Here is a 57,671-nt window from a genome sequence, read left to right as displayed (position 1 = left end):
CCCTGCGGTTCGGTGACCGGTCCCTGACGTACCGGGAGCTCGCGGCGGCGGCCGCGGCCGTCGGCGAGCGGATCCGCGCGGCGGGCCGGGTGGCCGTGTGGGCGACCCCCTCGCTGGAGACGGCCGTCGGGGTCGTGGGCGTGCTGCTCGCCGGTGCGGCCGCCGTGCCGCTGAACCCCAAGTCGGGCGAGAAGGAGCTCGGGCACATCCTGTCCGACAGCGCGCCGTCCCTGGTACTGGCCGCCCCCGCCGACGAACTGCCTCTTGCCGTACGGGACTTGGAGCGCGTCGACGTCGACGTGCGCGGGACCGGTGTGCCCGTCGCCGACGAGGTGGACGCCTCCGCCCCCGCCCTGGTCGTCTACACCTCCGGCACCACCGGCCCGCCCAAGGGTGCCGTCATCCCGCGCCGCGCGATCGCCGCGACCCTGGACGCGCTCGCCGACGCCTGGCAGTGGACCGGCGACGACGTACTGGTGCACGGGCTGCCCCTGTTCCATGTGCACGGGCTGGTGCTGGGCGTCCTGGGCCCGCTGCGGCGGGGCGGGTCGATCCGGCACGTCGGGCGGTTCAGCACGGCGGCGGTCGCCCGCGAGCTGAACGACGGCGCGACCATGCTGTTCGGGGTGCCGACCATGTACCACCGGATCGCCGAGACGCTGCCCGGCGAACCCGAGCTGGTCAAGGCGCTCGCGGGGGCCCGGCTGCTCGTCTCCGGTTCCGCCGCGCTGCCCGTGCACGACCATGAGCGGATCACGGTGGCGACCGGACGGCGGGTGATCGAGCGGTACGGCATGACGGAGACGCTCATGAACACCAGCGTCCGGGCGGACGGGGAGGCGCGGGCCGGGACGGTCGGCGTGCCGCTGCCCGGTGTCGAGCTGCGGCTCGTCGAGGACGACGGGACGCCGATCACGGCGTACGACGGCGAGAACGTCGGCGAGATCCAGGTGCGCGGCCCGAACCTGTTCACCGAGTACCTCAACCGGCCCGACGCCACGGCCGCCGCCTTCACCGCCGACGGCTGGTTCCGCACCGGCGACATGGCGGTGCGCGACCCCGACGGCTATGTCCGGATCGTCGGCCGCAAGGCCACCGACCTGATCAAGAGCGGGGGTTACAAGATCGGGGCGGGTGAGATCGAGAACGCGCTCCTCGAACACCCGGCGGTACGTGAGGCCGCCGTCACCGGGGAGCCGGACGCGGATCTGGGCGAGCGGATCGTGGCCTGGATCGTGCCGGAGGACGCCGAATCCCCACCCGCCGCCGATGAGTTGGCCGACCATGTGGCGGCCCGGCTCGCCCCGCACAAGCGACCGCGTGTGGTCCGCTACCTCGACGTCCTGCCCCGCAACGACATGGGGAAGATCATGAAGCGGGCACTGCCGTCATGACCGACGTGGTCAGAGGTATCGCGGCCCGGGAATAGAGGGCCCTGAGCATACGACGGCGCCGCCTCCCCCTATCCGGGAGGCGGCGCCGCCTGCTCTGCCGCGGGGGCGGGGCTACTTCACCCCCACCGCCCGGGTGATCTCCTGCTGCACGGAGCCGCCCTGGTCGTCGGTCGCGGACGCCCGCAGGGAGACGTACGCGGCGTCACGCGGCACGGTCAGCGTCCCGTGCCAGGCGGCGTTTCCGGCACCGGTGAGCTTCACCGGCTGCCAGGTCGTCCCGTCGTCGTACGAGACTTCGAGCGTCCCGCCGCCGAGGGTCCCGGTGTCCTGTGCACCCACCACGTACTCGGCCCCGATCCCGATCGGCACCCGCGTGCCGCCCCGGATGTCGCCCGCGAGGTCGGTGTCGACGTCGAAGGAGAGGTTGATCAGGGGCAGGAAGGTGAACCGGTCGTTGGGGGTGGCCGCCGAGCGGAAGGTCCACTCGGCGTGGCCCTTCGTGGCGAGCTTCCAGCGGTCGGCGTCGAGCGTGGTGTCGGTGACGACCTTGTAGGTGTGCTCGTCGGCGGGCGCGGACCAGACATAGGCGCCGGAGCTCTTGCGCCGGTCGACGCGCGTCCCGTCGAGGTAGACCTCGGTGTACTGGGTCATCCCGGTGTCGCTGCTCCACACGTCGCCGAAGCCGGTGTGGTCGGGCCCGGAGTCGCCCCAGCCGGGGGTGTTGAACTGCATCTGGTTCCCGGCGCGCTGCTGGCCCCAGCCGAGGCCGGTGCCCAGCCACGGATGCCAGACCGGCTTGAACCAGTCGAGGTCCGGGTGGGAGCCGCCCTTGTAGGTGACGAGCCCGCCGCGCTCCTCCAGCGCGCCGTCAGCGGTCTGCACGGACTCGTGCCATTTCTGGCCGGGGCCGGTGGAGACGTAGTCCGTGCGCTCGGCCGGGTAGTCGATGCGCTGCAGGAAACCGATGCCGATGGGGAAGGTGTCGGTGATGGAGTAACGGAACTCCCCGCCGCTGACGGGCTGTGTGGCGTGGAACTTCGCGTCCACGGTGGCGAGTTCACGGCCGCTCGGCTTGTAGGTCAGGTCCGCGTCCGGGATCGCGCCCGGGTGGCCCTCCGAGAGGTCGTACACGTAGGGCGTGTTGCGGGTGCCGGTCATGTCGACCTTGCCCGCGGCACGCAGTCGGGCCGCGTCGGCCGCGTTGACGGTGGCGATCAGGATCGGACGGTCGCTGCCGTCGTCCGCTCCCCACCAGGCGTTGAGGCGTCCGGCCACGTCGTCGGTGACGAACAGCGCCTTGGCGCCGGCATCCTGGGCGGCCTGGGCGAGCGTGCCCGGGTCGGCGTCGGCGGCGAGGCTGGCGAGGACCGCCTTGCCCTCGACGCCGGTGAAGGGTCCGTCTCCGACGTCGACCAGGGGGAGCTCGGTCCGGCCCTCGATGAGGGTGGCACCCGGCTGGAAGACCGCCTCACTGACGCCCTTGACGTCCAGCGTCGGCTTGCCGAGCCGCCACACGGTCCGGTACTCGAAGTCGCCCTGCGTGACCTTGTCGGTGGGCGTGGCGAAGATGCTGTCGTACTTCACGGGCACCTGGGCCGCGCCGAACAGGTCGGAGCCGTTGCCGCTGCGGTCGTACTCCATGAGCAGGTGCCGGGTCTCGGTCCGCCGGCCGACGTCGGCCTTGATCTCCCGCAACTTCCGGCCGTCGAGGGTGACTTCGCGGTCCTGGTCGAGGATGATCTCGGGTGCCGCGAGGAAGCCGAGGCCGAGGGAGTCGGCGCCGTGGCTGCCGCGCACGTCGAGGAAGGAGTTCAGGCTGTACGTCCCCGGCGTCAGGCGCAGCTTCAGGGTGCCGGAGTCGCCGACGTAGGCCGAGGTGGCGTCGACGCCCGCGGCGAGCTGCTGGACGTCGAGGTAGGCGGCGGTGGCGGCCCCGTCACGGTCCTTGACGTGGACGGTGAGCGTGTACCGCTCCTCCTCCTTGACCAGCCCGAACGCGGTGTGCGCGACGGGCGTGCCGTCGGCGTCGGAGGCCACGATCTGCCCGCTGGTGTTCCCCACCGCCGCCTTGGCGCCGTCGCCGGTCACGGTGGTGGACGCGGTGCCGTGCGCGGGCACGGTGAGGGTGGTGTCGGCGAGGGTGGCGACCCCGTCGGGGGCGCCCTGCACCGACAGGTTCACCTGCACGTCGGTGGCGGACGAGTTGGTGTAGGTGACGGTCCTCGTCACCGGCTTGTTGGCCTCGTACGGCCAGCTGTAGAAGCCGAGGTCGGCGCTGCCGGTGGCGGTGACGTCGGCGGCGATGGCGTCGGGCACGCTCACCCGGCCCGTGCCCAGCTCGTAGACGGAGGCGTCGAGCTGCTTCGACGAGGACATCAGCGCGTCCTTGAGCTGGGCGCCGGTCCAGTCGGGGTGCTCCTCGGCGAGCAGGGCGGCCACTCCGGCGACGTGGGGCGTCGCCATGGACGTACCGCTCATGGAGGTGTAGTAGCCGCTGCCGCTGACCAGTTGGGAGCGGGCGGCGAGGATGCTGACGCCGGGCGCCGAGATGTCGGGCTTGAGGGCGTTGTCACCGTAGCGGGGGCCGGCGCTGGTGAAGTAGGCGGCCTCGTCGGCGGAGTCGACCGCGCCGACGGTCAGGGCCGCGTCGGCGGCACCGGGCGAGCCGATGGAGGAGGGGGTGCCGGTGTTGCCGGCGGCGATGACGAAGAGGGCGCCGGTCTCCTGGGAGAGGGTGTTGACGGCCTGCGCCATGGGGTCGGTGCCGTCACTCGCCTCATCGGAGCCGAGGCTCATCGAGACGACCTTGGCGTGCTCGTCCCGCGCGGCCCACTCCATGCCGGCGATGATCTGCGACTCGCTGCCCGTGCCCGCGTCGCTGAGCACCTTGCCGACGACGAGGTTCGCGCCCGGGGCGACGCCCTTCTCCTTGCCGTCGGAAGCGGACCCGCTGCCGCCGACGGTCGAGGTGACGTGGGTGCCGTGACCGTGGCGGTCGGCGACCTCCTGCCCCTCGATGAAGCTCTTGGTGGCGGTGACCCGGTCCGCGAGGTCGGGATGGCTCAGGTCGACACCGGTGTCCAGGACGGCGACGGTGACGCCCTTGCCGGTGAGCCCGGCCGCCCAGGCCTGCTCCGTGCCGATCTGCGCGTTGCTCGCGGCCATGTCGGCGGTGACGCGCCCGTCGAGCCAGAGGCCCTGCACGCCGTCCTGCGCGGTGAACGCCTGCCAGAAACTCCGGCCCTTGTCCGCCTCGACGGCCGCCCCACGCACACTGGGCAGCGACCGCGTCCGCTCGGCGCTCCGCGGGGTCACGGTTCGCGCGCCCTTGTCGTACGTCACGATCAGCGGCAGCTCGTCGGTCTTGTTGTCGGCGAGCCCCTGCTGTATCAGCTCGCTGACATCGAACAACCGCTTGTCGAGGGTGCCCGCCCGCAGATACGGCAGCGCCTCGTCCGGTATGACGCTGATCTTTCCGTTGTCCGTCTGGGTCCGGACGGTTCCGGTGGCCCCCCGGGGCCGCTCGACCGTGACCGCCTTCTTTCCGCTGCCCAGGTCGGTCACGGTCACCTTGTCACCGGTGACTAGGGTGACAGTACGGGCGGTGGCCGCGGTGCTCGCTGTGCTCGCGGCGGCCGGGGCGGTGCTTGTCGCCCCCGCGTCCACCGTGGGCAGCAGAGCGATCACGAGCCCGGCCGACAGGAGGGTCGCCCCACGTCTGACTGGTCCTCTGGTCATCCACGCCTCTCTTCGTCGTGTGCTGCGAAGAGTCTCAGGGGGCTTGTGTTGCAGTGGAGTTGACTGGCACGGGCGGGAACGCGCCCTGGCATGTTCCCGCCAGAGGGCCGCCAGAGGGATGCGACCGGCGCGGTGCGGTCCGCTCTCGCCGATGACGTATCCGGGACAGTCACTTCTCTACGCGGCCCGCTCCCACCGCCCCCGAACCCCCCGTTCGGCGGCGCCCCGCCCGGCCCCCTCCGGAAGGCGCCCGCCGTCCCGCCCCCGCACGATGCGAAGGAGGCCCGCCACCCGGCGGCCCCCACGGTCCTGCGCTCTCGGGAGGTCCTGCCATGACCGCCAGTCTGGAGCAGCTGCGCCGCTGCCACTTCGCCGTCGACCTCGGCGCGGCGAGGACGCGGGTGTACGTGAAGGGGGCGGGGCTCGTCGTCGACCAGCCGTCCGTCGCCGCCGTGAACACCCGTACCGGCGCGCTGATCGCGGTCGGCGAGTTCGCCGAGAAGATGACGGGCCGCACCCCGCACTACATCCGCGTCGTGCGCCCGGTCTCCGGCGGGACGGTCGTCGACATCGAGATGGCGCAGCGCATGCTGCGGCACCTGCTCGGCGACAAGATCCGCCGCGCGCTGCGCCGCAAACCCCGACTGCGCGCCGCCGCCTGCACCCCGCACGACGCCGGCCCGCTGGCCCGGCGCGCGACGATCGAGACGCTCGTCGGCCTCGGCGCGCGCCGCGTCGAGCTCGTCGACACGCTCATCGCCGCCGCCGTCGGCTGCGGACTGCCCGTCGCCCGGCCGGAAGCCACCATGGTCATGGTGTGCGGCGCCGCCGCCACCCAGGTCGCCGTCCTCTCCCTCGGCTCGATCGTCACCGCCGAGCGGATCCCCGTCGGCGGCGAGGCCGTCGACCACGCGATCGTCCAGCACCTGCGCCACGAGCACGAGCTGATGCTGCCCAGCCAGTCCGTACGACCCCTCCAGCTCGCCCTGTCCGGCAACGGCCTCACCCCGCAGGGACCGGCGTCCACGGAGATCCACGGCCGGGACGTGGCCACGGGCCTCGCCCGTTCCGTGCGGGTCGACACCGCCGCCGTCCGCGGCGCGATCCAGACCCCGCTGACCGCCGTGCTCGACGGTATCGGCAGGGTGCTGCGGGACTGCCCGCCCGACCTGGTGGCCGACCTCGTCGACCGCGGGATCATGATGGTCGGCGGCTCCGCCCTGCTCCCCGGGCTCGACCAGATGCTGCGGCACGCCACAGGCATGCCGGTGAACATCGCCGAACGGCCCGACGTGTGCGCCGTGCAGGGCCTGGGCGAGATGCTGGAGGGCAGGATCGAGCCGCTGACCCTGGACCCGCTGGCCGCCTGACCGAGGGTGCGGCAGCGGCATGACCGACGCCCCGGTACCGGGACTCCCGCCCCTCCTGGACGCCGTCCTCAGCGTCGGCACCGACCTCGAACTGCCCACCACCCTCCAGCACATCGTGGACGCCGCCGCCGAGCTGACCGGCGCCCGCTGCGCGGCCGTCAGTACGACCGACCCGGGTCTGGACGGGGTCGCGGAGATCCGTACCGCGGGACTGCCCGGGCGGCCGGGCGCGGCCGGCACCCTCGAAGTGCCCATCCAGGTCGGCGACGAGGTGTTCGGGCGGTTGTACCTCGCCGAGAAGCGCGGCGGTGGCCCGTTCACCGCCGAGGACGAGCAGTTGCTGCACGCCCTCGCCGCCCAGGCCGGCATCGCGATCGGCAACGCCCGCCTGTACGAGACGGCCCGCCTGCGCGAGCGCTGGATCGAGGGCGCGGCGGCCGTGACGACCGCCCTGCTCACCGGCGAGGCGGCCGCCGACGCGCTGATGACGGTCGCCGCCCGGGCCCGCGTCCTCGCCGACGCCGCCGCCGGCGTCATCCTCCAGCCCACCGCGGGGGGCGGAATGAAGATCGTGACCGCCTCGACGCTCGACGACCCGGGCGACATGGTCGGCACCACGATCGAGGCGGGCAGCCCGATCCTCGTGCAACTCCTCGGCGGAGAGCCGGTGTTCATCGACGACTCGGCGACCGACCCGCGGATGACGACCCATGTCAGACACCGCTTCGGCCCCAGCATGATGCTGCCGCTCCAGGCCGGTGGGCGGCTCATCGGCACCCTCGCCCTTCCCCGCCGGCGCGGCGACCGCCCGTACACCCCCGAGGAACGGCTCCTGGCCACCCAGTTCGCCTCCCAGGCCGCCCTCGCTCTGGTCCTCGCCGACGCCCGGCACGGCCGGGAGCGCCTCGCGGTCTACGAGGACCGCGACCGTATCGCCCGCGACCTGCACGACCTCGTCGTCCAACGGCTGTTCGCCACCGGCATGATGCTCCAGGCCGCCCGGCGCAGGAGCGACCTCACGGACGTCGACGAGACCCTGGGCCGGGCCGTGGACGAACTCGAGTCGACGATCCAGGAGGTCCGTACGGCGATCTTCGCCCTGCAACAGCCGCCTGCCGACGCCCCGACCACGTTCCGCGGCAGGGTGCTGCGCGAGACAGCGGGCATGGCCGCCGTGCTCGGCTTCCGGCCGTCCGCCCGCTTCACGGGCGCCGTCGAAAGCCGCATCCCGGACCAGGTCGCTCGCCACCTGCTGACCGCCCTGCGCCGCGCCCTGGCCGCCGCCTCTCGACGGCCGGCCGTCTCCCGCATCGAGGTCACCGTCGACGCCACGGCGACCCTCCCCGACGGCCGCGACGGCGTACGCCTGACGGTCCACGACGACGGCACGACAGAGGACGGCGGCAGCGGTACGAGCGGTACGACGATGACCTGGCAGTCGCCGCTGTGAACCCCGTTCGCCAGCCGCCCTCGACCGGTGATCAGTAGGGCAGGAGCCGCCCCGAGGGCGTCCTGCGGTCGATCTGTTCGTCGCGCGGGGCGGCAGGCCGACGGCTGACACGGACACGAACCCGGGCCTGACGATTCATGACGCCTCCTCGTGTTGCGCATCCGGTACGGAACCCGCGCCCCGCACCCGGTTCCTCCACCCTCGCCGCCGCGACGATCAACCACATCGTGCCCACGGAGACACCTCCCATGCGCCCGGAGCAGGATTCCGAAGGACAAGCTCTGGGTGCGAACGGCCCAACTGCTCCGCGGCACAAGACGGAACGTCAGCAACTGGACCCACAAATTTAACGACGCGCCCCTTGTTGCGTCCGTTTCTACGCGCGTAACCTCAGCCGATCGCATGGACCCAGCCAGTCGTACCGCACCTCATGCGCCGTTCGTCCGGCGGACGTTGAAGGAGTCACCCTCGTGCCGATTCACAGACCCAGCGCAACGCGCGTAGCCGGCGCCGCGTTCGTAGCCGCGACCGCCACGGCGGCCGTCATCGTGGCGCCCCTGCCCGCCGCCTTCGCCACGCCGTCGACGACTGTGGTGATATCGGAGGCGTACGGCGGCGGCGGCAACTCCGGGGCCACGCTCACGAACGACTTCGTGGAGCTGGCCAACCGCTCGACGGCCGCGTACCCGCTCGACGGGTACAGCATCCAGTACCTTCCTGCCTCCGCCTCGGCCGGCTCACTGTGGCAGGTCACCACGCTCACCGGCTCGCTCGCCCCCGGCGGCAGCTATCTGGTCTCCGAGGGCGCGGGCGCCGGCGGCACCACCGCGCTGCCGACCGCCGACGCGACCGGCAGCATCGCCATGGCCGCCGCCAGCGGCACCGTGGCCCTGGTCAAGGGCACCACGGCCCTCACCTGCAAGACGGTCGCCGACTGCACCGGTGACGCCAATGTCGTGGACCTCCTCGGCTACGGCACCGCGGTCGTCCGCGAGGGCACCGCCGCGCCGACGGCGAGCAACACCACCTCCGTGTCCCGGGCCGCCTCGCTCGCCGACACCGACGACAACTCGGCCGACTTCACCGCCGGTACGCCCGCCGCCACCAACAGCGCGGGCGAGACCGCGAGCGGCGGCGGCAGCGGCGGCTCCGGCGGCCCCACCGCGCCCGGCGCGTTCCGGATCCACGACATCCAGGGCACCACCCGCGTCTCGCCCCTCAAGGGCCAGAGCGTCGTGGGCGTCCCCGGCATCGTCACCGCCGTCCGCACCACCGGCAGCAAGGGCTACTGGATCCAGGACCCGACCCCGGACGCCGACGCCGCCACCAGCGAGGGCCTGTTCGTCTACACCGGCTCCGCCGCCCCCACCGTCTCCGTCGGCGACTCGGTCCTGGTCAGCGGCAAGATATCGGAGTACTACCCGAGCTCCACCACCCAGTCGGTGACCGAACTCGGCAGCCCGGTCTCCACGACCCTCTCCACCGGCAACGCCCTCCCGGACGCGGTCGCCCTCGACGACTCCACCATCCCGGACGCGTACACGCCCACCAACGGCGGCGGCAGCATCGATGCCCTGCCCCTCGAACCGGCGGTCTACTCCCAGGACTTCTACGAGTCCATCGAGGGCATGCGCGCCCAGGTCACCGACGCCCGCGTGGTCGGCGCGACCAACACCTACGGCGAGATGTTCGTCACCGCCAAGCCGGACGAGAACCCCACCGAGCGCGGCGGCACCATCTACGGCGCCTACGACCAGCAGAACACCGGCCGCATCGAGATCGTCGCGGCCGACGGCTCCACCCCGACCCTCAACGTCGGTGACGAGCTCGCCGGCACCACCACCGGCCCGGTCGACTACGCCTCCTACGGCGGCTACCTGCTCGCCCCCACCGCCGCCACCACCGGCACGGCCGTCGACAACGGTCTCGAGCAGGAGGTGACGCGCAAGCAGAAGGGCAACGAGCTCGCCCTCGCCACCTACAACGTCGAGAACCTCGACCCGACCGACAGCGACGACAAGTTCGCCCGCCTCGCCAAGGGCATCGTCACCAACCTCTCCTCGCCCGACATCGTCACCCTGGAGGAGATCCAGGACGACAACGGCGCCACCGACGACGGCACCGTCTCCTCCGAGGCGACCCTGACCAAGTTCACCGACGCCATCGTCGCGGCCGGCGGCCCGCAGTACTCCTGGCGCTACATCAACCCCGTCAACGACAAGGACGGCGGCGAGCCCGGCGGCAACATCCGTCAGGCCTTCCTCTTCAACGCCGAGCGGGTCTCCTTCGTCGACCGCGCCACCGACGGCGACGCCTCCACCACCGCCGTCTCCGTCGTCGAGGACAAGAAGGGCCAGGCCCACCTCTCCGCCTCCCCCGGCCGCATCGACCCCACCAGCACCGCCTGGGACAGCAGCCGCAAGCCCCTCGTCGGCGAGTTCAGGTTCCAGGGCCGGACCGTCTTCGTCATCGCCAACCACTTCAACTCCAAGGGCGGCGACGAGCCGATGCACGGCCGCTACCAGGAGCCCACCCGCTCCTCGGAGACGCAGCGGGGGCTCCAGGCCGAGGAGGAGAACGCCTTCGTCGACACCCTCCTCGCCGCCGACCCCAAGGCCCAGATCGTCGCCCTCGGTGACCTCAACGACTACGAGTTCTCCGACGCGGTCAAGACCCTCACCGACGACGGCGACGTCCTCACGGACCTCATCACCACCCTCCCGGTCGCCGAGCGCTACAGCTACGTCTACGACGGCAACAGCCAGACCCTCGACCACATCCTGACCAGCCCCTCCATCACCCACTACGACTACGACGTCGTCCACATCAACTCCGAGTTCGCCGACCAGGCGAGCGACCACGACCCCCAGGTCGTCCGGATCGACGTGCACGACTGCGGCGAGAAGGCCTACCAGCCCAAGACGAACAAGAAGAACTAACCGAAGCTGTCCACCACCCGGCCCTCCGCCTGCGCCGTCCCGGCAGGTGGAGGGCCTTGCGCATTCCCTTTGCCCGACAACACCTCCGTCGCCTCGGACGCCGGCAAGGTGACCCGCCCGGCCGCCGGTTCACCGGAGGTCACGCCACACTCGCTGCGACTCTGAGGAAGGGCACCGTGACCGACACCAGGACGTTTGACGTCACGGTCCTCGCCGCGTTCGACGACACCACCGCCGCCCGGCAGGCCGCCGACGCCCTGACCGTCCACAACCTCGACGACGTACGCGGAAACCTCGCCCTCCCCACCGACGGCGCCTACGGCACCACCGTCACCTGGTCCTCCGCCGACCCGGACATCATCTCCGCCGACGGCGTGGTGCACCGCCCCGCCCACGGCGACGGCGCCGCCACCGTCGACCTGACCGCCACCGTCACCAAGGGTGACGCCCACGCGACCCGCGTCCTGACGGCCAGGGTGCCCGAACTGCCCGTCGAGGAAGCCCTCAAGGGCTACATGTTCAGCTACTTCACCGGCGAGGGCACCGCCGACGGCGAGCAGCTCTACTCCGCCCTCAGCAAGGGCAACGACCCGTTGAACTGGCGGGAGTTGAACGACGGCAAGCCGGTCCTCACCTCCACGCTCGGCGAGAAGGGCCTGCGCGACCCGTTCATCATCCGTTCCCCGGAGGGCGACAAGTTCTACCAGATCGCCACCGACCTCAGGATCTACGGGAACGGCGACTGGGACGCCGCCCAGCGCACCGGCAGCAAGTCCATCATGATCCGGGAGTCCACCGACCTGGTCCACTGGACGAACCAGCGGCTGGTGAAGATCTCGCCGGACAGCGCGGGCAACACCTGGGCACCGGAGGCGTTCTACGACGCGAAGCTCGGCGAGTACGTCGTCTTCTGGGCGTCGAAGCTGTACGACAACGAGGCGCACTCCGGCGACACGTACAACCGCATGATGTACGCCACCACCCGGGACTTCTACACCTTCAGCGAGCCCAAGGTGTGGATCGACCGAGGCTACTCGGTCATCGACTCCACGATGATCCAGAACGACGGGACGTACTACCGCCTGTCCAAGGACGAGCGGAACAACACCTCCTCCACCGTTCCTAGAGACTGAGTGGGAGTGAGTCCTGTTGCCAGGACTCGTGCTCAGCCGTGTGCCCCGAACGGTGTTGGGCACGCTGGTCGCCCGCTTTCGCTCCGCTGCCGGGCGGCACGGATCTCGTCCGTGGTCCGGGTATGCGGGGGCGGGGTCCCTCGCGCCTGCGGATCTCCGGTCGGGCCTGGCCGGTCCGATGCCCCTGCTCATCGCTCTGGTGAGCAGGGGGCGGTGCCGTCCGTCGCCGGATCGGGTGCCCGAGGGCGCGTCGCCCGATCGCGATGCTCGCTGCATCGTGCCGGGAAACCTGTCGGTTACTGCTGGTCAGGGGCTGCTGCCAGTGCTGGGCCCCCCACCGGGAGGTGTAGGCCGGGTCGACCGCGACGATGGCGATGTCCTGCTCGGCGGCCATCGCCACCAGCCGCGCCTTCAACCTGGCGGTGGGGAAGCGGGAGATCAGGCGCCGGAAGCGTTTGTTGCGGCCGTGCTTCTCCCGGCACCGGCCGTCGGTGAAGTCCAGGTCCTCGACGGCGATCGCGGCCGCGCCGGTGGCGCGGGTGTGGTGCAGCAGTCGGGTGAGGGCGTGGCGGATCTGCGCGTCCCGGTGCGCGGTGGAGCCGGTCAGGTCGTAGAAGTAGCGGCGGGGCTCGCCGACCGGGTTGCCGTGCGGGTCGAGACGCCAGGCGGCGAGATGGTCGTCGTTCATGTCGACGGCGACCACACCCCGGGCCAGCGCCGCGTCCAGCGGCAGCACGGGGACGGGGGTGCGCTGCCAGGAGGCGGTCACGTACCAGCGGCCCCGTGTCACGTCGTGGTGGATGCGGTAGGCCACCGCCCGATTGTTCGTGATCCGGTCCAGCCACTCCGCACCCCGGTGCTGGAAGGTGACGGTCGCGTCCAGGAGGTACCGGCCGTGCGGGGCGTTGGCCAGGTGCGCCAGCGCGGCGGGGAGTTTGAGGGAGAGCTGTCCGGTGTCGGTGATACGCAGGGTTTCGTTGCCGAAGCGTTTGCCGGACTCCCCGTCCGCGGCCAGGAACATCCGCGCCGCCCGCCACCGCTCCCGCCAGCCCTGCTCGTCCAGCCCGGCCGCATCCAGGTGGTGGCGCAGACGGGCGAGCTTCTTCCCGCCCCGCACCACGCGCACCCGGCCCGCCGCCCAGTCCGCCTCCACCCCCGCCAGCCGGGACCGCAGCGCGTGCAGGCGGCGGGACTTGGCATGCCACTCCCACCGCGACCCGTACCCCCGCACCAGCCCCGCCCGCCGGTCCGCCTTCGCCCCCAGCGGACGCCCCAGCCGCGCCTCGATCGACGCGATCTGCCCCCGCAGCCACGCCAACTCCGCCGCCTGCCCCCGCCGGGCCAGCGCCCACTGATCGTGCGTGGCCTTGGTGATACTGCCCGCCCACCGCGCCGAACAGACCCCGGTCAGCTCCCGCTTGCGCACCGCCCAAGTCTCACTGCCGTGCTCCAGCCCCTGCCGGGAACGCACCACGAGGTCACCCGCGGCCAGCGAGCCGAGGAACACCCCCACCTCGGCCAGCACCACCGCATCCGCCCCCGACACCCGCAACCGGGCCCGGATCGCCACACCTGCGGGACCGGGCACCACGAACGACGCGGCCACCTCCCGCAACCCGCCCATCCCGCCACCCCCACCCGGTCCTGCACCATCTCGTTGCCCCGCCCAACGAACCCCGCCCGCAAAGGTCACGCATTCGACGGACACACTCCTGTTCCCACCGACCGGAAACCCGCCCGCAGACTCGACTGCCGACGCCGACGCTCACCCATGCTCGCCAAAGCGCACTCGTACACGGTCAAGGGGCAGCAGTTCCGAACCCTCCGCCGCGGGCACAGGGCCGTCCCACGACGGCGGCGAGCGCCCTGCCCCCGCGGCAGAGAACCGTTGGGTCGACCTCTGCCAAGAGGGCCGGGAGCCCACGCTACCGGGAGCGCGCGAGCTGGATAAGGCTGGTCACTGTGCCGTGGGGGTGCCGTCGTGGATGACGACGATGGCGGAGCACTGCTTGTCGGCGCTCGCGCCCTGCTGCCAGACGCAGATCCGCATAGTGTGACCGATGTCCGAAATCACGCTGGTGCGTTCGGCGCCGCTCGATGCCGCGAGGCCGACGGTCAGCCCGTCGTCCCGGATCAACTCGGCGTGGCACGTCTCGAAGTAGCTGGTGTTCAGCATCCCGTACAGGTTGCCGGAGCCGGCGTTGTCGAGCCAGGCCGTGCAGCCGCCGGCGGGTCCGGCGGAGACCCCGGAGCCCTTGATCGCGGCGGAGTCATCGCTCATGCTCACGCCCGCGATCGGGTACGCGCTCGGCTCCATGGTCGCGGACGCGCTCGGACGCACGACGGAGGAGCCTCCTGCCGCCGACGAGGTGGACGGGGACGAGGGCGGGAGGCCCACCGGTTCAGTGCTGCCGTTCGTCGTGGCGGAGGCTGACGGCGAGGCGCTGGGTGAGCGGGAGGCCGAGGGCGACGCGCCGGTGCTATGGGCACCGGACGCGGAAGCGGACGCGGAGATGGAAGTGGACACGGAGGCCTCGTTGCCGCGTGTGCTCGTGTGGGATCGGAAAAGCGAGGGGTCGATGAGCACGACACCTCCGACGACCACCGTGACGACGGAGGCGACGAGCAAAGGGATGAGGATGCGGCGGCGCCCACGCCCCGAGCGTCCCTGCTGGGGGGCGACCATGACCTCGTCCGCGCCACCGGACTCCGGGGAAACGACCGCGCCGCCGGCCACCGCGCTACTCGCCGCCGCAGGGGCCGCGGTACGGGCCGCGGCGGCCATCGTCGCGGCGTCGGGGAAGCGGTCCTCGGGTTTCTTGGCGAGGGCGGTGGCGACGAAGTCGCGCACCGGTTGCGGGAAGTCGGCGGGCAGGGCAGGCACCGGCTGCTGGACGTGCTTGACCAGGATCTCGATGGCCCGCTCACCGTCGAAGGGCAGTTTCCCGGTGAGCATCTTGTAGCAGACGACGCCCATTGAGTAGAGATCGGAGGCCGGGGTGGTGCCATGGCCCTCGACCTGCTCGGGGGCGATGTAGAGCGCGGTGCCGACGACGGCGTGCTCGGGGGTGATCTTGGAGGTGGCGAGGTCGCGGGCGAGGCCGAAGTCGGTGACCTTCACTCGGCCGTCGGCGCAGATCAACAGGTTGGACGGCTTGATGTCACGGTGCACGACCTGCCGCCGGTGCGCGGCGTGCAGCGCCTCGAGCGCTTCGGCGGTGGTGGCCAACGCCTGCTCGGGTGGCAGCGGCCCGCTCTCCTTGAGGAACTCGTCGAGCGGTCGTCCCTCGACGAGTTCCATGACGATGTAGGCCACCCGGCTTCCGTCGCCGAGGGCGTTCTCCCCGTAGTCGTGGACGTCGACGATGCCGGGGTGGTCCAGCGAGGCGAGGATCAGGGCCTCACGGCGGAAACGCTTGGCGAACCTGGCGTCGTCGAGCAGCTCCGGGCGCAGGATCTTGACCGCGACCCGGCGTTCGAGGACAGTGTCGTCGGCCCGCCAGACGTCGCCCATGGCGCCGCCGCCGATCCGCTCGGCCAGCGTGTAACGCCCGCCGAGCACGGTGCCCCGATCCCACACACCCGTCCCCCAGATCGCACCCGGTCAACAGCTGTCAACCGGGGGTGCAGTCTGCCAGATTCGGCCGCGACGGACCAAGAAAGCCCCATCCGCAAAACGACCCTGACGATCTGCCAGATAAGCAGCCTTGACGAAGTCCGGTGCGGGGGCGCGGGGAACCGCGCGACCAGCCCCCACCGGCTCGCGGACACGCCGTACGGCGACGGCACGCCCGGCGGTACATGCACGGGACCCTCACTCATGCGGTCGAGTCCCAGAAGATCTGCAGGTGCTTCTCCTGGACCAGGTCGAAGCGGAGGGCGAGTGAGACGAGGGCTTCGCGCTTCCAGTCGAGGCGCGGGCTGTCCTGCGTGCCGGTGCGCTCTCGCACCTTGAGCTTGGAGCCCGCCAGGTAGTCGATGTGGAAGTTGACGGCGGACACGGTCAGGTCACCGCAGCCGGGAAGCGCGCGCAGTCGGCTGACGACCTCGGGGACGCTGGGGATGGCGAGGCTGGACGGGTCGCGCAGCCGGGGCTCGCAGAGGGCGAGCAGCACCAGGAAGTACTTGGCCGTGGGGTCGAGCACGAAGGGCATGAGGGTCAACTCGGCCGAGCGGCTCACGGGAGCCTCCGGTCCCGGGTCGAGGAAGGTGTGACGCGGAGCGAAGACCGTGAACCGGACGAATCCGTCGGTCAACGGCAGTACCACGCGGGAGAGTTCGAACGGGATGGGCGCGCCCATGCGGCGCGGGGCGACCTTCACGTACTCGCCGCCGCCCTCCAAGTTCTCCACCACGTACGTGGTGCGCGGGCTGAAGTTGGTCAGCCGCCAGTGGTCGTCGCTCGCGGTGAGTTCCCCCGCGTAGCGGGACACACCCTCGCCGAAGAGGGGGATGTCGACCGGCCGTTCTCCGGCCCCGCGCCCGAACGTGGCCATCTGCCCCGGTCCCAGGGCGAGCTGCCGGGGCCGGCCGTGCCGCACGGCAGCCACCCCCGGAGGTTCCGGGAGTTGAACGATGACCGTCTCCATGCTGCGCGCCCCATGTCGTCCACGTCATCCGCCCGAGATCGCGGAGACCCTGAGAGCCCTCAGGTTACGTGGAGCGGCGGGCAGCAGCAGAGTCGTCGACGTACTCGACCTACTCGACGTCCTCACCGCAGTCGTCGCAGTCGTCGCAGTCGTCGACGTAATGGAGGCATCCCGCATGACAGACGCCACGCAGGATCCGGGGCAGCCGACCGCCGCACCACTCCCCTCGAAAGCCGCTCCCTCGAAAGCCGCTCCCCCGAAGGCCGCTCCTCCCGAGGTCGACCGGCTGGCGGGCACGCGGGGACTCGGCGAGTACATCACCGCCCGTCACGGGGTCTCGCCCGCACGCGCACTGGCGACCGGGGCGGCCATCGCGGCAATCGCGCTCGCATTCCTGATCGCGCTGAGTGGACCGGTCTCCAACGCATCGGTCTTCTCCTCCGCCTACTCGGTTCTGCACACCGTCTACCTCGGCTTCCTGTTCATGCTCGTCGCCGGAGTCGGCCACGGCATCCGCGGTCTCGTCGCCGGTGCCCAGGCGCACTACCTGTACGCCGGCGGAGTCGTGCACACACGCAGGTCCGTCACCCGCGCCGTCGCTTGGCAGGACGTCATCCAGCTCAGGAGCATCCACCGCCGACGCGGCGACCGGTCCGACGTGGGCGAGGTCGTCGGCTACCGACTGGAGGCACGGGATGGCACGTCGATCGTCATCCCGCTGGTCCTGACGGAGGGCCGCGACGCCTTCGTCGACCGGATCGTCGCGGCCCTCCGCACGCACAACCGCCCGATCGTCTAGGAGTTCACGATGTCCGACAGCAACGACACCACCGCCAAGGGAACGACCGCCCCGGCCTCCGCCCCACCGCCGTACGTGGCCGTCCCGGCGCCGTACCACGTCGCCTCCCCCGAACAGCGGGCCATCTGGGAGACGAAGGCCAAACGCGGCATCGGCTTCGGCGCCGCATGGCTCATCGGCGGCGTGCTCATCACCGTCGTCACCTACGCCCAGGCCCAGGGCGGGGGCGTGTACCTCGTCGCCTGGGGTCCGGTGGTGTACGGCATCTACCGGATCGTCACCGGCCTTCTGCTGCTGAACAAGAGCAAGAGCTGATGGATGGAGTGACTGTGCCTGAGCAGGAGGCAACCGATCCGACCGCGTCAACCGACCAGGCCACTTGGCAAGTCGGCCCTGCGTCTGGAACACGCAGCGGAAGCGGATCAGGAAAGCCGGAACTTCCCACCTGGCAACAAACCCCGCGGGCCACACCGCCCCCCATGGGACGACCTGCACCACTCAAGACACCGGCTCCCAAGACACCGGCTCCCAAGACTCCGACTCCCAAGACTGCGACTCTCAAGACACCGGCACGGCCCGCTCAGTTGACCGCGCCCACCCCGGCCAAGCCGACCGCGCCTGGCACGGCCGCTGTCGGTCCAAGCGCCTCGCCCCGATCACCCCGACAAGCGTCCGCGCCACAGCCTCCCCGCACTCGGGGTCGCATCGGACCGACGCTACGTCGATGGCGGCTGCCGCTCGCCGCCGTGCTGCCCTGCCTCACGCTGGCCGGCGTCGGCTGGTGGTGCTGGCCCAGCCAATCCGCCCCGGTCCCACTGCACTTGGTCGCTGGGACGGTGCACGCCGCGCTGCTCACTCCGGACGAGGCGAGCCGGCTGGCCGGGACGACACTGGTGTCCGGTCCCCGGTCGAATCAGCCACCAGCCGCGATGACCGCCAGCCCGTCGAAGTGTGCCGTGGCGGTCGGACCTGCGACCCAGTCGGTATACGGGCACGAGTGGACCGCGTTCCTCTCGGCGACCTACCAGGACGCCGGGGGCACCGGCGCCTACACCGTGAACCAGGTCATCGGCGTGTTCCCGGACCGCGCGAAAGCCGGTGCGGCCTTCCAGACCCTCACCGCCGGTCTCACCCGGTGCCCCTCCTCGACGCGCACCGACCAGGCCGGGCGCACCTCGAAATGGGCCTACACCACCGATACCGCCACCTCGAATGTGGTCGGTTGGACGGCGATGCAGGACTCCGGCGAGGGATGGGCCTGCTACCACCAGGCGCGCTTGAAGGGCGAGAGCATCCTGCAAGTCACCGTCTGCGAGGCAGGCAGCGGTCAGTCGACCGCCACAAGGATCGCCGACGCGCTCACCGGGAAGGTGAGCGGATGACCACGACCCCGCGCGGAACAGCCGCCCGCGTTCCAAGGGTTGGCAGGCGCCTTACCTGCCTGGTCCTCGCGGCGACACTGGTGCCGATCGTCGCCACGGAAACACAGGCGAGCGCGGACACCGTCACTGCCCCCGCCCCGGTCCGGAGCAGCAGCATCACCGTCCTCCAGATAATTCCGCCGCCAGGGATCAGCGCCTACTCGGCCACCCTCACCGGCAATCTTCAATCATTCAACCAACAGGTCGAAGCGTTGCCGAAGCAGGTGGCCGAGCTGGCCACTGACAAAAAGAGACTCACCAAAGAGAGCTCCACCTTCAACAAGAAGGCTGCCACGTACGACAAAGAGACCGCCGCCGCCAACCAGAAGGCCGAGAGCCTCAGCGCTCAGTTTCAGACCCTGAATGCCGAGATCCAGGCCCACAACGCCAAGCCGAACGACTTCGAAATACCCCGGCAGGCCGCCGAATCGGAGGCGTACCAGGCAGAGGCAGATCAACTCAACGCCCGGAAGACCCAGCTCGAAGACCAGAAGAACACCGTGAACACCGAGCAGACCCGGCTGGAGGAGGAGCAGGCCCAGCTCAGCGCCGAGAGGGAGCAACTCGCCTCCGCCATGCAGGAGCACAACGCGAAGGACCAGGCGCTGGAGAAACAGGAGCAGCAACTGGCGACCCAGGGCCAGCAGTTGCTGCAGCAGATCGCCGAGGCCATGCAGAGCCTCGCCGACAGTCCGCCGGACCCGGCAGCGATGATGGATCAGGGCGGCGACGCGACCGGCCCGCTGCAGCAAAGTGCCCAGGCCGCCCCGGGAGCGGACGGTGCGGGCGGCGACAGCCCGTCAAGAGTGGCGCAGAACAATGCCCTCAAGGCGTACGCGAAACGGAGCGGTACCACGGTCGACCTGCGGCCGGGCACTGCGTACCTGACCCCCGGCGCCATCGCCGACCTCCCTGCCACCCAGGCCGCGCAGCTCGGCAGCCCGAGCGGCACCTACGACGGGCTGAGCCGCAACTCGAACGGGCGCTACACGGCACTGCGGGTCCGCACAGCCGATGCCACCTCCCCAGGGCAAGCGGCCTTCGACGCCGCCATCGCACGCGGTGGCCGGGCCACCACCACGGTCGACGGCAGGAGTGGCGTCATCGACCGCGTGAGGACTGTCGAGCAGGTCCCGACATCCTCGGCGTCCGCCGAAGGCACGCCCTCTCCGTCCCCCGAGGCCACCTGTCTGACCGATCCGCCAACCGGTTCGGTGCCCAGCGGCCTCGGATGGATCCTCAACACCACCGAGTCGGTGGACCACAGCAACAAGGACATCGACCCGAAGGACGGGCCCGGCGACCGGCCAACCCAAGCCTCGGCCTGTCTGACGCGATACCTCGGCGACGGAAGCGATACCGGAGGCAAGGACATCACCGGCTGGGAGGATGCCCTGTTCGCCGCCAAGCGACGGCGCGTCAAGGGTCTCGCCCGGTGCCACCTGATCGCCAAGGTTCTGGGCGGGAAGGGCCAGGAGGACAACCTCGTCCCGTGCTGGCAATCCGGGATGAACACCGGAACGCCCAGCATGAGGAGCTTCGAATCCCACGTCGCGCTGGTGGTGCGCAACCTGCTCCTACGCCCGGGAGACGCCGTGTACTACGTGGTGACGCCTCACTACCGGGATGCCGCCAGCACCATCCCGGAGTCCGTCACGATGAGCGCCACGATCGAGCCGGCCAAGGGAACCCCCCGAGTTCTGTTCAGCGGAATCCCGATCTGGAACGTACGGACCATCCGTGGAGTCGCGGTCAACCTCGGCAACTGAACCCACGCCACCGGGAGTCGGAATGACCCGCACAACCCCACCGCGGCCGGCCGACGTCACGGCGGTCTTCCCCTCGCTGGCCCGGCTGGCACGCACGGCAACCCGGCTGCACCCGCGTCCCGGGTCGCCGTCCCGCCACGACAGCTCGATCGGCGGGCCGCTGCTGTGGCCGGCCAGCCGGCCGTGGCCGCACTGCAACGGCCCGCACGAGCCGGACGCGTTTCCGGCGACCTCCCCGGCGGACGAAAGACTGCTGCGGCAGATACTCACGGCCGCCCGGGACCGGCCGCGGAGCGACACGCTGCTCACCCCGCAGGAGCAGGCCGCGGTGGAACGGATCACTGCCGGCCGCCCATGGCCCGAGGGGCCGGTCTCCATGCTGCCCGTCGCGCAACTGTACGCACGCGACGTACCCGCCCTGCGTCCGCCCGGGTCGGCGGACCTGCTGCAAGTGCTGTGGTGCCCCTTCGACCACCCTCCGGAGAACATGCCCGGAACCACGCTGTTCTGGCGGTCCGCCGCCCTGGTCACCGACATCCTCACCGCCCCTCCGGAGCCGACGGCACTCCAATACCCGGGCTACCTGCTTGAGCCATGCCTGATCGACCCGGAGCAGGTCACGGAGTACCCCGCACCCCTGGAGCTGCGTCAGGACCTGCGTTCGCAGGTGCAGGAGTGGAGCGCGCGACAGAAGGCCGGTGCCGAGCCCGGCAGCGTCTACGACCAGGCGAAGGACGCCTTCTACCAATATGAGCTGTCGGTCGCGCCCGGCTGGAAGGTCGGCGGCTGGGCCCCCTGGAGTTTCACCGATCCCCGCCCCCAGTACTGCTCCGCCTGCGGTACCCCGATGGAGCCGCTCCTCACGATCGCCTCCACCGAGTGGAGCGACAGCGAGCCCAGCTGGATTCCGTATGAGGACCAAGCCGCCGCCTCGGCGCACACCGCCCACCCCGACCCGGCGAACCCGGCCATGGTCTCCGTCGGCCGCGGCTACAACCAGCAGATCTATACCTGTCCAGCGGCGCCAGAGCATCCGCACGCCGAGCTGATGCAGTAGCGGCCGGACGAATGGTTGGCCCACTGAACGCGGCCAGCAAAGAACCTCGATCTCCACAAGAAAAACAATCACGCAGGAGGGGAATCCAACATGTCCGAGACAAAGGGCGTACTGCTGCCGGCCTACGTACTGGCCGACGAGTCAGGCTCGATGAGCCCGTACCTGGAGGAACTGTCCAACGGACTGGTGTCGTTGTGCGAGGGACTTCGCGCGGAGCCGATGGTCGCGGCGAAGCTGCGGCTGGCGGTGCTGGGGTTCTCCGACGACGTGCAGGTGCGGCTCGCCGTGGCCGACATGCGTACCGAGGGCACCCTGCCCCAGATGGAGATCCGTGGACTCACCAACTACAAGGCCGTGTTCGAGGATCTGCTGCATCGGATTCCCGCCGATGTGCAGTGGCTGCGCGGCGAGGGATACAAGGTGCACCGCCCCGTGGTGTTCCTCCTGAGCGACGGGCAGCCCACCGACGGCGGGTCCTGGCGCGGCCCCCACGCCGCGCTGACCGACAAGTCCCAGACCCCGACGGCCCCGAACATCATCGCCTGCGGCATAGGCGACGCCCGGGCCAACACCATGCTCGAAGTGGCGACCCGCCCCGAATTCGCCTTCGTCGCGAAGGCCGGGACCGACATCGGCCAGGCCATCTCCGAGTTCTTCCATTCGCTGACCGCCAGCCTGGTCGCCTCCGGGCAGGCGCTGAACTCGGCGAGCCCGCAGCTCGTGGTCAACCGGCCGGACCAGTTCACCATGGCGATCGACGAGGTGTGACCGTGAACATGAACCCGGAGAACGCCCTCGCGCCCGCTGGGACACAGAAGGCATCGTCCCCGGCGCACCCCACGCACCCCACGCACCCCGCGCCCTGGCACCGGATCGTGATCGGAACCCCGGGGCCGGAGTTCGAGGCGCTGCCCCCTGGCCAGTACGACTTCGACTTCCCGGACACCGAATGCGACGGCTGGTCGACCACGGAGCTGGCCATGCGGTTCGCCTCGGTGCGCGGTGCCAAGCACCGCTACTACCGGCAACCGCGGCAGGACGCCGCACGAGCGGCGGTACACGCCGCCACCGGCAGCATCGTCTTCGCGGTCGCCGACGGCGTCTCCAGTGCGTCCAGTTCCGAGCAGGGCGCCGTAGCGGCCTGCCAGGCAGCCCTGGATCGGCTGCTCCACCTGCTCGACCAGCCAGGAGAACCCATCGACCTGCGTGACGTGGCATGCCACGCGGCCGATCGACTGCGTGAGCTGACGCGGTGGCGCCTCGGCGGACGGGACCCGGAGTTCAGCGAAGTGGCCGGCCTGTACGCGACGACGCTCGTGGCGGGCGTGGTCCGCCCTCACCCCGGCGGGCCTCTGGTCGAGCTGTGCCGCATCGGGGACTCGGGAGCATGGACCCTGGACCGCTCGCGCGGACAGTTCCTGCCCCTGTTCCCCACCAAGACGGGGTCGGACGTCCTCCTGGTGTCCAGCACGGTGACGCCCCTGCCCCACGTGCCCGATCCGCTCGAGCAGACCAGCAGGCGCCTGTCCTCCCACGAGGCGCTGCTGATCGGAACCGACGGCTTCGCCGACCCGCTCGGCGACGGCGACGGCCAGGTCGGCTCCCTCTTCGCCCGTCACCTCGCGCACCCGCCGCCGCCCCTGTGGTTCGCGCACCTGCTGGACTTCTCCCGGGAGACCTTCGACGACGACAGGACCCTGTTGACGATCTGGCCCACGACACCCGAGGGGCAGTGGTGAACTCCCCGCGAACCCCCATGGTCGAACATCACAAGCTCACCCTGGGACAGCAGTTGGGCCAGGGCGGCCAGGGCACGGTCTACGAGGTCACGAACCGGAAGATCAACGAGGCGGCGGGCGACGGCTGGGACGTGGTCTACAAGGAGTACGGTCCTGCCGTACTGCCCGCCCTGCGCGCGGACGCGCTCGCGTCGAGAGCCGAGCTGATCGGCGGGTTGAACGCGGCGGACGCCAAGTGGCTGTGCGAGAGGACCGCTTGGCCCGCGGCCGTGGTCCAACGTCAGGGGCACACCTGCGGGTTCCTCATGCGGGCCGTTCCCGAGCGCTTCCGGTTCGCGTTCCAGAACCTCGGCGGAGCGAGCGGAACCCAGCGACTCGCCAACATGGAGTACCTCCTCAACGACGACGCCTACGTGGCCGGCATCGGCCTGACCATCAGCAGCCGGGACCGTCTCGCCATCCTGGGCGACCTGGCCACGACGCTCAGTCGGCTCCACCGCCTCGGCATCACCGTCGGAGACCTCTCCCCGAAGAACCTGCTGTTCGCCACCGCCCCGCACGCCGAGTGCTTCCTCATCGACGCCGATGCCATGCGTCTTCGGGGCGCCACCGTCCTCCCCCAGGCCGAGACTCCCGACTGGCAGATCCCCGACGGAGAGGAGAAGGCGACCTGCGCCAGCGACGTCTACAAGCTCGCCCTGCTCGCCGTACGCCTCATCGCCCGTGACCAGACCGCCACCGACCCCGCCGCGCTGGCACCCGTCGGCCCAGCACTCGTCGACCTGGCCCGCAGCAGCCTCGATCCCGACCCGACCAGGCGTCCGACTCCGGCTCTGTGGGCGGAAACCCTCGCAGCCGCCGCCACAACAGCATCGACCGCTCCGGCATCGGCGCCGGCAGGACCCGGCCCCGGGGCAGTGTCGGCGCCGGGTCGACGACCCCGGCGGACCCAGCACGCTCCGGGCAGCCCTCTGCCAGGAGGGGCCGTCCCCCGTACGAGACCGGCAAAGCCCAAAGGCAAGACCGGAGCCGGCTTCGCCGCGAGCGTCGCGGTCGTACTCGTCGCGCTTCTCGCTCTCGCCGCCACGCACTCCAACCAGGCCGATTCCGGGACGGCTTCCGGGTCGGTCGCCCCGGCTGTGTCGGATTTCCCGACCGTGCCCGACTCCCTACCCACCGACCCCGCGTCCACGGATCCCGACCCCGTAGACCCCGACCCCGCGACCTCTGAACCCGATACGCCGTCGGAATCCCCGACCCCCGACGCCATCGCCGACGCCGAGGTCGGGTCCTGTTTCTACGACAACGGGACCAGCGACGACCCCGACCTCGTCGCGACCGACTGCACGGACGGGGCGTTCAAGGTCGTGAGCATCTACTCCGACACGACCGACCTGTCCAGCTGTGACAACGTCACCGACAACGACGAGAGCGTGTCCTCCGCACGCAACGACCTCGTGCTGTGCCTGAGCTATCAGAGTCCCGGCGGCACCGCCTACCACGCCCACCAGGGTGACTGCGTCTACGGCTCCAGCGGCACCGGCTCATGGAGCACCCAAACCTGCCAGACCGGGAACTTCAAGGTCCTGGCCACCTACAGAGGCATCAGCGACGACTCGAAGTGCAACTCCTGGCCGCACTACAACCAGTGGAAGCACTTCGGGGTCGCAAGCGACTCAGGACTCGACGTGCTGCTCTGCCTGTCCATGAACTACCCCGACGACGCCGGATACGCGACGAAGAACGAATGCCTCCTCAAGTCCGGCAGCGGCCAGAACGTGACCTTCACCAACGTCGGCTCCTGCGCCGCCTCGAACGTGGTGGTCAACGGGCGCACCAGCCAATACGACGCCGGCGCCTTCTGCGGAAACTACGGCTGGACCACGTGGAAGCCCTCGGACTATCCGTCACTCGCCTACACGGTGTGCTGGAGATGGAAGTAAGTCCCCGACCGCATCGTGCACACCGGCCACGGCAGCACGCGCACCTCGGGCGAACTCCGTTGGAAGGTACCGGCGTTGGCGCCCACCGGGTCGGTATCGGTATCTCCCCCCGCCAACCCGCTCAGCGACGTCACCGAGAGCGATCTCACGATGCGGCTGCGCAAGGAATGGCCTGGCGCCCTCGCCCTCAACCCGTTCACCTTCCCCAAGCCGACCGACGCCTCGGCGCTGCGGTTGATCGAGGACGGCACCGCCGACGCCGTAGCCTTCGGCACCCTCTTCCTCGCCAACCCGGCTCCGCCAGGGCGGCCCGTTCAACCAACCCGACCGCGCCACGTTCTACGGCGGTGACGAGCGCGGCTACACGGACTACCCGCCCCTCGGCTGACGGTGGGGGTGACGTGGTGACGTCGTCTCCGCCGCCCCTACCACTTACCTGTCCGGTCAACTGAAAGCCCTCTTGCGGATCGCCCACGCCAGCAAAGTTCATAACTACCTGTTCAGTGTCCCGATTGGGGGACTTTCGTCCCTTGAGTAACGCTGCACGTCGGCTACATTGGAGAAACAGATACCTGTCCGAACAAGTATTATTCTTCGGGCAGCCATCACAGGGCTGGCGACACCCGACACGAGGACGTCGCCGACCGCCCGGGCCCAGCCCGGTAGACACCTCGCCCGCCACTGCTCAAGGGAACCCCAATGAACACCACCGGCACCACGATCGACCGTCCCGCCGACATCGCGCGCACCGCGCCGAGACCGACGCTGCCGCTGGCCGGCATCGCCGTCGCCACGATCGCCGCGGTCCTCCTCGATGTCATCGCCTACTGGATCGCCGACGCCGCCGGCGCCTCCATGAAGATCGACTCGCCGTACGACCTCAGCGTCGGCGTGGTCATCATGGCCTCGGCGGTTCCCCTTCTGATCGGCTCCGCCGTCATCAACCGCCTGGGGCGCCTGCGTCCCGTCCTCGCCCGGCGCCTGGCCTGGGCCGGGCTCGCGGTGGCCATCGTGTCGAGCGTGTCGCCGTTCGCCATGGCCGACGACACCGCCACCGCACTGATGCTCACCGCGATGCACCTCATCGTGGGCGCGGCCTGGGCGGCGATCACTCTCGTGCGCCCGCGCCGCAGTGCCGTGCGGAACTGAGCACGACTGAAGCCCCTGCCCCACCGCGGCTCACGCAGCCGACATGCCCCGGGCCTGCCGTCCGCCCCGGACCGCGTGGCCCACAACGCCTCCATCCGCACGCGAGAACGTTGGACCGCACCATGTCCGAGACCCCGCAGTCCCCACCCGTCGACACCCGAGAGGCGATCCGGTGCCAGGAGGCCGCCCACCTCCGCTCCGGCTTCGACGTCCTCGGCAAGCGATGGAACGGACTGGTCCTCGCCGCATTGTCAAGCGCGCCCCTCGGCTTCGCCGACCTGTCCCGGGTCCTGCCTGATCTCAGCGAGCGCATGCTCTCCAGCCGACTGCAGGAACTGGCCGCCGCCGGACTCGTCGCCCGGACCGTGGACCCCGGACCACCCGTCCGCTCTCGCTACACCCTGAGCACGAGCGGACAGGCCGCCGTCCCCGTGCTCCGGGTGATCGCCACCTGGGCAGCGACGCACCTCTCGGCCATCGACGTCACTGCGGAAGCCGCGCGAGACGGATCACCGGGAGCTCCCGGTCCGTCTTCGTCTGGTACTGCGCGAAGCGCGGCGCCGAGGCAGTGATCCGTGCCCACGCTGTCTCGCGAGCCTCGCCGTGCAGTTCCTCCGCCACGACCGCGATCTTCTGCCCCTGCACCTCGATCTGAACCTGATCGGGGTGGGCCGCGAGGTTGAAGTACCACGCGGGGTTCTTCGCCGCACCGGCGGCAGAGGCCACGATCAGCCAGCTGCCGTCCTCGCCCTGAAACCATCCGACAGGCGTCTCGCGCGGGAGGCCGCTCTTGCGGCCGACGGTGGTGAGGATCAGCGCGTCGAAGCCCTGGAACCTGCCGCCTCCACGGCGGATCAGACGCTTGGCCAGCTTGTTGAACCAGACCACCGCGCCGCCCGGCTGTCGTGCGCCGCGGGTTCCGGCAGGCGTGTTGAAGCTCATGCATCCCTCCTCAGCGATGACAGCAGACCGTAGTGGCGACCAGAAGGTTGGTCAAGCAATTTCTAGCCACCGAGCCGCTTCTCGCCTGAGGAATAACACCCAGGTTCTCGACGCTGCGGCTATTTAGTTAGCCGAACAACTAAACACCTACTGGTGTGTCAGGGAGTACGCGGCTGACCACCAGCAAGGACCGCTCCACCTTCGGGAGATCTCATGCAGTTCGGCATCTTTTCCATTGGCGACACCACCCCCGACCCCACCTCGGGCCGCACGCCCACCTCGCGTGAGCGGCTCAAGGCGATGGCCGCGATCGCGGTCAAGGCCGAGGAGGTCGGCTTCGACGTCTTCGCGACCGGCGAGCACCACAACCCGCCGTTCGTGTCCTCCTCCCCCACCACCCACCTCGCCTACATCGCCGCCCAGACTGAGCGATCATCCTGTCCACCTCCACGACGCTCATCACCACCAACGACCCGGTGAAGATCGCCGAGGACTACGCCGTCCTGCAGCACCTGGCCGACGGCCGCATCGACCTGATGCTGGGCCGCGGCAACACCGGCCCGGTCTATCCGTGGTTCGGCAAGGACATCCGCCAGGGCATCCCTCTCGCGATCGAGAACTACGCGCTGCTGCACCAGCTGTGGCGCGAGGACGTCGTCGACTGGGAAGGCCGTTTCCGCACTCCGCTGCAGGGCTTCACCTCCATGCCGCGCCCGCTGGACGGCACCCCTCCGTTCGTCTGGCACGGCTCGGTACGCAGCCCGGAGATCGCCGAGCAGGCCGCGTACTACGGCGACGGCTTCTTCGTGAACAACCTGTTCGTCCCGCACGAGCACTTCCAGCAGCTGATCGAGCTCTACCGCACCCGCTACGCCCACTACGGCCACGGCACTCCCGAGCAGGGCATCGTCGGCATCGGCGGCATGGTCTACGTACGCGCCAACTCCCAGGACGCGGTACGCGAGTACCAGCCGCACTTCGACCGCTCCCCGATGGGCGGCGGCCCCTCGTTGGAGTCCGTCACGGCCCGCACCTCGCTCACCGTGGGCAGCCCGGACCAGGTCGTGGAGAAGTACGCCAAGTACCGCGAGTACTACGGCGACTACCAGCGCCAGCTGTTCAACATCGACGCCGGCGGCGTTCCGCTCAAGACCGCCCTGGAGATGCTCGACCTGCTCGGCGAACACGTGCTCCCGGTACTGCGCAAGGAGTTCGCCACCGGCCGCGCCACCGACATCTCCGCCGGCCCCGTCCACCCCGCCCAGAACAAGACCGTCCAGAAGGAGACCGCCCAGTGAACGCTCAGGAGCCGCTCCGTCTCGCCGTCGTCTCGGCGGGTCTGAGCAATCCCTCGTCCACCCGGCTGCTCGCCGACCGCCTCACCGAAGCCGTACGCGGCGAACTCGACACGGCCGGACGCACCACGGAAGTCCACGTCGTCGAACTGCGCGAGCTGGCCCGGGACATCGCAGACCATTTCGTCAGCGGCTACCCCTCGCCCACTCTCGAGGAGGCCATCACGACGGTCACCGGCGCGGACGCTCTGATCGCGGTCACGCCCGTCTTCACCTCCTCCTACAGCGGGCTGTTCAAGTCGTTCTTCGACGTCATCGACAACGACGCGCTCACCGGCAAGCCCGTCCTGATCGCGGCGACCGGCGGCACGGCCCGCCACTCGCTCGCCCTGGACCACGCGCTGCGGCCGCTCTTCGCCTACTTGCGCGCGGTCGTCATACCCACCTCGGTGTACGCCGCCTCGGAGGACTGGGGCGGCAGCGGTGACCCGCTCACCGACACGCTGCCCACTCGGATCGCCCGCGCGGGACGCGAACTGTCCGCGCTCCTGGCCGGACTCTCCGGCGGCGGGGCCCCGGTCACGGACGACCTCGCCGTCGTCCCGTTCGAACAGCAGCTGGCTGCGCTGCGGCCCCAGGCCCCGGCCCGGCCCAGCACCCCGTGAAGGAGGAACCAACCATGACCGCCACCATGACGAACCAGGACATCCCTCAGCTGGTCGTCCACAGCGGCCTCGTCGCCCCCGAGAAGGCCGCCTCGACGGCCGACCGCTGGGAGCGCGCGCAGCAGCTCTTCGACGTGAAGGAGTACGTCCGGGCGGCGAAGCTGCTCGAGGACGTCGTGGCCGATCAGCCCCGCTCGACCGGTCCGCGGCTGCTGCTGGCCCGGGCGTACTACCACTCAGCACGCCTGGAGCGTGCGGCCGAGACACTGCGGCAGGTCATCGAGCTCGACCCGGTGGAGCACTACGCTCACCTCATGTCCGGTGCGGCCCCAAGCGGCAGCTACGCGCCGCAGCCGAACGGTTCGGTATCGCCCGCCTCGTGGGCGAGATTGCGTTCCAGGCGGTCGAGTACGGCGAGCGTCTGCTCCTGCTCGGCGTCGTCGAGGTCGCCGACGGCGCCGCGTTCGAGTTCGGCCCAGATGTCCTCGACCTTGTCCCGCAGTGCGAGGCTCGCGGCGGTCGGCTCGACGATCACCGACCGCTTGTCGGTGGGCGAGGGCACGCGGCGTACGAAGCCGGACTGTTCCAGGCGGCGAACCGTACGGGTGATGGTGGCCGCGTCGGACCCGAGGACCTGGCCGAGGTCGACCTGGCGCAGCGGGCCACGGTGCCAGAGCTCCATCATGACCACCTCCTGACTCGGGTGGAGACCCACCTCGCGCAGCAGCTGCCCGGCGATCATGCGGTGCAGCCGGGCCACCCGGAAAATCGCGTGGCTGACCGGGCCACGGCGCGCGGCCGACGGCACCTCACCGACGCCTGCCACGCCTCTCCCCGACTCATCACTCATGCGTCCTCCACCGACACTCGCACCACAGGGTCCGGCGCCCTGCCGGTCTTCCCTGGTCATCACCGCTCTCGCACTATAAGCGGCCCGTGATTGGTGCTTCTCCCGCGCGCATCCGAGCATTCGCAAGATCTCGCACCGACGTCCCGTGCTGGTGCGGAGTGATGAGCCCCGCCTGGGCAGGACGGCGTCCGTCAGATGTCAGCCTGGTCCTCGACGTAACAGTCTGAACAGTCCAACTCGATCTCGGCTGTCGCTTGGGCCAGATTGCGCTCCAGCCGGTCAAGGATCGCGAGCGTGTCGGCCTGTTCGGCCTCGGTGAGGTCACCGACGGCCGACTGCTCCAGCCGGGACCAGATGTCCTCGACCTTGCTTCGCAGCGCGAGACTGACCGCGGTCGGTTCGACGATCATCGACCGCTTGTCGGTGGGCGAGGGCACGCGGCGCACGAATCCTGACTGCTCCAGGCGGCGAACCGTACGGGTGACCGTCGCCGGATCCGATCCCACGAGCTCACCAAGATCCACCTGACGCAGCGGGCCCCGTGCCCACAGCTCCATCATCACCAGCTCCTGACTCGGGTGGAGACCCACCTCGCGCAGCAACTGCCCGGCGATCATGCGGTGCAGCCGGGCCACCCGGAAAATCGCGTGGCCGACCGGTCCACAGCGCACGACCGACGGCTCCAGGTCCACACCTGCTGCTTCACTGCTCATCTGTCCTCCACTGCTCCTCGTGGCGCGATTCGCCGCGCCGCGTCCATACGTCCTGTGCAATCACCCAAGTAACTGAGAGTCGTTCCGGGCATTCCTTCGCTCCGATACGCCGCGGCGCCCGCCCCGCCCCAGAGGGCCGGGGGGCGCCGCGGCAGCATCAGCCACGCCTGGGGTTGATCAGTTGTTGAGGGTGGGGTAGTCGGTGTAGCCCTGTTCGGTGCCGCCGAAGGAGGTGGCGCGGTCGGGGGTGTTGAAGGGGCCGCCCTGGGCGAGGCGGGCCGGGAGGTCGGGGTTGGCGAGGAAGAGGGCGCCGTAGGCGAGCAGGTCCGTGGTGCCGTCCTCGATCAGCTCCAGCTCGGCCGGTCCGGTGGGCTCCTGGCCGGTGAAGGGGTTGAGGATGAAGGTGGTGGGCCAGGCCTTGCGGGCGGTGAGGGTGAAGTCGCGGTAGCCGGGGGCTTCCATCTGGTGCAGGTAGGCCAGGCCCAGGGGGGCCAGGCCGTCGATGAGGGCGGTGTAGGTGGCCTCGACGTCCGCGCGGTCGGTCTCGGCGATGTCGTTGAACGGGTTGCCCGGCGACATGCGGAAGCCGGTCTTGTCCGCGCCGATCGCCTGTGCGACCGCCTTGGCGGTCTCGATGGCGAAGCGGGCCCGCTTTTCGGGGGTGCCGCCCCAGGCGTCGGTGCGGGTGTTGGAGTTCGGGGCCAGGAACTGGTGGATCAGGTAGCCGTTGGCGCCGTGCAGCTCCACGCCGTCGAAGCCGGCCGCGATCGCGTTGCGCGAGGCGGACACGTAGTCGTCGATGGTCGCCTTGACCTCGCTGTCGCTCAGCTCGTGCGGCAGCTCGAAGTCCTTCATCCCGTCGTGGGTGTAGATCTGTCCCGCGGCCTGGACGGCGGAGGGGCCCTCGGGCTGGCGCCCGGACCAGGAGGAGTGCCCGACCCGGCCGGTGTGCATCAGCTGCAGGAAGATCACGCCGCCCTCGGCGTGCACCTTGTCGGTCACCTTCCGCCACGCCGCGATCTGCTCGACCGTGTGGATACCCGGGGTGTCGGGGTAACCCTGGCCGATCGCGGACGGCTGCGTGCCCTCCGTGACGATCAGACCCGCCGACGCCCGCTGCGCGTAATACTCCGCCATCAGATCCGTCGGAGTCTGCCCCTCCCCATAGGCCCGGCTCCGCGTCATCGGAGCCATCACGATCCGGTTCGCCAGCCGCTGACCGGCCAGCTCGTACGACTCAAACGCCTTCGACATGAAGAAACTCCTCGCTATCGAGACACCGGCACACCCACGAGAGGAGGGCCTGCAGGCGACACTCATTACATCTCTACTTGACTGAACAAGAACTGGTATCGATTCATTCCGCCTGACGTGCGGACCCGCGACACCCGCGCCAGCAGGCTTCAGATAGGTGAACAAATCGCTAATTTCCCACCAGTTACCACAGGATGCCGAGGGCCAGCAGCGCCGCACCGCATCCATCCGCGACAAGTTCAGTATAGATACTTGTTCGGCTATGTAAAAATCTGGAACTTGCATAGCAGTGGAGCGGAGCGCACACAGCGCCCCGCTCCACGAGCCCCTCAGCCGGCCAGCCAGCCACCGTCGACGTCGATAACGGCGCCATGTACGCACCGAGCCGCGTCCGAGGCGAGCCAGACCACCGCTTCGGCAATGTCCTCCGGCTTGCCCATCTGACCCGTGGCGGTGCGCTGGATGATCGCGTCCAGGTAGCCGTCCGCAGCGGCCTGTTTGGTCATCAGCGTCTCGATCGGGCCAGGGGCCACCGCGTTGACACGGATGCCCTCCTTGGCGTGATCGAGGGCCGCCGACCGGGTCAGTCCGATGACGCCGTGCTTGCTGGCCGAGTAGGCCGCGCCGTTGGCGACGCCGGCCTGGCCCCACATGGAGGCGGTGTTCACGATCGCACCACCACCGACCTTGCGCATGGCCTGGACCTGGTACTTCATTCCGTAGAAGACACCGTTGAGATTGATCCGGATCGCCTTGTCCCAGCTCTCCTCGGACAGATCGGCCACGGTGCCGTTCACGCCGATGCCCGCATTGTTGTGGGCGAAGTCGAGGCTGCCGAACTGCTGCTCAGCAGCATCGACAGCGACCTTGATCGACTCGGCGTCACTGACGTCGGTGCGGACGAAGTGCGCCCCACGGCCGCGGCGTCAGGGCGAGCGCACTGGCCGCCCACGGCGGCAGCAGGGTGACCGCACCGGCGAACAGGACACGGATGCCGAGGCGTTCGGCCGGACCACGCCCGAAGTCACGCAGGTAGCGCAAGGCAGCCGGGGTAGGGGTCAGCTGAGGCCTCATCCGGGCCAGGTAGGAGGTCGCCTCACCCCACCACGAGACCCGCATCCGCACCCTGGAAAAGGCCCGCTGGCCGCTGCCCACGATCGGCGTCCTCGCCGGCGCCGTGGGCGCGGCCACAGGCGCCATCGCCCTGTTCGCCAGATGACTGCGGCCCCGCTCTCCCCACGCGGGAGGGCGGGGCCGCTTTCGTGCGTCCGGGGTCAGTTGCGGCGGGCGGCCACGGCGTCCGTGTACAGCTCCCGTGTCAGATCCTCAGGGCCGATACCGAGGTCGGCGAGTACGGCCCGGACGTCGTCCAGCCCGGCCGTGACGTCATCCTCGTTGACGATGGTCTCGACCTCGAGGAACGTGCCGTCGAGCTCGGGGACGCGCACAAGGGTGGCGAGCAGCTGCCGGCCGCGGTCCTCGAGGTCGTAGTTCCTGCACCGCTTCTCGAAGGCGATGACGGGCAGGTAGCCGAGGCCGCGCAAGATGGCGTGCGCCGCCTCGGAGTCCTCGACACGGGTCTCATGCTCGGGCTTCGACCCCGAGTCCTCGTCGACCGCAGCGCCCTTGAACGTGAGCACCGTGCGGGTCCCATCCGCGCCATGGACGGTACGCACCCGCAGCTCCTCGCCCGCTTTCCCCAGCGAGCCGTCCGGCCGGTCGTAGTAGCTGTCCTGGTAGATCTCGACGCGCGCCGTCGCCAGCTGGTCGAGCTGCCGCATGACCGCCTCGGGTGAGTGCACCCGCGCCTTCAACTCCGCCTCGATCACGAGCGGTTTCCTCCTCCTGGTCAGACCGTGCGCTGCGCGCTGTCGATGACCGCGTCGAACATCCTGCGGAACCCCCGGAACAAGGGTCCGTGCGGTGTCTCCATCACCTTGTACGTCGCGCTCTCGTGGCCTTCCCACCCCGCGTCGAAGGCGCTGACGAACATGGTGGAGTCCGTGCGGACGAGCCGCCAAGTAGGCAGCATGCGGTACCTGTACACCTGGATCTCGGACGAGTCAGCCAACTCGCGCAGGCGCGCCTCCGCCAGCCGTACCCCAGACGCGAGGGACTCGGAGGACTCCCCGATCTCGGCAGCCCGTTGGGCCAGGGCGTCGCTGTCGGGGTCGAGGAGAGCGATCCGGATCCGTAGGCCCTTGCCACCTTGTTCACGGGGCAGGCAGGCGCGCAGCAGGCTGTCACTAAGCCCGATCAGGCCGAGGCCGCGCACCGCGAGTACATCCAACTCCGTGGCTTCGCGGGCCTGCTGCTGGATTTCCTCAGCCGCGGAGTTCTGCGCGGCGTAGACGCGGACGACTTCAGGGAATGCGGCGAGGTCAAAGGCGGCACCGCCGGAGCGCTTCTCGCGGCTCGCGGCGAGGCCGAGCAAGTGGCGGGCATCGTCAGGCATGCGCAGTCCGTCGGCGATGCGCTCGTACACGTCGAGGCGGGACACTTCGCGGCGGCCGTTGATGATCTCGTTGACGCGGGCCTGTGTCATTCCGGCCGCGCTCGCGATGCGGGCCTGGCTGGCACCGGCGTACTGCTGCACGTGCCGGAACACAGCGCCCATGTCCCGCGCGCGCAGCGCCTGCCGCACCTCAGCGCGCTCCCATGCCCAGTCGGGCAGTTCAATCGGTCCGAGCGTCGTCGTCATAGCGCAGCCCCCGGTATCGCGAGCAGGATGGGAAACCATCTCACGGTGAGATTACCGGTGGGGGATCGAACCGACACCATGCGTCACAAGATGCTGGCCAGATCATGCATGCCCCGGCGACCGCGCGAACGACCCCGGGGCTGGCCGACTGGTTGGAGTCGACATGACGCAACGTACCGCCACCGCCGCCGGAGCGGCAGGGCACGACGAGCTGCCCGTGGACATCGCCACCATGCGCGAGTCCGTGCGCCACCTGCTCGGCGACCTCGCCCCCGTCCTCGCCGGTGACGAGCTGGGGACGCTGGCCGTCCTGCTGCGGGACCACATCGAGCAGCTCATCCCAGAGGTGGAGACCGTGTGCCTGGGCCTGCCGAAGGATGACGTTCCGCGAGCGTGCGCGCTGGCCTGCGTGGGCGAGGCCCGTATGCGGCTGCGGCTGGGTGACGGTGACACGGGCGACGTCCGTCTGTCTGTCGCGGTGAAGCTGGCGCGGTCAGTGCGGGCGCTGTGTGATCACTACGAGAACCTCAGCACGAACTGAGCACCCCAGACTCCTGCCGCAGGGCTGCGCCCAAGCGCGCGCCTGGCGACAGGAACGCCCGGACCGTATCCCGCGAAGAACCCGGCCCGGGCGCTCAACCTCATCCGCAACCAGCGAAGGAGACAACCGTGAGCGTACCTCCGAACCCTGGCCCCGACCCGGCCCCGATCCCCGGCCCGGACCAGCCGGTACTGCCCCGCATGCTCATCACCGACGAACAGTTCACCTCCTGCCGCAGCACGGTCATGGACGCCAACCCGGACATGGCTGAGGAGATGGCCGGCCGGATCGTCGAGGAGGGCCTCAAGTTCGTCGCGGCCTGCGCGAAGAACCCGGGTGTCGGCCTCGCGCCCAGCCGGATCGTCGACGAGGGCTGGCATGCCCTGCTGCTGCACACCGCGATGTACGCGGAACTGTGCGAGCAGTTGGGCGGCGAGATCGTGCACCACTACCCCGGCTACGACCCGACGCACTACGACCCCGAGATCCTGGACCGGACCCGCGAGAAGATCACGGAACTCGGCTGGGAAGCGGACCCGGAACTGTGGGGCCCGCCGTCGGACGAGACCCTCGTGTCGGTCGCGGCGAAGTGCCAGCACGCGCCCGAGTGCACCATCGTCGTCACACCGAAAAAGCCCGGCGGCGTGGCCTAGCCTTCCTCGGTGAAGGGAGGCCGCATGTCCGAGTGGATCGACCCGAGGTACGCGGAACTGGTGGCGGCGTGGAAGCGCGCGCAGCAGCCGGACTCGCGTGACCCGGAGCCGAAGCCGGTGCGGGGATTCATCGTCCCGGCTGAGCGCTGACGCAGTAACCGCGGCCCCGGCCGGATGCTGATCCGGCCGGGGCTGCTCTATGTCTTGATCATCTGCCTTTCGGGCCAGCAGCGGGCCAGCTAGCGATCTCCAGAGACAGCAAAGCCCCCTTCACTCGAAGGGGGCTGACGGGGTCTCGCAGGTGGAAACGGTTCCTCGAACACGTGTCCCAGTGGGGCGGGTGGGACTCGAACCCACGGCCGACGGATTATGAGTCCGCTGCTCTAACCGGCTGAGCTACCGCCCCGTACGGCGTGTCGCGTACATGTGTGCGCGCCGTCTGCCGCAGCATAGCCGGTCATACGATCTCCTGCTTCGCATGGTCGACTTCGCATGACCATGAGGACCGTGCTGCCGCCTGCGCGGTTCCCCCGAACATGAAAAAGGACCCCTACGGGGTCCTCGTTCAGCATGCTCCCCCGACTGGACTCGAACCAGTAACCTGCCGGTTAACAGCCGGCTGCTCTGCCAATTGAGCTACGGAGGACCGAGCTCCCCCGACTGGACTCGAACCAGTAACCTGCCGGTTAACAGCCGGCTGCTCTGCCAATTGAGCTACGGAGGAATGCCTCGTTGCATCGAACGTACCTACCTGGGTATTCGCCAGGGGGCGTGCGCTCGCTGCGACACATACATTAGCGCAAGCAGGGGGGTGCTTCGCCAATCGGTTCCCCCCTGGCCTGCCGCGCCAGAGACCTAACGCAAGGGAAGGGCGGTCGCCATGCGCTACCGGCTCACGTTCGTCGCCGGACTCGTCCTGGGTTACGTGCTGGGCACGCGTGCCGGGCGCGAGCGCTACGAGCAGCTGAAGAAGTCCGCTCGTCAGGTCGCGCAGAACCCCGCCGTGCGCAACACCGCGGAGTCGGCCGCCCAGCAGGGCCGCCAGTTCGCGGGCAAGGCGTACCACGCGGTGAGCGAGAAGGTGGGCGAGCGGATGCCCGACTCGGTCACGGACCGGGTCCGCTCGCTGCGGGCGCGGAACACCGACGGAGCGGGCGCGGACGACTGGGGCACCAGCAACACGTAACGCAGGTCACAGGGATGGGTGCCGGGCATCACACGAACCTGCAACGTCCCTGAGACTCCACCCGGCACGGCCACCTCTCCCGGTGCGGCAGAATTTGGCCATGGGGATAGTCGCCGGGTTGGACAGTGCGCCCGATTTCACTCGTATCGTCGTCTGCGACGCAGACACGGGAGCCGTACTCAGGCAGGGCTATGCGCCTCATCCGGTGGAGGGCGGCGAGAGCAGCGGGCGGCCGGCCGACGTCGATCCGCAGGCGTGGCTGCTGTCCCTGGGTGAAGCCGCGGGCGGTGGGCTCCTCGAGGGCGTGCAGGCCATCGGCGTGTCGGCGCAGCAGAACGCGATCGTGCCGCTCGACACGCAGGGCAACACCGTGCGTCCGGCGCTGGTCGGCGGCGACAAGCGGGCGCAGGTCGCCGCGGCCGACCTGGTGGACGCCCTCGGCGGGCGTGAGGCGTGGGCGCAGGCGGTGGGCTGTGTGCCGCAGGCCGCGCAGCCGGTGACCAAGCTGCGCTGGCTGGCCCGCAACGAGCCCGACAACGCGCTGCGCACCGCCTTCCTGCTCCAGGCCCACGACTGGCTGGTGTGGCAGCTGCTCGGGCGGCCGGTGCGCCGGACCACCGACCGGGGCGGGGCCTCCGGCACCGGGTACTGGTCGGCCGCCACCGGTGGCTACCGGCCCGACCTGGTCGAGCTGGCGCTCGGTCACCAGACCATGCTGCCCGAGGTGATCGGGCCCGCCGACGCGGCCGGTACGACGCCGGAGGGGCTGCTGATCTCCGCCGGTACCGGCGAGACCATGGCCGCCGCCTTCGGGCTCGGCCTCGGGCTCGGCGACGCGGTCGTGTCGCTGGGGGCCTCCGGCTCGGTGATGGCCGTCCACCCCGAGGCGCTGATCGACCAGAGCGGGATGATCACCTCTCTGGCCGACGCGACCGGCATGCATCTGCCGGTCGTCACCACCCTGAACGCCGTACGCACCCTGCGCGGCACCGCCGAGCTGCTCGGTCTCGCCGACCTGGAGGGCCTGTCCGACCTGGCGATGAAGTCGACGCCGGGGTCCCACGGCCTGGTGCTGCTGCCCTACCTGGAGGGTGAGCGGACGCCGAACCTGCCGCACACCGCCGGGACCCTGGCGGGTCTCAGGCGCGAGTCGATGCGGCCCGAGCACCTGGCGCGGGCCGCGTTCGAGGGCATGCTGTGCGGGCTCGCGGACGCGCTCGACGTGCTGCGCGGCCGGGGTGTGGAGGTGCGGCGGGTCTTCCTGCTGGGGGCGGCCGCGGAGCTGCCCGCCGTGCAGGCCGCGGCGCCGGGGTTGTTCGGCGCGCAGGTCGTGGTGCCGCAGCCCGCGGACTACGCGGCGATCGGCGCCGCCCGGCAGGCCGCCTGGGCGCTCGGCGTGTCCCAGGGCACCCTCGACCCGCGTACCCCGCCCGCCTGGCAGGGCGCGGCCGCGCAGGTCCTGGAGCCCGGCGAGGAGCTGGCGGTGGGACAGGCGGTGCGCCAGCAGTACGTGTCGGTGCGGGAGCAGACGCATCCGGGGGCATTCCGCCCATAAGCGCACCGTTGGCTTAATCGGTTGAGGTAACACCGGTGGAGTGCCCGACGATAGGGGCCAGGGGCAACCGTCCGCCCCGACCGCCGACTCCGAGAGACGTAGCGTGCTCATACGACTTCTGCGGACCTATCTCAGGCCCTACAGGAAACCCATCGCTCTGCTGGTACTGCTGCAGTTCCTGCAGACCTGCGCCACCCTCTACCTGCCCACCCTGAACGCGCACATCATCGACAAGGGCGTCGTCGAGGGGGACACGGGATACATCCTGTCCTCCGGCGGCCTCATGATCGGCATATCGCTGGCGCAGGTCGTGTGCAACATCGGCGCCGTGTACTACGGCGCCCGGACCGCCTCGGCGCTCGGCCGCGACATGCGCGCCGGCGTCTTCGACCGGGTGCAGTCCTTCTCCGCCCGCGAGGTCGGCCAGTTCGGCGCGCCCTCGCTGATCACCCGTACGACCAACGACGTCCAGCAGATCCAGATGCTGGCCCTGATGACGTTCACGCTGATGGTGTCGGCGCCCATCATGTGCGTGGGCGGCATCGTCCTGGCGCTCGGCCTGGACGTTCCGCTGTCCGGGGTGCTGGTCGCCGTCGTGCCGATCCTCGGCATCTGCGTGACGCTGATCGTACGGCGGCTGCGGCCGCTGTTCCGCTCCATGCAGGTGCGCCTCGACACGGTGAACCGGGTGCTGCGCGAGCAGATCACCGGCAACCGGGTCATCCGCGCCTTCGTCCGGGACGAGTACGAGCAGCAGCGGTTCCGGCAGGCCAACACCGACCTCACCGAGATCTCGCTGAAGACCGGCAACCTGCTCGCGCTGATGTTCCCGGTGGTCATGACCACGGTGAACGTGTCGCAGATCGCGGTGGTCTGGTTCGGCGCGCACCGGATCGACAGCGGTGGGATGCAGATCGGTGACCTGACCGCGTTCCTCGCCTACCTCATGCAGATCGTCATGTCCGTGATGATGGCCACCTTCATGTTCATGATGGTGCCGCGCGCGGAGGTGTGCGCCGAGCGCATCCAGGAGGTCCTGGACACCTCGTCGTCCGTGGTTCCGCCGGTGGCGCCGGTCACCGAGCTGCGCCGGCACGGGCATCTGGAGATCCGCGGGGCCGGCTTCCGCTATCCCGGCGCCGAGGAGCCGGTGCTGAAGGCCATCGACCTGGTGGCGCGGCCCGGTGAGGTGACCGCCGTCATCGGCTCGACCGGCAGCGGCAAGTCCACGCTGCTCGGGCTGGTCCCGCGACTGTTCGACGCGACCGACGGCGAGGTGCTCGTCGACGGGGTGGAGGTGTCGGACATCGATCCGGTGGTCCTCGCCAGGACCGTCGGGCTCGTGCCGCAGAAGCCGTACCTCTTCGCGGGCACGGTGGCGACCAACCTGCGCTACGGCAACCCGGGCGCCACGGACGAGGAGTTGTGGCACGCTCTGGAGGTGGCGCAGGCCAAGGACTTCGTGAGCAAGCTCGAGAACGGGCTCGACTCCCCCATCGCCCAGGGCGGCACCAATGTCTCCGGCGGTCAGCGGCAGCGGCTCGCCATCGCCCGTACGCTCGTGCAGCGGCCCGAGATCTACCTCTTCGACGACTCCTTCTCCGCCCTCGACTACGCCACCGACGCGGCCCTGCGGGCGGCGCTCGGGCAGGAGACCGCCGAGGCGACCGTCGTGATCGTCGCCCAGCGGGTGGCCACCATCCGCGACGCCGACCGGATCATCGTCCTCGACGAGGGCCGGGTCGTCGGCACGGGCACCCACCGCGAGCTGATGACGGACAACGAGACCTACCGGGAGATCGTGCTCTCCCAGCTCACGGAAGCGGAGGCTGCCTGATGGCCGGGCCTATGGGGCGGATGATGGCCGGGAGCGGCCCGGACAGCCGCTCGCTGGACTTCAAGGTGTCGGGCAGGCGGCTCATCGCCAACTTCAAGCCCGAGCGGCTCACGATCTACGCGCTGCTGACATGCGTGGTGGTGAGCGTGGCCCTCAACGTGGTCGGCCCGAAGATCCTCGGCAAGGCCACCGACCTGGTCTTCGCGGGGATCATCGGACGGCAGATGCCGGCCGGGTCCACCAAGGAGCAGGTGCTGCAGTCCATGCGCGAGCGGGGTGACGGCTCCGTCGCCGACATGCTGCGCAGCACGGACTTCACCCCGGGCAAGGGCATCGACTTCGGCACCGTGGGGAACGTACTGCTGCTCGCGCTGGGCACGTTCCTCGTCGCCGGTGTGCTGATGGCGTTCGCCACGAGGCTGGTGAACCGGGCCGTCAACCGGACCATGTTCCGGATGCGCGAGGACGTGCAGACGAAGCTGTCGCGGCTGCCGCTGTCGTACTTCGACAAGCGGCAGCGTGGTGAGGTGCTCAGCCGGGCCACGAACGACATCGACAACATCGGGCAGACGCTCCAGCAGTCGATGGGCCAGCTCATCAACTCGCTGCTGACGATCATCGGTGTGCTGGCGATGATGTTCTGGGTGTCGTGGCTGCTGGCGCTGGTCGCGCTGGTCACCGTGCCGCTGTCGTTCGTCGTGGCCACGCGCGTGGGCAAGCGGTCGCAGCCGCACTTCGTGCAGCAGTGGCGCTCCACCGGCAAGCTGAACGCGCACATCGAGGAGATGTACACCGGGCACACGCTGGTGAAGGTGTTCGGGCGGCAGGAGGAGTCGGCGAAGCAGTTCGCCGAGCAGAACGACGCGCTGTACGAGGCCGGGTTCAAGGCGCAGTTCAACAGCGGGGTCATGCAGCCGCTGATGATGTTCGTCTCGAACATCAACTACGTGCTGGTGGCCGTCGTCGGCGGCCTGCGGGTCGCCTCCGGCTCGCTGTCGATCGGTGACGTGCAGGCCTTCATCCAGTACTCGCGCCAGTTCTCGATGCCGCTGACGCAGGTCGCGTCGATGGCGAACCTGGTGCAGTCGGGTGTCGCGTCCGCCGAGCGGATCTTCGAACTCCTCGACGCGGAGGAGCAGGAGGCCGACCCGATGCCGGGCGCCAGGCCCGAGGAGCTGCGCGGGCGGATCGCGCTGGAGCACGTGTCGTTCCGCTACGACCCCGAGAAGCCGCTCATCGAGGACCTGTCGCTCAAGGTCGAACCCGGGCACACGGTCGCCATCGTCGGCCCGACCGGCGCCGGCAAGACCACGCTGGTCAACCTGCTCATGCGGTTCTACGACGTCACCGGCGGGCGTATCACCCTCGACGGCGTCGACATCGCGCGGATGTCCCGGGACGAGCTGCGCGCCGGGATCGGCATGGTGCTCCAGGACACCTGGCTGTTCGGCGGCACGATCGCCGAGAACATCGCGTACGGCGCCTCGCGGGAGGTCACCCGCGGGGAGATCGAGGAGGCGGCGCGCGCCGCGCACGCGGACCGGTTCGTGCGGACGCTGCCCGACGGCTACGACACCGTGATCGACGACGAGGGCAGCGGTGTCAGCGCCGGCGAGAAGCAGCTCATCACCATCGCGCGGGCGTTCCTGTCCGACCCGGTGATCCTGGTGCTGGACGAGGCGACGAGTTCCGTCGACACCCGCACGGAGGTGCTGATCCAGAAGGCGATGGCGAAGCTGGCGCACGGGCGTACGTCGTTCGTCATCGCCCACCGGCTGTCGACGATCCGGGACGCCGACACGATCCTGGTGATGGAGAACGGGTCGATCGTGGAGCAGGGCGCGCATGCCGAACTGCTCGCGGCGGACGGGGCCTACGCGCGGCTGTACAAGGCGCAGTTCGCGCAGGCAGTGGCCGAGGTCGACTGAGGTACTCGGCTTCAGGCCCGGGGGCCGCTCACACGAGGTGAGCGGCCCTCAGTCCAGATAGCCCCGCAGCTGGTCCGCGAAGGCGTGGTCGCGGAGTTTGTTCAGCGTCTTGGACTCGATCTGGCGGATGCGTTCCCGGGTCACCCCGAAGATGCGCCCTATCTCCTCCAGCGTGCGCGGGCGGCCGTCGGCGAGCCCGTAGCGCAGCTGGACGACCTTCCGCTCGCGTTCGCCGAGCGTGGAGAGCACCGCTTCCAGATGCTCCCTGAGCAGGAGGAACGCCGCCGACTCCACCGGTGAGGCCGCGTCGCCGTCCTCGATGAGGTCACCGAGGGCCACGTCGTCCTCCTCGCCGACGGGGGCGTGCAGAGAGACCGGTTCCTGGGCCAGGCGCTGCACCTCGCGGACCCGCTCGGGCGGCAGTTCGAGGTGGTCGGCGACCTCTTCCGGGGTCGGCTCGTAGCCGCGTTCCTGGAGCATGCGGCGCTGGACGCGGACGACACGGTTGATCAGCTCGACGACGTGGACCGGGACGCGGATGGTGCGGGCCTGGTCGGCGAGGGCGCGGGACATGGCCTGGCGGATCCACCAGGTGGCGTAGGTGGAGAACTTGTAGCCGCGGGCGTAGTCGAACTTCTCGACGGCCCTGATCAGGCCCAGGTTTCCTTCCTGGACCAGGTCGAGCATGGTCAGGCCGCGGCCGACGTAGCGTTTGGCGACGGAGACGACGAGCCGCAGGTTGGCCTCGATGAGGCGGCGCTTGGCCATCCGGCCCAGCACGACCAGCCGGTCCAGGTCCAGGGCCAACTGGCTGTCCAGGTCAGGGGTGTTGAGCAGCTTGTCCTCGGCGAACAGCCCGGCCTCGACCCGGCGGGCGAGCTCGACCTCCTCCGCCGCGGTGAGCAGCGGGATGCGGCCGATCTCGCGCAGGTACTGGCGGAACAGGTCCGAGGACGGGCCGGAGTTGTCGGCGCGGGTGGGGGGCGGGTCGACGGGCTCGGGGGCCTCGTCGTGCGCGATCTCCTCGGCGGGAGGCTCCGCGGCAGGTTCGGGCGGGCCCTCGGGCTCGGCCTCGGGATGGTGCACGACACGGTTCTGTGGGGGCACGGCGACGAGTACGTCGTCGGTCAGGGTCTGGGTCTGCACGGGGGCGACCTCCAGGATGATCGCTGCTGAGGTGTGCGGCAGCGGTACTTCGGGGGCGGAGTCGGCGGCCTCGCCGCTGTCCGTCCCGTACGCGATGAGCGGAACCGCGGGGGTGTGGGACCCGTTGGGGACGGATCGGCCGCGCTCCGAGGACTCAGGCACCGGAACCCAGTGTGGAGTACGACACATCGCTGCCACGAGGGGCGTGCGGTGACTTTTTGCGTCCGGTCCGTGACCGGTCGGTGATACCGCCCGCCTCAGAGGGCGGCCGCGCCCTGCTCACGCAGTGCCTGGTCGTACTGCTGGAGGATCCACAGTTCGTTCTGCACGGCGGTCAGTTGGGCGGGGTCGCTGTGGGAGCCGAGGCGGGTGAGGGTGGACTGGATGTCCCGGATGCGGCGCTCGACGGCCCGGCGGCGCACGGTCACGAGCTGGTCGCCCGCGTAGTTCTCGTCCACCGTCCTGCGCATGATCGCCTCGACCGCCAGCTCCGTCACCATCGCGCGGACGGTGTCGTCGGGGGCGGCCTCGCGGACCCGGACCAGGTACTCCTGCCCGTCCTGCATCCCGTACTCCGCGCCGCCCGCCTCCATGATCGCCTGGCGTACGGCGGCGTAGGGCGCGGCGGTGAACTCGTCGACGCCGTACGCGTCGAAGGCCGGGGAGACCAGCTCCGGGCGCTGGAGGGCGAGCTTGAGGAGCTCGCGTTCGGTGGCGTAGACGGGGTTGCGGAGGTTGAGGGCCGGGCCGCCGGCGGTGCGGCGCGGGGCCGCGTCGTACGGCTGCGCGCCGCCGCGGGCCGGGGCCGGGGCACCCTTGCCGCCGCGGTCGCGGGCCCAACGGGCCAGCTGCGCCACCCGCTTGACCACGAACTGGGTGTCCAGGATGCCGAGCATGCCGGCCAGCTGGACGGCGACCTCGTGCTGGGCGCCTGAGTTCTTGATGCGGGCGACGATCGGGGCGGCCTCGTCGAGGGCGGCGGCGCGGCCCGCGGGGGTGTCGAGGTCGTAGCGCACGACGATCTGGCGCAGCGCGAACTCGAAGAGCGGGGTGCGCGGTTCGACCAGGTCGGCAACCGCCTCGTCGCCCTTGGCCAGGCGCAGCTCGCACGGGTCCATGTTGTCCGGCGCGATCGCGATGTACGTCTCGGCGGCGAACTTCTGGTCGTCCTCGAAGGCGCGCAGGGCCGCCTTCTGGCCGGCCGCGTCGCCGTCGAAGGTGAAGATCACGCGCGCCGAGCCGTTGTCCATCAGGAGGCGCCTGAGGATCTTGATGTGGTCGCCGCCGAAGGCCGTACCGCAGGTCGCGATCGCGGTGGTGACCCCGGCGAGGTGGCAGGCCATGACGTCCGTGTAGCCCTCGACGACGACCGCGCGGCTGGACTTGGCGATGTCCTTCTTCGCAAGGTCGATGCCGTAGAGGACCTGGGACTTCCGGTAGATGGGCGTGTCGGGGGTGTTGAGGTACTTGGGGCCGTTGTCCGCCTCGTACAGCTTGCGGGCGCCGAAGCCGACGACCTCGCCGCCGATGTCGCGGATCGGCCACATCAGCCGGCCGCGGAAGCGGTCGATGGGGCCGCGGCGGCCCTCCTGGGAGAGACCGGAGAGGGTCAGTTCCTTGTCGGTGAAGCCCTTGCCGCGCAGATAGCGGGTGAGGTGGTCCCAGCCCTGGGGGCTGTAGCCGACGCCGAAGTGGACGGCGGCGGCCTGGTCGAAGCCGCGCTCGGCGAGGAAGATCCGGCCGGTGTCGGCCTCGGGGCTGGTGGCGAGCTGCTCCGCATACCACTGGGCGGCGACCTTGTGGGCCTCGACCAGCCGGATGCGTTCGCCGCGCTGGTGGGCGGGGTTGTAGCCGCCCTCCTCGTAACGCAGGGTGATGCCGGCCTGGGCGGCGAGGCGCTCGACCGCCTCGGAGAAGGAGAGGTGGTCGACCTTCATCACGAACGTGATGGTGTCGCCACCCTCCTGGCAGCCGAAGCAGTGGAAGAGTCCCTTGCTCGGGCTGACCTGGAAGGACGGCGACTTCTCGTCGTGGAACGGGCACAGGCCCTTGAGGTTGCCGCCGCCCGCGTTACGCAGCTGGAGGTACTCGGACACGACGGCGTCGATCGGGACCGCGTCCCGTACCGCCTTCACGTCCTCGTCGTTGATCCGTCCTGCCACGCATGAATTCTACGGGGGTGCGCCGACACTCCTGGTCCGCGGAAGGCTCAGGAGACGAGGCTGTCGAGCGGGACGTGCGGGTCCGCCAGCGCCTCCGAGTCCACCTGGGCCTGGGAGCGGATCAGCTGCTGGATGGGCTCTGTGACATCCCACACGTTCACGTTCATCCCGGCCAGCACCTTGCCCTCCTTGGTCCAGAAGGCGATGAACTCCCGCTTCCCGGCGTCCCCGCGGATCACCACCTCGTCGTACGACCCGGGAGGCGCCCAGCCGCTGTACTCCATCCCCAGGTCGTACTGGTCGGAGAAGAAGTAGGGCATGCGGTCGTAGGTGACGTCCTTGCCGAGCATCGCCCGGGCCGCCGCCGGGCCGCCGTTGAGCGCGTTGGCCCAGTGGTCGACGCGCAGCCGGGTGCCGAAGAGGGGGTGGGGGAAGGAGGCGACGTCGCCGGCCGCGTAGATGTCGGGGTCGGAGGTGCGCAGCCGGCCGTCGACCGCGATGCCGCCGCCGTGCGCGCGGTCGGCGAGTGCCAGGCCCGCCCCCTCCGCGAGGGAGATCCGTGGGGCCGCGCCGATCGCCGCGAGGACGCCGTGCGCCGGGTACTCCTCGCCGTCGTCGGTGCGGGCGGCGAGGACCATGCCGTCCTGGCCGACGATCTCCGTGAGGCGGACGCCGAAGTGGAAGCGGACGCCGTGCTCGCGGTGCAGCTCGGCGAAGAGGTTGCCGAGCTCGGGGCCGAGGACGCCGTGCAGCGGGGTCGGCTTGGGTGCGATGACGGTGACCTCGGCGCCGTACTCGCGGGCCGCCGCCGCGACCTCCAGGCCGATCCAGCCGGCGCCCGCGATCACGAGGTGGCCGTTGTCGCGGCCGAGGGAGGTGAGGACGCCCTTGAGGCGTTCGGCGTGGGCGAGCCGGCGCAGATGGTGGACGCCGGCCAGGTCGGTGCCCGGGATGTCCAGGCGGCGGGGCTCGGCACCGGTGACGATGAGCAGCTTGTCGTAGTGGACGAGGGTGCCGTCCTCGCCGAAGCGGACCGTCTTCGCGGCCCGGTCGACGGCGTCGACGGTCTGGCCGAGGTGCAGCTCGATGTCGTTCTGCGCGTACCAGGCGGGCTCGTGCACGAAGACGCTGTCGCGTTCCTCCTTGCCGAGCAGATAGCCCTTGGACAGGGGCGGGCGCTCGTAGGGGTGGTCGCGTTCGTCGCAGATCAGTATCACGCGGCCGGTGAAGCCCTCCGTCCTGAGCGTCTCGGCCGCCTTGGCTCCGGCCAGGCCGCCTCCGACGATGACGAATGTCTGATCCGCGTCGACCACTTGATGCCTCCTACAGGGGGTCTGGGGGGTGTCCCCCCGGAAAACACTGCGGGTGCCGCCACATGCGAGCGTCCCGCACGCAGCGTGATGCGGGAAGAGGGGGTGACCCGATCAGGCCACGCAGGGTCACCTTCGAGTGCCCTTCCGCCTCAGGGGTGAACTCCGGTCACCTCCCGCGTGGTGCCGTCAGCCGGGCGTGCAGGGAGCGGGCCGAGGCGTCCGTCAGGGAGGCGATCTGGTCGACGATCACCCGTTTGCGGGCGCGGTCGTCGCCCGCCTGGTCGAACAGCGCGCGGAACTGGGGCTCCAGACCGGCCGGGGCGCGGGCGGTGAGCGCCTCGGCCAGTTCGGCGACCACGATCCGCTGGTCGGCGCGGAGCAGCTCCTGCTCGGCGCGCTGCATGACGTAACGGTCGGCGACCGCCTTGAGGACCGCGCACTCCAGGCGGACCTCGCGGGGGACGACGAGCTCGGCGGCGTACCGCGTGAGCCGTCCGCTGCCGTAGGCCGTACGGGTGGCGGCCTCGGCGGCCAGGCAGAAGCGGCCGATGAGCTGGCTGGTGGCGTCCTTCAGGCGGGCCTGGGCGACCGCCGAGCCGTCGTAGCCGTGCGGCCACCACTCCTCGTCCTGGAGCCGGTCCAGGGCGTCGGCGAGTTCGGCGGGGTCGGTGTCCGCGGGTACGTACCGGCCGACGGCGACCGCGAAGACCTCCTGGCGCTCGGGCTCGGCGTGCAGGCAGCCGGGGTCGATGTGACCGGCGTGCAGACCGTCCTCCACGTCGTGCACCGAGTACGCCACGTCGTCCGCCCAGTCCATGACCTGGGCCTCGAAGCAGGTGCGCGTGCCGGGGGCGTCCTTGCGGACCCAGTCGAAGACCGGGCGGTCGTCTTCGTAGACACCGAACTTCGGGGAGGCGGGGTCGGTGGGGTGGGCGCCGCGCGGCCAGGGGTACTTGGTGGCGGCGTCCAGGGCGGCACGGGTGAGGTTGAGGCCGACGGAGCCTTCGGCGGTGAAGCGCTTGGGCTCGATGCGGGTGAGGAGCCTGAGCGACTGGGCGTTGCCCTCGAAGCCGCCGCAGTCGGCCGCGAACTCGTTCAGCGCCTGTTCGCCGTTGTGCCCGAAGGGCGGGTGGCCCAGGTCGTGGGAGAGGCAGGCCGCCTCGACGAGGTCGGGGTCGCAGCCGAGGGCGGCGCCGAGTTCACGGCCCACCTGGGCGCATTCGAGGGAGTGGGTGAGCCGGGTGCGGGGGCTGGCGTCCCAGACCTGACTGCGCGTGCCGGGCGTGACCACCTGGGTCTTGCCGGCGAGTCTCCTGAGCGCGGCGGAGTGCAGGACCCGGGCGCGGTCGCGTTGGAAGGCGGTGCGGCCCGGGCGTTTGTCGGGTTCGGGAGCCCAGCGCTCGACGGCCGGTTCCTGGTAACCGGCGGGCAGTACACGGTTCTCGTACGCCTGAGGTGGTGCGGTGCCTTCCATGCCTCGACATTAAGCGCCCGCAGTGACAATCGGGACGTCTGCGTCCGTTTCAGGCCGGGATCCGCGTGGGGTTCGCGTTCACGCCGGGATCCGCGTGGGCTTCATGTTCAGGCCGGGATCCGCGCGGGCTTCACGACCGCTGCCGGGGTCGCGACGGTCTGGTCATAGCGGTGCAGGATCAGGCGGGCCATCGCCGGGTGGGCGCCGAGCGGGGCGGAGGCGAGCCAGGGGGCGGCTTCGGCGCTCTGGGTGGCGAAGCGGCCGGGGGCGGTGAAGTACGCGGCCACGGCGACACGGCGGCGGCCGCGCGCGGCCATCGCGCGCAGTGCGGTGGGGACGTCGGGCGCGGCGGCGGAGGCGTACGCGGGCAGCACCGGGACGCCGAGGCGTTCGGCCAGGAGCTGGGCCGTACGGCGGGTGTCGACCGCCGACTGGGGGTCGCGGGAGCCGGCCGCGGCCAGCACCACGCCGCTCGCGCGGCGCTCGGCCTCGCTCATCCGGGTCCGCCAGCCTGCCTCGACCAGGCGTTCGTACAGGGTTTCGACGAGCAGCGGGTGCGGGCCGAGCGGGGCGGCCACCCGCGTGTGCACCCGTGCGGCGGCGGCCATCTCCGGGATGTCCTGCTTGACGTGGTAGCCGCGGCCGAGCAGCAGCGGCACGAGCACGGCGTCGGGGACTTCCCGCGCGTCCAGAGCGGCGAGCGTGTCGGTCAGCAGGGGCTCGTTCAGCTCGATGTGACCGAGGTGCACGGGCAGTCCGGGGCGCAGCTCGCGGACCCGGTCGAGGAGCGTGCGGATCGCGGCCAGGGCGCGCGGGTCGCGGCTGCCGTGCGCCACCAGGACGAGCGCGGGCGGGCCGGGGCGCCGCCTGCCGTCGAGGGAGACGAGGCTGAGCTGGCTGGCGAGCTGGGTGCCGATCCGGTTCATGAGGTGCGCCGTACTGTCGAGGTGGGCGCCACCGGGCAGCTGGCTGCCGGGGCGGCGGTGGTCGGACTCGTCGGGGAGGGAGAGCGACGCCGTCATGAACCGATCGTGACGGTACGAGGTTGCCTCCCCGTTGCGCGGGAATGACGGGTCTTTTCCGCGGGTTCACGGTGGGGTGCACGGGGTGTGTGAGGTGCCGTGACCTGCGGTGACGTCGATGAAAGTGAGTCCCGTCACCTTTTCGGTGGCGAAACCGGATCACCGTACGCTGCGTCCTCCATGGTCGAGACCGGCCGCGGCACCCCGCCGTGGCCACCTGGGGAGGACCGTCCGATGCGCCGACCGAAACTGCGCGGGCCGAAGCCGCGCAGACCGCGCCTGCCGCGCACCCGTGCGGGGTGGCGGCGACTGGTGCAGGTGGTGATGGCCGGGTGCGTGCTCGCGCTGCTCCCGGCGACCTGGATGTACGTCGTGACCGGCGACCGCCTGCGCACCACGGCCGACGCGCCCCGCACCGACGTCGCGGTCGTCTTCGGCGCGGGCCTGTGGGACGGCGAGCCGTCGCCGTACCTCGCGCACCGCCTCGACGCGGCGGCCACGCTGTACCGCGAGGGCCGCATCAAGGTCGTCCTCGTCACCGGCGACAACAGCCGCGAGGACTACGACGAGCCCGACGCGATGCGCGCCTACCTGACGAAGCGCGGGGTGCCCGACGGGCGGATCGTCAGCGACTACGCGGGCTTCGACACCTGGGACTCCTGCGTCCGCGCGAAGAAGATCTTCGGCGTGGACCGGGCCGTACTGATCAGCCAGGGCTTCCACATCCGGCGGGCGGTCGCACTGTGCCAGGCTGCGGGCGTCGAGTCCTACGGCGTCGGCGTCGACGCCAAGCACGACGTGACCTGGTACTACGGGAGCGCCCGGGAGGTCTTCGCGGCGGGCAAGGCGGCGCTGGACGCGCTGTTCGAGCCGGACCCCCGGTTCCTCGGGCCGAAGGAAACGGGGGTGACCCGGGCGCTGGCCGCTTCCCGGTGAAGCGGGGGCGGGCCTCTCGGCGGGTGCCGCGCGCCTCACGCCGGAGCGGCGGCGATGGGGAGGTCACCGCCGCTCCCCCGTAACAGGACACCGCACGGCACGTAACACGGCCGAAGCACGCTGAACGGTATGCAGACCGCCTCGACGCCCACCCACTGCCCGTACTGCGCCCTGCAGTGCGGGATGAACCTGTCGCCCCTGCCAAAGGGTGGCGTCGAGGTGTCGGAGCGCGCAGACTTCCCGGTGAACCGGGGCGCGCTCTGCGGCAAGGGCCGTACGGCTCCGGCGGTGCTCTCGTCCCGGGTGCGCCTGACCTCCCCGTTGGTGCGCTCCAAGGGCACGCTCGTGCCCGCCACCTGGGACGAGGCACTCGACCGGATCGCCGGCGCCCTCACCGACGCGCGAGCCGCACACGGGCCCGACGCGCTCGGTGTCTTCGGCGGGGGCGGGCTGACGAACGAGAAGGCGTACACGCTCGGCAAGTTCGCCCGGGTGGTCCTCGGGACCTCCCAGATCGACTACAACGGCCGCTTCTGCATGTCGTCGGCGGCGGCCGCGGGCACGAAGGCGTTCGGCCTCGACCGGGGGCTGCCCTTCCCGCTGGAGGACATCCCGAAGACGGGGTGCGTGATCCTCGTCGGCTCCAACCTCGCGGAGACGATGCCGCCCGCGCTGCGCTACCTCAGCGAGCTCCGCGACAACGGCGGCACGCTGATCGTCATCGACCCGCGCCGGACGAAGACCGCCGAGCAGGCCGACCTGCACCTGGCGCCACGGCCGGGGACGGATCTGGCGCTGGCGCTGGGGCTGCTGCACCTGGTGGTGGCCGAGGGGCGCGTGGACGAGGCCTACGTCCAGCAGCGTACGGCCGGCTGGGAGGACGCCCGGGCGGCGGCGATGGCCCACTGGCCCGAGTACGTGGAACGGATCACGGGGGTGTCCGTTCCCCAACTTCGCGAAGCCGTACGGCTGTTCTGCGAGCCCGAGGCCGCGATGGTGCTCACCGCCCGCGGACCCGAGCAGCAGTCCAAGGGCACCGACACCGTGGGCGCCTGGATCAACCTGTGCCTGGCGACCGGCCGTGCGGGCCGGCCGCTGTCCGGGTACGGCTGCCTGACCGGGCAGGGAAACGGGCAGGGCGGGCGCGAACACGGCCAGAAGGCCGACCAGTTGCCCGGCTACCGCAAGCTGACGGACCCGGCGGCGCGGCGGCATGTGGCCGAGGTGTGGGGCGTCGCCCCGGACAGCCTTCCGGGGCCGGGGCGCAGTGCGTACGAGCTGCTGGACGCGTTGGGGACGGACATCCGGACGCTGCTGCTGATGGGCTCCAACCCGGTCGTGTCCGCCCCGCACGCCGGGCACATCGAGGAGCGGCTGCGGTCGCTGGACTTCCTCGCGGTGGCCGACGTGGTGCTGTCGGAGACGGCGGAGCTGGCCGACGTGGTCCTGCCGGTCACACAGTGGGCGGAGGAGACGGGCACGACCACGAACCTGGAAGGCCGGGTACTGCTGCGCCGGCAGGCGATCACCCCGCCCGACGGCGTCCGCAGCGACCTCGAGGTCCTGCACGAACTGGCCGCCCGCCTGGGCGTGGAGAAGGGCTTCCCGACCGACCCCGAGGAGGTCTTCGAGGAGCTGCGGCGGGCGAGCGCGGGCGGGCCCGCGGACTACTCCGGGATCACGTATCGGAGGCTGGTGGAGGAGGACGGGGTGTTCTGGCCTTGTCCGGCGGGGGTCGGGGCGGACGAGGGCGAGGACGCCGTACTCGACGTACTGCCGGAGGATCCGGCACAGGACGGTCCCGCCGGCCCCCTGCACCCGGGCACGCCCCGCCTCTTCCTCGACCGGTTCGCCACCGAGGACGGCCGCGCCCGGTTCGTCGCCGTCTCGCACCGGGCGGCCGCCGAGGAGCCCGACGCCGAGTACCCGGTGCTGCTGACCACCGGGCGGGTCGTCGCCCAGTACCAGTCGGGCGCCCAGACCCGGCGCGTGGACGAGCTGAACACCGCCGCCCCCGGCCCGTTCGTGGAACTGCACCCCCGGCTGGCGGAGCGGCTCGGCGCGGCCGAGGGCGACCCGGTGGCCGTCGTGTCCCGGCGAGGGCGAGCAGTGGCACCGGCGCGGATCACGAGCACCATCCGCCCGGACACCGTCTTCATGCCCTTCCACTGGCCGGGCGAGGGCCGCGCCAACACCCTGACCAACCCGGCGCTGGACCCGACCTCGCGGATGCCGGAGTTCAAGACGTGCGCGGTGCGGCTGGAAGCCGTGAAGTCGTAGATACGGGGAGGCCGGGCATCCGGGGAAGCTGGGCAACGGTCGCCGGACTACGCCGCGTTGCCCCTGGAATCACGCTGAATCGCGGGCGGCAGGCTCACCGCCGCGTGAGCCAGTCACCGCCCTCGATGGGCTTCCCCCGGGCCCGCAGCCGCACCGCGACAGCGGGGGCGGCGACGTACACCCAGGCGCGTACGGCCACGCCGTCGGCGACGCGGACGACCTCGCGCTCGACGCGTTCGTAGAGATTGCGCGGATCGCCAGGGACGTACTCCTCCAGCCGGTCGAGGTCGACGAGCAGCTCGGCGTACGCGTCCGGCAGCGCGGTGACGAGCTCCCCGCGCACGCCCCCGCCTCCGCTCCCGTCCCCGTTTCCGCCGCTGTACTCCTCCACGGCGTACGGATAGCCGGGACCGTCGTAGAGCACCGCGCCCGCGAGTCGGGCCGGGTCCTCGGACCGCGTCCGGCCGCGCAGGAAGACGTCGTGATTGACCTCGCCGGGCCGGAGAGTCCCGTAGACGAAGAACGGAAGTTGCACTCGCGCTCGCACTCTCGCCCTCACTCGCACTCTCACCTGCACATCTGCGCTACCGAAGCATTGCAGAAACGATTCTCACCCCTCACACCTCTCCGTGTAGGGCCTATGGACATGACATGTCATGGCCCCTTAAATCTTGGTCAACATCCCGCGCCGCCCCCCACGCGCCCGATGGCGCCTTCCCTAGGAGACCGATGAGTCGGATACGGCAGCACGTCAGCACGGTTCACAGGTCCCGCCGTCTCGCCACCGCCGGCGTGGCCGCCACCACGGCCACCTTGCTGGCCGCCGCGCTCTCCCCCGCCGCCGACGCGGCCGACAGGCCGACCCGGGCCACCGCGATCGACAACGCCGCGTCGGCCGTCGCGGACCACGCGAGCGCCCTCGGCCTCACCTCCCTCCAGGGCACGACCGTCCGGGACGTGGTCGTCGACAAGGACGGCACCCAGCACGTCCGCTACGACCGCACCTACCGCGAACTCCCCGTCCTGGGCGGCGACTTCATCGTCCACCTCGCCTCCGACGGCACCTACCGCAGCGCGAACAGGGCGACGAGGACCACGGTCTCCCTCGCCTCGATCGTCCCCTCCCTCTCCGCCCCGAAGGCGGCCGACGTCGCGGTGAACGCGCTGCGCGCCGCGAACCTCGGCGAGACCCTGAAGAAGATCACCGCCAAGCCGCAGCTGGTCGTCGACGCGCTCCACGGCACCCCGAAGCTCGCCTGGCGCACCAACGCGGTCGCCCTGGACTCACTCGGCAACCCGGTCGCCCGCACGGTGCTGACCGACGCCCGCACCGGCGCCCAGATCGACGCCTGGGACGACATCGAGACGGCGACGGGCGACGGGCAGTCGCTGTACAGCGGCACGGTGCCGCTGGAGACAACGCTGTCGGGATCGACGTACCAGATGACGGACGCGACGCGCGGGAGCACGTACACGGGTGACGCCGCGAACAAGACGGACCTGTGCATCCTCGGCATCTGCATCAGCCGGGCGCCGTCGACGGTGTTCACGGACACGGACAACCACTGGGGTACGGGGGCCGCTTCCGACCGCTCCTCGGCCGCGGTGGACGCCCAGTACGGCACGAACGAGACGTGGGACTACTACAAGAACGTCCACGGCCGGAACGGCATCGCGGGCGACGGCAAGGGCTCCTACAACCGCGTCCACTACGGCAACAGCTACAACAACGCCTTCTGGGACGACACCTGCTTCTGCATGACGTACGGCGACGGTGACGGGACCACCTTCGGTCCGCTGGTCGCCCTGGACGTGGCCGGCCACGAGATGACGCACGGCGTGACGTCGAAGACGGCGGCGCTGACCTACTCCGGCGAGTCGGGCGGCCTGAACGAGGCGACCTCCGACATCTTCGGCACGCTGGTGGAGTGGTACGCCAACAACTCGTCGGACGCCGGCGACTATCTGATCGGCGAGAAGGTCGTCCGCTCCGGCTTCGGCAAGGCGGCCCTCCGTTTCATGGACCAGCCCTCGAAGGACGGCAATTCGGCGAACTGCTGGAGCTCGTCGGTCGGCAACCTCGACGTCCACTACTCGTCGGGCGTCGCGAACCACTTCGCGTACCTCCTGGCGGAGGGCAGCGGCGCGAAGACGATCAACGGCGTGAGCTACAACTCGCCTACGTGTAACGGCTCTACGGTGACGGGGATCGGCCGGGACAAGCTGGGCAAGATCTGGTACCGGGCGCTGACGGTCTACATGACGTCCTCGACGAACTACGCCGGGGCGCGCACGGCGACGCTGAACGCGGCGAAGGATCTGTACGGCGCGGGGAGCACGGAGTACGCGGCGGTGGCTGCGGCATGGAGTGCGGTGAGCGTGGGCTGATCACCGTTCACTGATCGCTGACCACTGTTCGGTCGGCTGCGATACGACCGCCTCGGGCATTGTCAGGACCGGGGCGGTCTTCGCGTCCGGGGCTGGCCTGCGGGCCAGTTCCTGGGCGACGCCAGCCGTTTCGGTGAGGCGGGCCGTCGTCGGGGCGCGCGGAAGACAGCTGCGGTCACCCCGGAAGCGCCTCGGCCTCCGGGTCGGGTGAGGCCTCCAGCATCCAGTGCCGCATGACGGCGTGGATGTCGTCCACGCCGGCGCCATTGATGGCCGCGTCGAAATCACCCCGCCGCTCCTCCGAGAGGGCCGCGCGGATGGCAGCGATGCTGTTGGGGACTTCGACCTCGCTGCCGTTGACGAACGTCTTCCGTGCAACGTCCAGCTCACACCAGACCGCCTTACCGACGGCCAGCTCGCACACCCCCCACCGGTCGGCGACCTCCCCCACGATGAGCAGCCCGCGCCCGAACACGTCACCCTCCTCCGCCACGCGCAGGCTCGGCAGTAACTCACCCTTCGGGTCGGACACGGAGATGCGTACTGCTCGCTCGGTGAGGGTGAGTTCGACACGGAAGAGACGGTCACGGAGACAGCCGTGGAGTACGGCGTTCCCGCCCAGCTCGGAGACCAGGAGGGCGGTGTCGGCGGCGAGTTCGGGGTGGCCCCAGTCGGTGAGGAGGCGATGGGCGCGGCGACGGGCGAGGGTGACGCTTTTGGGGAGGGGGCGGTAGTCGAGGCGGTCGTGGTGGATGGGGGGCTGATCGGGGGCTGTGGGCTCGGTGGGGTCTGCGGGCCCTGCGGGCTCTGCGGGGGCGACCATGTCGCGCACCTCCGGGCAGGAAGTGAGCAGCGCCAAGCTTCAACCGGCGCCGCTCTGCAATCAGTTCATGACGGACGGTAGTGATGAAGTCGCGATCCATTCAACCTCTACCCGGAAGATATCCACCGAACGTGTTGCGAGCGCTGCCCCCGCACAGCAGACTGACCCCCGCACAGCCCTGAAGGAGCAGCAAAGTGACCATCAGTCAGGCACGCCAAGGGAACAGCACAACCAGCGTCCTGGGGCGCAGGTTGGGGGCGGAACTCCTCAGGCTGCGCACTACGGCCGGCCTCACCCAACCGCAAGCCGCGAAGGTCCTCTCCGCTTCAACTGCGAAGATCGCCAAGATGGAGGGCGGCTGGGTGCCCGTACGCGACCCGGACATCCGCGCCCTGTGCGAGCTGTACGGTGTGAACGACCCCGGCATCGTCGGCAGTCTCCTGGAACTGGCACGGGTCGACCGCGAGCGCCGTAAGGCCAAGGGCTGGTGGGACGAATACACCATCCCTGGAGTCATGCAGGAGTACATCGCCCTGGAGAGCGCGGCGACCACAATCAAGGCTTGGCAGCCCGCTTTCATCCCCGGACTCCTTCAAACTCCGGACTACGTACGAGCTTTGCGGGGAAACCCGGCGGCTCAGGCGACCAAGAGCCCAGGCTCGGACGAGGAGTTCGTCGCGGCACGGTTGGCTCGCAGACGTCGCCTCTCGGAGGAACCGCTGCTCTCGCTGCGGCTGGTCATCTACGAAGCAGCGCTCCGCAACTTCCCCGGCGGCGCGGCGACCTCCGAAGGACAGATCAACGAACTCATGAGGATGGCCGACCTACCGAACCTCAGCCTCCGCATCTTCCCTTTCAGCGCTGGCACGCACCCAGGCCTGCACGGCTCGTTCAACATCCTCTCGTTCGCCACCCCAGGGGCCATGGACGTCGTGTACGTGGAAGCTCCCTTCGCCGAGCGATGGGTGGAGGGTGGAGAGGCCACGGCCGCCTACGATGAGTTGTTCGAGAGGATCGCCGAACGTTCCCTCGACGAAAGGGAGTCGGTGTCGTTTCTCCACAACCTACGCAAGGGGCTGTGAACCATGTCTGAGTTCGAGTACCGCAAGTCCAGCCGCAGCGACGACAAGGCCGAATGCGTCGAGGTCGCCACCAACATCCCCACCACCGTCGCCATACGCGACTCCAAAAACCCCACCGGCCAGCCCCTCCACGTCCGCCCGACCACGTGGGCAACCTTCCAGGCGGCCCTTAGCAAGGGAGAGCTTCATTGATCCGAAACTCGAACGGTTCTATTTGAGGATGTAGGATGTGCAGTCCGCCGAAGTCGCCGCGGATGATGTGGGCTGGCGAGAACCTGCGGGTTTCGGCGGCGAGCTGGGTCTGATCGCGGGCCGGCTGTGCATCCGCAGACTCCGTTTCCTGACTTCGGCGTTTCGGGGTCTGGATCTGTGTCGGGACCGGTGACGCGGTCCGTCCGGGCTGGTACGCCGGAGGTATGCGGTATCCGGACGGGG

Annotated in this window: 46 protein-coding genes, 3 tRNA genes and 5 pseudogenes (1 of these 54 running past the window's edge); 31 read left to right on the top strand and 23 right to left on the bottom strand. The window is 70.3% G+C overall.

Annotated features, from left to right (window positions below):
- On the top strand, positions 1-1,394 hold the 3' portion of the coding sequence (locus ABT114_RS44240; RefSeq protein ID WP_351151172.1) for an acyl-CoA synthetase. The gene continues 49 nt to the left of window position 1, outside the view; 1,394 of the gene's 1,443 nt are visible here — the last part of the coding sequence; its start codon lies beyond the left edge, outside the window; its stop codon occupies positions 1,392-1,394.
- Between the two features lie 111 nt (positions 1,395-1,505).
- Here ABT114_RS44240 and ABT114_RS44235 read toward each other — a convergent pair whose 3' ends face one another.
- Positions 1,506-5,132 (bottom strand): S8 family serine peptidase, encoded by a 3,627-nt coding sequence (locus tag ABT114_RS44235; RefSeq protein ID WP_351151170.1) that lies wholly within the window; start codon positions 5,130-5,132, stop codon positions 1,506-1,508.
- Positions 5,133-5,464: 332 nt separating this feature from the next.
- Between ABT114_RS44235 and ABT114_RS44230 the strand changes: the two genes are divergently transcribed.
- The 4 genes and pseudogenes from ABT114_RS44230 to ABT114_RS44215 form a co-directional block, all read left to right on the top strand.
- Entirely contained in the window at positions 5,465-6,502 is a 1,038-nt protein-coding gene (locus ABT114_RS44230) for a rod shape-determining protein (RefSeq protein ID WP_351151167.1), read from the top strand.
- A gap of 19 nt (positions 6,503-6,521) precedes the next feature.
- Positions 6,522-7,952, top strand: a complete 1,431-nt coding sequence (locus tag ABT114_RS44225) for a GAF domain-containing protein (protein ID WP_351151164.1) — start codon at positions 6,522-6,524, stop codon at positions 7,950-7,952.
- 470 nt (positions 7,953-8,422) lie between these two features.
- Entirely contained in the window at positions 8,423-10,891 is a 2,469-nt protein-coding gene (locus ABT114_RS44220) for a DUF8508 domain-containing protein (protein ID WP_502988502.1), read from the top strand.
- Positions 10,892-10,966: 75 nt separating this feature from the next.
- A pseudogene (locus ABT114_RS44215) lies at positions 10,967-12,009 on the top strand (immunoglobulin-like domain-containing protein); the annotation flags it as partial.
- A 4-nt stretch (positions 12,010-12,013) separates the two neighbouring features.
- Here ABT114_RS44215 and ABT114_RS44210 read toward each other — a convergent pair.
- The 3 genes from ABT114_RS44210 to ABT114_RS44200 form a co-directional block, all read right to left on the bottom strand.
- Entirely contained in the window at positions 12,014-13,648 is a 1,635-nt protein-coding gene (locus ABT114_RS44210) for an IS200/IS605 family accessory protein TnpB-related protein (protein WP_351151161.1), read from the bottom strand.
- Positions 13,649-13,981: 333 nt separating this feature from the next.
- On the bottom strand, positions 13,982-15,586 hold the full coding sequence (locus tag ABT114_RS44205) for a serine/threonine-protein kinase (protein WP_351151159.1): 1,605 nt from the start codon (positions 15,584-15,586) through the stop codon (positions 13,982-13,984).
- A 256-nt stretch (positions 15,587-15,842) separates the two neighbouring features.
- Positions 15,843-16,613 (bottom strand): serine/threonine protein kinase, encoded by a 771-nt coding sequence (locus ABT114_RS44200; RefSeq protein WP_351151156.1) that lies wholly within the window; start codon positions 16,611-16,613, stop codon positions 15,843-15,845.
- A 175-nt stretch (positions 16,614-16,788) separates the two neighbouring features.
- Between ABT114_RS44200 and ABT114_RS44195 the strand changes: the two genes are divergently transcribed.
- The 11 genes and pseudogenes from ABT114_RS44195 (at position 16,789) to ABT114_RS44145 (ending at position 27,062) form a co-directional block, all read left to right on the top strand.
- On the top strand, positions 16,789-17,412 hold the full coding sequence (locus ABT114_RS44195) for a hypothetical protein (RefSeq protein WP_351151153.1): 624 nt from the start codon (positions 16,789-16,791) through the stop codon (positions 17,410-17,412).
- 9 nt (positions 17,413-17,421) lie between these two features.
- Positions 17,422-17,727, top strand: a complete 306-nt coding sequence (locus ABT114_RS44190) for a hypothetical protein (RefSeq protein WP_351151150.1) — start codon at positions 17,422-17,424, stop codon at positions 17,725-17,727.
- A gap of 506 nt (positions 17,728-18,233) precedes the next feature.
- On the top strand, positions 18,234-18,794 hold the full coding sequence (locus ABT114_RS44185) for a sensor domain-containing protein (protein ID WP_351151148.1): 561 nt from the start codon (positions 18,234-18,236) through the stop codon (positions 18,792-18,794).
- Complete coding sequence (locus ABT114_RS44180; protein ID WP_351151236.1) at positions 18,791-20,602, top strand: DNA/RNA non-specific endonuclease; 1,812 nt, start codon at positions 18,791-18,793, stop codon at positions 20,600-20,602. Before ABT114_RS44185 ends, ABT114_RS44180 begins: the two co-directional genes overlap by 4 nt.
- Positions 20,603-20,624: 22 nt before the next feature.
- Complete coding sequence (locus tag ABT114_RS44175) at positions 20,625-21,659, top strand: hypothetical protein (RefSeq protein WP_351151145.1); 1,035 nt, start codon at positions 20,625-20,627, stop codon at positions 21,657-21,659.
- Between the two features lie 90 nt (positions 21,660-21,749).
- The gene (locus tag ABT114_RS44170; RefSeq protein WP_351151142.1) at positions 21,750-22,427 is read left to right on the top strand and encodes a vWA domain-containing protein; all 678 of its coding nucleotides are present in this window, start codon (positions 21,750-21,752) and stop codon (positions 22,425-22,427) included.
- Between the two features lie 8 nt (positions 22,428-22,435).
- A complete protein-coding gene (locus ABT114_RS44165) occupies positions 22,436-23,398 on the top strand; it encodes a protein phosphatase 2C domain-containing protein (protein ID WP_351151234.1) in 963 nt (320 codons plus the stop codon).
- Entirely contained in the window at positions 23,395-25,341 is a 1,947-nt protein-coding gene (locus ABT114_RS44160) for an LppU/SCO3897 family protein (RefSeq protein ID WP_351151140.1), read from the top strand. Before ABT114_RS44165 ends, ABT114_RS44160 begins: the two co-directional genes overlap by 4 nt.
- Positions 25,342-25,482: 141 nt before the next feature.
- Positions 25,483-25,729 (top strand): annotated as a pseudogene (locus ABT114_RS44155) (alkene reductase); the annotation flags it as partial.
- A gap of 311 nt (positions 25,730-26,040) precedes the next feature.
- Positions 26,041-26,490, top strand: a complete 450-nt coding sequence (locus ABT114_RS44150; protein WP_351151137.1) for a DUF6069 family protein — start codon at positions 26,041-26,043, stop codon at positions 26,488-26,490.
- A 122-nt stretch (positions 26,491-26,612) separates the two neighbouring features.
- The gene (locus tag ABT114_RS44145; RefSeq protein WP_351151135.1) at positions 26,613-27,062 is read left to right on the top strand and encodes a winged helix-turn-helix transcriptional regulator; all 450 of its coding nucleotides are present in this window, start codon (positions 26,613-26,615) and stop codon (positions 27,060-27,062) included.
- Here ABT114_RS44145 and ABT114_RS44140 read toward each other — a convergent pair.
- Positions 26,974-27,432 (bottom strand): nitroreductase/quinone reductase family protein, encoded by a 459-nt coding sequence (locus ABT114_RS44140; protein WP_351151132.1) that lies wholly within the window; start codon positions 27,430-27,432, stop codon positions 26,974-26,976. The genes ABT114_RS44145 and ABT114_RS44140 overlap by 89 nt on opposite strands.
- Before the next feature lie 213 nt (positions 27,433-27,645).
- On the opposite strand from ABT114_RS44140, the pseudogene ABT114_RS44135 reads away from it, so the two are divergent.
- The 3 genes and pseudogenes from ABT114_RS44135 to ABT114_RS44125 form a co-directional block, all read left to right on the top strand.
- A pseudogene (locus ABT114_RS44135) lies at positions 27,646-28,730 on the top strand (CE1758 family FMN-dependent luciferase-like monooxygenase).
- The gene (locus tag ABT114_RS44130) at positions 28,727-29,392 is read left to right on the top strand and encodes an FMN reductase (RefSeq protein WP_351151129.1); all 666 of its coding nucleotides are present in this window, start codon (positions 28,727-28,729) and stop codon (positions 29,390-29,392) included. Before ABT114_RS44135 ends, ABT114_RS44130 begins: the two are co-directional and overlap by 4 nt.
- Positions 29,393-29,406: 14 nt before the next feature.
- Positions 29,407-29,697: pseudogene (locus tag ABT114_RS44125) on the top strand (tetratricopeptide repeat protein); the annotation flags it as partial.
- A 35-nt stretch (positions 29,698-29,732) separates the two neighbouring features.
- On the opposite strand, the gene ABT114_RS44120 reads toward ABT114_RS44125, so the two are convergent.
- The 7 genes from ABT114_RS44120 to ABT114_RS44090 all read right to left on the bottom strand — a co-directional run bounded on the left by ABT114_RS44120 (position 29,733) and on the right by ABT114_RS44090 (position 34,910).
- Positions 29,733-30,242: a MarR family winged helix-turn-helix transcriptional regulator gene (locus ABT114_RS44120; protein WP_351151126.1), complete on the bottom strand. Its 510-nt coding sequence runs from the start codon at positions 30,240-30,242 to the stop codon at positions 29,733-29,735.
- 191 nt (positions 30,243-30,433) lie between these two features.
- A complete protein-coding gene (locus ABT114_RS44115; protein WP_351151123.1) occupies positions 30,434-30,955 on the bottom strand; it encodes a MarR family winged helix-turn-helix transcriptional regulator in 522 nt (173 codons plus the stop codon).
- A gap of 177 nt (positions 30,956-31,132) precedes the next feature.
- A complete protein-coding gene (locus ABT114_RS44110; RefSeq protein WP_351151121.1) occupies positions 31,133-32,209 on the bottom strand; it encodes an alkene reductase in 1,077 nt (358 codons plus the stop codon).
- A 329-nt stretch (positions 32,210-32,538) separates the two neighbouring features.
- Positions 32,539-33,081: an SDR family NAD(P)-dependent oxidoreductase gene (locus ABT114_RS44105; protein ID WP_351151232.1), complete on the bottom strand. Its 543-nt coding sequence runs from the start codon at positions 33,079-33,081 to the stop codon at positions 32,539-32,541.
- A 10-nt stretch (positions 33,082-33,091) separates the two neighbouring features.
- The gene (locus ABT114_RS44100; RefSeq protein ID WP_351151118.1) at positions 33,092-33,364 is read right to left on the bottom strand and encodes an oxygenase MpaB family protein; all 273 of its coding nucleotides are present in this window, start codon (positions 33,362-33,364) and stop codon (positions 33,092-33,094) included.
- Positions 33,365-33,483: 119 nt separating this feature from the next.
- A complete protein-coding gene (gene cyaB, locus ABT114_RS44095; RefSeq protein ID WP_351151115.1) occupies positions 33,484-34,038 on the bottom strand; it encodes a class IV adenylate cyclase in 555 nt (184 codons plus the stop codon).
- Positions 34,039-34,058: 20 nt separating this feature from the next.
- Positions 34,059-34,910, bottom strand: a complete 852-nt coding sequence (locus ABT114_RS44090) for a helix-turn-helix domain-containing protein (protein WP_351151112.1) — start codon at positions 34,908-34,910, stop codon at positions 34,059-34,061.
- A 163-nt stretch (positions 34,911-35,073) separates the two neighbouring features.
- On the opposite strand from ABT114_RS44090, the gene ABT114_RS44085 reads away from it, so the two are divergent.
- The 3 genes from ABT114_RS44085 (at position 35,074) to ABT114_RS44075 (ending at position 36,254) form a co-directional block, all read left to right on the top strand.
- Positions 35,074-35,451 carry a DUF6415 family natural product biosynthesis protein gene (locus ABT114_RS44085; protein ID WP_351151109.1) on the top strand — a complete coding sequence of 126 codons (378 nt, stop codon included), beginning with the start codon at positions 35,074-35,076 and terminating at the stop codon, positions 35,449-35,451.
- Positions 35,452-35,651: 200 nt separating this feature from the next.
- On the top strand, positions 35,652-36,104 hold the full coding sequence (locus ABT114_RS44080) for a glycine-rich domain-containing protein (RefSeq protein WP_351151229.1): 453 nt from the start codon (positions 35,652-35,654) through the stop codon (positions 36,102-36,104).
- A gap of 24 nt (positions 36,105-36,128) precedes the next feature.
- Complete coding sequence (locus ABT114_RS44075) at positions 36,129-36,254, top strand: hypothetical protein (RefSeq protein ID WP_351151106.1); 126 nt, start codon at positions 36,129-36,131, stop codon at positions 36,252-36,254.
- 182 nt (positions 36,255-36,436) lie between these two features.
- Here ABT114_RS44075 and ABT114_RS44070 read toward each other — a convergent pair.
- The 3 genes from ABT114_RS44070 to ABT114_RS44060 all read right to left on the bottom strand — a co-directional run bounded on the left by ABT114_RS44070 (position 36,437) and on the right by ABT114_RS44060 (position 36,828).
- Positions 36,437-36,510: transfer RNA gene (locus ABT114_RS44070), tRNA-Ile, on the bottom strand.
- 167 nt (positions 36,511-36,677) lie between these two features.
- Positions 36,678-36,750: transfer RNA gene (locus tag ABT114_RS44065), tRNA-Asn, on the bottom strand.
- 5 nt (positions 36,751-36,755) lie between these two features.
- A tRNA-Asn gene (locus ABT114_RS44060) sits at positions 36,756-36,828 on the bottom strand.
- 156 nt (positions 36,829-36,984) lie between these two features.
- Between ABT114_RS44060 and ABT114_RS44055 the strand changes: the two genes are divergently transcribed.
- From ABT114_RS44055 to ABT114_RS44040, 4 genes are all read left to right on the top strand, one after another.
- The gene (locus ABT114_RS44055; RefSeq protein ID WP_351151103.1) at positions 36,985-37,290 is read left to right on the top strand and encodes a YtxH domain-containing protein; all 306 of its coding nucleotides are present in this window, start codon (positions 36,985-36,987) and stop codon (positions 37,288-37,290) included.
- A 100-nt stretch (positions 37,291-37,390) separates the two neighbouring features.
- Positions 37,391-38,845 carry an FGGY family carbohydrate kinase gene (locus ABT114_RS44050; protein WP_351151100.1) on the top strand — a complete coding sequence of 485 codons (1,455 nt, stop codon included), beginning with the start codon at positions 37,391-37,393 and terminating at the stop codon, positions 38,843-38,845.
- Positions 38,846-38,948: 103 nt separating this feature from the next.
- Positions 38,949-40,682: an ABC transporter ATP-binding protein gene (locus tag ABT114_RS44045; RefSeq protein WP_351151097.1), complete on the top strand. Its 1,734-nt coding sequence runs from the start codon at positions 38,949-38,951 to the stop codon at positions 40,680-40,682.
- Positions 40,682-42,610: an ABC transporter ATP-binding protein gene (locus ABT114_RS44040; protein WP_351151094.1), complete on the top strand. Its 1,929-nt coding sequence runs from the start codon at positions 40,682-40,684 to the stop codon at positions 42,608-42,610. Before ABT114_RS44045 ends, ABT114_RS44040 begins: the two co-directional genes overlap by 1 nt.
- Positions 42,611-42,658: 48 nt before the next feature.
- Here ABT114_RS44040 and ABT114_RS44035 read toward each other — a convergent pair whose 3' ends face one another.
- The 5 genes from ABT114_RS44035 to ABT114_RS44015 form a co-directional block, all read right to left on the bottom strand.
- Entirely contained in the window at positions 42,659-43,918 is a 1,260-nt protein-coding gene (locus ABT114_RS44035) for an RNA polymerase sigma factor (RefSeq protein ID WP_351151091.1), read from the bottom strand.
- A gap of 95 nt (positions 43,919-44,013) precedes the next feature.
- Positions 44,014-45,918, bottom strand: a complete 1,905-nt coding sequence (gene dnaG, locus ABT114_RS44030) for a DNA primase (protein ID WP_351151088.1) — start codon at positions 45,916-45,918, stop codon at positions 44,014-44,016.
- A gap of 47 nt (positions 45,919-45,965) precedes the next feature.
- Positions 45,966-47,231 carry an NAD(P)/FAD-dependent oxidoreductase gene (locus ABT114_RS44025; protein ID WP_351151085.1) on the bottom strand — a complete coding sequence of 422 codons (1,266 nt, stop codon included), beginning with the start codon at positions 47,229-47,231 and terminating at the stop codon, positions 45,966-45,968.
- A 166-nt stretch (positions 47,232-47,397) separates the two neighbouring features.
- Positions 47,398-48,705, bottom strand: coding sequence for a deoxyguanosinetriphosphate triphosphohydrolase (locus ABT114_RS44020; RefSeq protein WP_351151082.1), 1,308 nt, complete (start codon positions 48,703-48,705; stop codon positions 47,398-47,400).
- A gap of 107 nt (positions 48,706-48,812) precedes the next feature.
- Positions 48,813-49,631: a sirohydrochlorin chelatase gene (locus tag ABT114_RS44015; RefSeq protein WP_502988504.1), complete on the bottom strand. Its 819-nt coding sequence runs from the start codon at positions 49,629-49,631 to the stop codon at positions 48,813-48,815.
- A 330-nt stretch (positions 49,632-49,961) separates the two neighbouring features.
- On the opposite strand from ABT114_RS44015, the gene ABT114_RS44010 reads away from it, so the two are divergent.
- Together ABT114_RS44010 and ABT114_RS44005 are read left to right on the top strand one after the other, a co-directional pair.
- Positions 49,962-50,663 (top strand): SanA/YdcF family protein, encoded by a 702-nt coding sequence (locus ABT114_RS44010; protein WP_351151078.1) that lies wholly within the window; start codon positions 49,962-49,964, stop codon positions 50,661-50,663.
- 129 nt (positions 50,664-50,792) lie between these two features.
- Positions 50,793-52,943, top strand: coding sequence for a molybdopterin oxidoreductase family protein (locus ABT114_RS44005; protein ID WP_351151074.1), 2,151 nt, complete (start codon positions 50,793-50,795; stop codon positions 52,941-52,943).
- 94 nt (positions 52,944-53,037) lie between these two features.
- Here the strand turns inward: ABT114_RS44005 and ABT114_RS44000 are convergent, their stop codons facing one another.
- Positions 53,038-53,478: a gamma-glutamylcyclotransferase family protein gene (locus tag ABT114_RS44000; protein WP_351151071.1), complete on the bottom strand. Its 441-nt coding sequence runs from the start codon at positions 53,476-53,478 to the stop codon at positions 53,038-53,040.
- Positions 53,479-53,672: 194 nt separating this feature from the next.
- Here ABT114_RS44000 and ABT114_RS43995 point away from each other — a divergent pair, with 194 nt between their 5' ends.
- Positions 53,673-55,331 carry a M4 family metallopeptidase gene (locus tag ABT114_RS43995; RefSeq protein ID WP_351151068.1) on the top strand — a complete coding sequence of 553 codons (1,659 nt, stop codon included), beginning with the start codon at positions 53,673-53,675 and terminating at the stop codon, positions 55,329-55,331.
- Between the two features lie 175 nt (positions 55,332-55,506).
- On the opposite strand, the gene ABT114_RS43990 is transcribed toward ABT114_RS43995, so the two are convergent.
- Both ABT114_RS43990 and ABT114_RS43985 read right to left on the bottom strand, forming a co-directional pair.
- Positions 55,507-55,716 carry a hypothetical protein gene (locus tag ABT114_RS43990; protein ID WP_351151226.1) on the bottom strand — a complete coding sequence of 70 codons (210 nt, stop codon included), beginning with the start codon at positions 55,714-55,716 and terminating at the stop codon, positions 55,507-55,509.
- A 54-nt stretch (positions 55,717-55,770) separates the two neighbouring features.
- A pseudogene (locus ABT114_RS43985) lies at positions 55,771-56,154 on the bottom strand (ATP-binding protein); the annotation flags it as partial.
- 194 nt (positions 56,155-56,348) lie between these two features.
- On the opposite strand from ABT114_RS43985, the gene ABT114_RS43980 reads away from it, so the two are divergent.
- Positions 56,349-57,236, top strand: a complete 888-nt coding sequence (locus ABT114_RS43980; RefSeq protein ID WP_351151066.1) for a helix-turn-helix domain-containing protein — start codon at positions 56,349-56,351, stop codon at positions 57,234-57,236.
- Between the two features lie 3 nt (positions 57,237-57,239).
- Positions 57,240-57,428, top strand: coding sequence for a DUF397 domain-containing protein (locus ABT114_RS43975; RefSeq protein ID WP_351151064.1), 189 nt, complete (start codon positions 57,240-57,242; stop codon positions 57,426-57,428).
- Positions 57,429-57,671: the final 243 nt, after the last annotated feature.

Source organism: Streptomyces sp. NPDC002088, assembly GCF_040296605.1.
In the GTDB taxonomy this organism is placed as follows: Bacteria; Actinomycetota; Actinomycetes; order Streptomycetales; family Streptomycetaceae; genus Streptomyces.
The sequence above is the reverse complement of the archived record's forward strand: the minus strand, read 5'-3'. Positions and strand labels throughout refer to the sequence as shown.

Excerpts from the sequence above, each read along its gene's own strand:
- ABT114_RS44225 (WP_351151164.1), top strand. The coding sequence starts at position 6,522 with ATGACCGACGCCCCGGTACCGGGACTCCCGCCCCTCCTGGACGCCGTC.
- ABT114_RS44230 (WP_351151167.1), top strand. The coding sequence starts at position 5,465 with ATGACCGCCAGTCTGGAGCAGCTGCGCCGCTGCCACTTCGCCGTCGAC.
- ABT114_RS44075 (WP_351151106.1), top strand. The coding sequence starts at position 36,129 with ATGTCCGAGTGGATCGACCCGAGGTACGCGGAACTGGTGGCGGCGTGG.
- ABT114_RS44115 (WP_351151123.1), bottom strand. The coding sequence starts at position 30,955 with ATGAGCAGTGAAGCAGCAGGTGTGGACCTGGAGCCGTCGGTCGTGCGC.
- ABT114_RS44235 (WP_351151170.1), bottom strand. The coding sequence starts at position 5,132 with ATGACCAGAGGACCAGTCAGACGTGGGGCGACCCTCCTGTCGGCCGGG.
- ABT114_RS44090 (WP_351151112.1), bottom strand. The coding sequence starts at position 34,910 with ATGACGACGACGCTCGGACCGATTGAACTGCCCGACTGGGCATGGGAG.
- ABT114_RS44175 (WP_351151145.1), top strand. The coding sequence starts at position 20,625 with ATGACCCGCACAACCCCACCGCGGCCGGCCGACGTCACGGCGGTCTTC.
- ABT114_RS44145 (WP_351151135.1), top strand. The coding sequence starts at position 26,613 with ATGTCCGAGACCCCGCAGTCCCCACCCGTCGACACCCGAGAGGCGATC.
- ABT114_RS44050 (WP_351151100.1), top strand. The coding sequence starts at position 37,391 with ATGGGGATAGTCGCCGGGTTGGACAGTGCGCCCGATTTCACTCGTATC.
- ABT114_RS43995 (WP_351151068.1), top strand. The coding sequence starts at position 53,673 with ATGAGTCGGATACGGCAGCACGTCAGCACGGTTCACAGGTCCCGCCGT.
- ABT114_RS44140 (WP_351151132.1), bottom strand. The coding sequence starts at position 27,432 with ATGAGCTTCAACACGCCTGCCGGAACCCGCGGCGCACGACAGCCGGGC.
- ABT114_RS44005 (WP_351151074.1), top strand. The coding sequence starts at position 50,793 with ATGCAGACCGCCTCGACGCCCACCCACTGCCCGTACTGCGCCCTGCAG.
- ABT114_RS44120 (WP_351151126.1), bottom strand. The coding sequence starts at position 30,242 with ATGAGTGATGAGTCGGGGAGAGGCGTGGCAGGCGTCGGTGAGGTGCCG.
- ABT114_RS44010 (WP_351151078.1), top strand. The coding sequence starts at position 49,962 with ATGCGCCGACCGAAACTGCGCGGGCCGAAGCCGCGCAGACCGCGCCTG.
- ABT114_RS44200 (WP_351151156.1), bottom strand. The coding sequence starts at position 16,613 with ATGGAGACGGTCATCGTTCAACTCCCGGAACCTCCGGGGGTGGCTGCC.
- ABT114_RS44170 (WP_351151142.1), top strand. The coding sequence starts at position 21,750 with ATGTCCGAGACAAAGGGCGTACTGCTGCCGGCCTACGTACTGGCCGAC.
- ABT114_RS43975 (WP_351151064.1), top strand. The coding sequence starts at position 57,240 with ATGTCTGAGTTCGAGTACCGCAAGTCCAGCCGCAGCGACGACAAGGCC.
- ABT114_RS44015 (WP_502988504.1), bottom strand. The coding sequence starts at position 49,631 with ATGAACCGGATCGGCACCCAGCTCGCCAGCCAGCTCAGCCTCGTCTCC.
- ABT114_RS44180 (WP_351151236.1), top strand. The coding sequence starts at position 18,791 with ATGACCACGACCCCGCGCGGAACAGCCGCCCGCGTTCCAAGGGTTGGC.
- ABT114_RS44040 (WP_351151094.1), top strand. The coding sequence starts at position 40,682 with ATGGCCGGGCCTATGGGGCGGATGATGGCCGGGAGCGGCCCGGACAGC.
- ABT114_RS44080 (WP_351151229.1), top strand. The coding sequence starts at position 35,652 with ATGCTCATCACCGACGAACAGTTCACCTCCTGCCGCAGCACGGTCATG.
- ABT114_RS44085 (WP_351151109.1), top strand. The coding sequence starts at position 35,074 with ATGACGCAACGTACCGCCACCGCCGCCGGAGCGGCAGGGCACGACGAG.
- ABT114_RS44150 (WP_351151137.1), top strand. The coding sequence starts at position 26,041 with ATGAACACCACCGGCACCACGATCGACCGTCCCGCCGACATCGCGCGC.
- ABT114_RS44110 (WP_351151121.1), bottom strand. The coding sequence starts at position 32,209 with ATGTCGAAGGCGTTTGAGTCGTACGAGCTGGCCGGTCAGCGGCTGGCG.
- ABT114_RS44190 (WP_351151150.1), top strand. The coding sequence starts at position 17,422 with ATGTCCGACAGCAACGACACCACCGCCAAGGGAACGACCGCCCCGGCC.
- ABT114_RS44195 (WP_351151153.1), top strand. The coding sequence starts at position 16,789 with ATGACAGACGCCACGCAGGATCCGGGGCAGCCGACCGCCGCACCACTC.
- ABT114_RS44165 (WP_351151234.1), top strand. The coding sequence starts at position 22,436 with ATGAACCCGGAGAACGCCCTCGCGCCCGCTGGGACACAGAAGGCATCG.
- ABT114_RS44055 (WP_351151103.1), top strand. The coding sequence starts at position 36,985 with ATGCGCTACCGGCTCACGTTCGTCGCCGGACTCGTCCTGGGTTACGTG.
- ABT114_RS44210 (WP_351151161.1), bottom strand. The coding sequence starts at position 13,648 with ATGGGCGGGTTGCGGGAGGTGGCCGCGTCGTTCGTGGTGCCCGGTCCC.
- ABT114_RS44020 (WP_351151082.1), bottom strand. The coding sequence starts at position 48,705 with ATGGAAGGCACCGCACCACCTCAGGCGTACGAGAACCGTGTACTGCCC.